The organism is Nonomuraea sp. NPDC047897, assembly GCF_043204415.1.
GTDB lineage: Bacteria > Actinomycetota > Actinomycetes > Streptosporangiales > Streptosporangiaceae > Nonomuraea.
Map to the genome: position 1 here is coordinate 88,537 of NZ_JBIDCC010000008.1, position 56,548 is coordinate 145,084.

48 protein-coding genes, 1 tRNA gene and 1 pseudogene (2 of these 50 running past the window's edge) are annotated in these 56,548 nt (G+C 73.0%); 21 read left to right on the forward strand and 29 right to left on the reverse strand.

The features are described from left to right. A protein-coding gene (locus tag ACGF0J_RS19255; protein WP_393147493.1) for a hypothetical protein crosses the window boundary here: on the reverse strand, positions 1 to 183 show its start. It extends 243 nt beyond the left edge of the window; the window shows 183 of its 426 coding nt (coding positions 1-183); the start codon lies at positions 181 to 183; its stop codon lies off the left edge, out of view. A 94-nt stretch (positions 184 to 277) separates the two neighbouring features. Here ACGF0J_RS19255 and ACGF0J_RS19260 point away from each other — a divergent pair. Together ACGF0J_RS19260 and ACGF0J_RS19265 are read left to right on the forward strand one after the other, a co-directional pair. Continuing rightward, positions 278 to 354 (forward strand) — tRNA-Pro (locus ACGF0J_RS19260). A 346-nt stretch (positions 355 to 700) separates the two neighbouring features. Further along, on the forward strand, positions 701 to 1,507 hold the full coding sequence (locus ACGF0J_RS19265) for a UTRA domain-containing protein (protein WP_393147495.1): 807 nt from the start codon (positions 701 to 703) through the stop codon (positions 1,505 to 1,507). 197 nt (positions 1,508 to 1,704) lie between these two features. Here ACGF0J_RS19265 and ACGF0J_RS19270 read toward each other — a convergent pair whose 3' ends face one another. The 4 genes from ACGF0J_RS19270 to ACGF0J_RS19285 all read right to left on the reverse strand — a co-directional run bounded on the left by ACGF0J_RS19270 (position 1,705) and on the right by ACGF0J_RS19285 (position 6,927). Then, positions 1,705 to 2,328 (reverse strand): DUF1579 family protein, encoded by a 624-nt coding sequence (locus ACGF0J_RS19270; RefSeq protein ID WP_393147497.1) that lies wholly within the window; start codon positions 2,326 to 2,328, stop codon positions 1,705 to 1,707. Between the two features lie 235 nt (positions 2,329 to 2,563). Next, entirely contained in the window at positions 2,564 to 4,711 is a 2,148-nt protein-coding gene (locus tag ACGF0J_RS19275) for an NACHT domain-containing protein (RefSeq protein WP_393147499.1), read from the reverse strand. A 112-nt stretch (positions 4,712 to 4,823) separates the two neighbouring features. Further along, positions 4,824 to 5,450, reverse strand: a complete 627-nt coding sequence (locus ACGF0J_RS19280; protein ID WP_393147501.1) for a TetR/AcrR family transcriptional regulator — start codon at positions 5,448 to 5,450, stop codon at positions 4,824 to 4,826. Positions 5,451 to 5,472: 22 nt separating this feature from the next. Continuing rightward, complete coding sequence (locus ACGF0J_RS19285) at positions 5,473 to 6,927, reverse strand: MFS transporter (RefSeq protein ID WP_393147503.1); 1,455 nt, start codon at positions 6,925 to 6,927, stop codon at positions 5,473 to 5,475. 176 nt (positions 6,928 to 7,103) lie between these two features. On the opposite strand from ACGF0J_RS19285, the gene ACGF0J_RS19290 reads away from it, so the two are divergent. Together ACGF0J_RS19290 and ACGF0J_RS19295 are read left to right on the forward strand one after the other, a co-directional pair. After that, positions 7,104 to 7,379, forward strand: coding sequence for a heavy-metal-associated domain-containing protein (locus tag ACGF0J_RS19290; protein ID WP_393147505.1), 276 nt, complete (start codon positions 7,104 to 7,106; stop codon positions 7,377 to 7,379). A gap of 120 nt (positions 7,380 to 7,499) precedes the next feature. Next, positions 7,500 to 8,930, forward strand: a complete 1,431-nt coding sequence (locus ACGF0J_RS19295) for an MFS transporter (RefSeq protein ID WP_393147507.1) — start codon at positions 7,500 to 7,502, stop codon at positions 8,928 to 8,930. Positions 8,931 to 9,018: 88 nt separating this feature from the next. Here ACGF0J_RS19295 and ACGF0J_RS19300 read toward each other — a convergent pair whose 3' ends face one another. Continuing rightward, entirely contained in the window at positions 9,019 to 9,909 is an 891-nt protein-coding gene (locus tag ACGF0J_RS19300) for an endonuclease/exonuclease/phosphatase family protein (RefSeq protein ID WP_393148071.1), read from the reverse strand. A 342-nt stretch (positions 9,910 to 10,251) separates the two neighbouring features. Between ACGF0J_RS19300 and ACGF0J_RS19305 the strand changes: the two genes are divergently transcribed. The 3 genes from ACGF0J_RS19305 (at position 10,252) to ACGF0J_RS19315 (ending at position 16,113) form a co-directional block, all read left to right on the forward strand. After that, positions 10,252 to 11,646: a cytochrome bc complex cytochrome b subunit gene (locus ACGF0J_RS19305; protein ID WP_393147509.1), complete on the forward strand. Its 1,395-nt coding sequence runs from the start codon at positions 10,252 to 10,254 to the stop codon at positions 11,644 to 11,646. A gap of 178 nt (positions 11,647 to 11,824) precedes the next feature. After that, positions 11,825 to 12,808: a BtrH N-terminal domain-containing protein gene (locus ACGF0J_RS19310; RefSeq protein ID WP_393147511.1), complete on the forward strand. Its 984-nt coding sequence runs from the start codon at positions 11,825 to 11,827 to the stop codon at positions 12,806 to 12,808. Between the two features lie 143 nt (positions 12,809 to 12,951). Next, positions 12,952 to 16,113 carry a S8 family serine peptidase gene (locus tag ACGF0J_RS19315; RefSeq protein ID WP_393147513.1) on the forward strand — a complete coding sequence of 1,054 codons (3,162 nt, stop codon included), beginning with the start codon at positions 12,952 to 12,954 and terminating at the stop codon, positions 16,111 to 16,113. A gap of 145 nt (positions 16,114 to 16,258) precedes the next feature. On the opposite strand, the gene ACGF0J_RS19320 is transcribed toward ACGF0J_RS19315, so the two are convergent. The 7 genes and pseudogenes from ACGF0J_RS19320 to ACGF0J_RS19350 all read right to left on the reverse strand — a co-directional run. Then, on the reverse strand, positions 16,259 to 17,269 hold the full coding sequence (locus tag ACGF0J_RS19320) for a hypothetical protein (RefSeq protein WP_393147515.1): 1,011 nt from the start codon (positions 17,267 to 17,269) through the stop codon (positions 16,259 to 16,261). 61 nt (positions 17,270 to 17,330) lie between these two features. Next, positions 17,331 to 17,624, reverse strand: coding sequence for a hypothetical protein (locus tag ACGF0J_RS19325; RefSeq protein ID WP_393147517.1), 294 nt, complete (start codon positions 17,622 to 17,624; stop codon positions 17,331 to 17,333). A gap of 94 nt (positions 17,625 to 17,718) precedes the next feature. Next, on the reverse strand, positions 17,719 to 19,083 hold the full coding sequence (locus tag ACGF0J_RS19330) for a serine/threonine-protein kinase (protein ID WP_393147519.1): 1,365 nt from the start codon (positions 19,081 to 19,083) through the stop codon (positions 17,719 to 17,721). Positions 19,084 to 19,808: 725 nt separating this feature from the next. Continuing rightward, on the reverse strand, positions 19,809 to 20,207 hold the full coding sequence (locus tag ACGF0J_RS19335; protein ID WP_393147521.1) for a RidA family protein: 399 nt from the start codon (positions 20,205 to 20,207) through the stop codon (positions 19,809 to 19,811). 14 nt (positions 20,208 to 20,221) lie between these two features. Further along, on the reverse strand, positions 20,222 to 21,418 hold the full coding sequence (locus tag ACGF0J_RS19340) for an MFS transporter (protein WP_393147523.1): 1,197 nt from the start codon (positions 21,416 to 21,418) through the stop codon (positions 20,222 to 20,224). Positions 21,419 to 21,473: 55 nt separating this feature from the next. After that, positions 21,474 to 21,935 carry an RrF2 family transcriptional regulator gene (locus ACGF0J_RS19345; RefSeq protein WP_393147525.1) on the reverse strand — a complete coding sequence of 154 codons (462 nt, stop codon included), beginning with the start codon at positions 21,933 to 21,935 and terminating at the stop codon, positions 21,474 to 21,476. Between the two features lie 236 nt (positions 21,936 to 22,171). Beyond that, positions 22,172 to 22,597 (reverse strand): annotated as a pseudogene (locus ACGF0J_RS19350) (serine hydrolase); the annotation flags it as partial. A 151-nt stretch (positions 22,598 to 22,748) separates the two neighbouring features. Between ACGF0J_RS19350 and ACGF0J_RS19355 the strand changes: the two are divergent. After that, positions 22,749 to 23,933, forward strand: coding sequence for an RNA-guided endonuclease InsQ/TnpB family protein (locus tag ACGF0J_RS19355; protein ID WP_393147527.1), 1,185 nt, complete (start codon positions 22,749 to 22,751; stop codon positions 23,931 to 23,933). A gap of 16 nt (positions 23,934 to 23,949) precedes the next feature. On the opposite strand, the gene ACGF0J_RS19360 is transcribed toward ACGF0J_RS19355, so the two are convergent. Further along, positions 23,950 to 24,594 carry a serine hydrolase domain-containing protein gene (locus ACGF0J_RS19360; protein WP_393147529.1) on the reverse strand — a complete coding sequence of 215 codons (645 nt, stop codon included), beginning with the start codon at positions 24,592 to 24,594 and terminating at the stop codon, positions 23,950 to 23,952. A gap of 55 nt (positions 24,595 to 24,649) precedes the next feature. Continuing rightward, positions 24,650 to 25,333, reverse strand: coding sequence for an RNA-guided endonuclease InsQ/TnpB family protein (locus tag ACGF0J_RS19365; RefSeq protein WP_393147531.1), 684 nt, complete (start codon positions 25,331 to 25,333; stop codon positions 24,650 to 24,652). 953 nt (positions 25,334 to 26,286) lie between these two features. On the opposite strand from ACGF0J_RS19365, the gene ACGF0J_RS19370 reads away from it, so the two are divergent. Then, positions 26,287 to 26,505, forward strand: coding sequence for a hypothetical protein (locus ACGF0J_RS19370; protein ID WP_393147533.1), 219 nt, complete (start codon positions 26,287 to 26,289; stop codon positions 26,503 to 26,505). 14 nt (positions 26,506 to 26,519) lie between these two features. Here the strand turns inward: ACGF0J_RS19370 and ACGF0J_RS19375 are convergent, their stop codons facing one another. The 6 genes from ACGF0J_RS19375 to ACGF0J_RS19400 form a co-directional block, all read right to left on the reverse strand. Beyond that, entirely contained in the window at positions 26,520 to 27,464 is a 945-nt protein-coding gene (locus ACGF0J_RS19375; protein ID WP_393147535.1) for a DMT family transporter, read from the reverse strand. Between the two features lie 78 nt (positions 27,465 to 27,542). After that, the gene (locus ACGF0J_RS19380) at positions 27,543 to 28,154 is read right to left on the reverse strand and encodes a glycerol-3-phosphate responsive antiterminator (RefSeq protein ID WP_393147537.1); all 612 of its coding nucleotides are present in this window, start codon (positions 28,152 to 28,154) and stop codon (positions 27,543 to 27,545) included. A 9-nt stretch (positions 28,155 to 28,163) separates the two neighbouring features. Continuing rightward, complete coding sequence (locus tag ACGF0J_RS19385; RefSeq protein ID WP_393147539.1) at positions 28,164 to 29,717, reverse strand: FAD-binding oxidoreductase; 1,554 nt, start codon at positions 29,715 to 29,717, stop codon at positions 28,164 to 28,166. Continuing rightward, on the reverse strand, positions 29,714 to 31,387 hold the full coding sequence (locus tag ACGF0J_RS19390; RefSeq protein ID WP_393147541.1) for a glycerol-3-phosphate dehydrogenase/oxidase: 1,674 nt from the start codon (positions 31,385 to 31,387) through the stop codon (positions 29,714 to 29,716). Before ACGF0J_RS19390 ends, ACGF0J_RS19385 begins: the two co-directional genes overlap by 4 nt. Next, positions 31,384 to 32,973, reverse strand: a complete 1,590-nt coding sequence (locus tag ACGF0J_RS19395; protein ID WP_393147543.1) for an FGGY family carbohydrate kinase — start codon at positions 32,971 to 32,973, stop codon at positions 31,384 to 31,386. The genes ACGF0J_RS19390 and ACGF0J_RS19395 overlap by 4 nt, the downstream gene beginning before the upstream one ends. Positions 32,974 to 33,004: 31 nt before the next feature. Then, positions 33,005 to 34,438: an MFS transporter gene (locus ACGF0J_RS19400; RefSeq protein WP_393147545.1), complete on the reverse strand. Its 1,434-nt coding sequence runs from the start codon at positions 34,436 to 34,438 to the stop codon at positions 33,005 to 33,007. A gap of 254 nt (positions 34,439 to 34,692) precedes the next feature. Between ACGF0J_RS19400 and ACGF0J_RS19405 the strand changes: the two genes are divergently transcribed. The 4 genes from ACGF0J_RS19405 (at position 34,693) to ACGF0J_RS19420 (ending at position 40,157) form a co-directional block, all read left to right on the forward strand. Beyond that, positions 34,693 to 35,307, forward strand: a complete 615-nt coding sequence (locus tag ACGF0J_RS19405) for an NAD(P)H-dependent oxidoreductase (RefSeq protein WP_393147547.1) — start codon at positions 34,693 to 34,695, stop codon at positions 35,305 to 35,307. Positions 35,308 to 35,348: 41 nt separating this feature from the next. Next, positions 35,349 to 36,167, forward strand: a complete 819-nt coding sequence (locus tag ACGF0J_RS19410) for a helix-turn-helix domain-containing protein (protein ID WP_393147549.1) — start codon at positions 35,349 to 35,351, stop codon at positions 36,165 to 36,167. 82 nt (positions 36,168 to 36,249) lie between these two features. Beyond that, positions 36,250 to 36,645 (forward strand): VOC family protein, encoded by a 396-nt coding sequence (locus ACGF0J_RS19415; RefSeq protein ID WP_393147551.1) that lies wholly within the window; start codon positions 36,250 to 36,252, stop codon positions 36,643 to 36,645. A 56-nt stretch (positions 36,646 to 36,701) separates the two neighbouring features. Then, complete coding sequence (locus tag ACGF0J_RS19420; RefSeq protein WP_393147552.1) at positions 36,702 to 40,157, forward strand: BTAD domain-containing putative transcriptional regulator; 3,456 nt, start codon at positions 36,702 to 36,704, stop codon at positions 40,155 to 40,157. Between the two features lie 14 nt (positions 40,158 to 40,171). On the opposite strand, the gene ACGF0J_RS19425 is transcribed toward ACGF0J_RS19420, so the two are convergent. The 3 genes from ACGF0J_RS19425 to ACGF0J_RS19435 all read right to left on the reverse strand — a co-directional run bounded on the left by ACGF0J_RS19425 (position 40,172) and on the right by ACGF0J_RS19435 (position 43,886). Further along, positions 40,172 to 40,738 carry a dihydrofolate reductase family protein gene (locus ACGF0J_RS19425; RefSeq protein ID WP_393147554.1) on the reverse strand — a complete coding sequence of 189 codons (567 nt, stop codon included), beginning with the start codon at positions 40,736 to 40,738 and terminating at the stop codon, positions 40,172 to 40,174. 222 nt (positions 40,739 to 40,960) lie between these two features. Then, entirely contained in the window at positions 40,961 to 42,931 is a 1,971-nt protein-coding gene (locus ACGF0J_RS19430) for a glycosyl hydrolase family 18 protein (RefSeq protein WP_393147556.1), read from the reverse strand. Positions 42,932 to 43,130: 199 nt separating this feature from the next. Continuing rightward, positions 43,131 to 43,886, reverse strand: coding sequence for a methyltransferase domain-containing protein (locus ACGF0J_RS19435; protein WP_393147558.1), 756 nt, complete (start codon positions 43,884 to 43,886; stop codon positions 43,131 to 43,133). A gap of 28 nt (positions 43,887 to 43,914) precedes the next feature. On the opposite strand from ACGF0J_RS19435, the gene ACGF0J_RS19440 reads away from it, so the two are divergent. After that, complete coding sequence (locus ACGF0J_RS19440) at positions 43,915 to 44,325, forward strand: MerR family transcriptional regulator (protein ID WP_393147560.1); 411 nt, start codon at positions 43,915 to 43,917, stop codon at positions 44,323 to 44,325. Between the two features lie 85 nt (positions 44,326 to 44,410). Here ACGF0J_RS19440 and ACGF0J_RS19445 read toward each other — a convergent pair whose 3' ends face one another. Continuing rightward, positions 44,411 to 45,010, reverse strand: a complete 600-nt coding sequence (locus ACGF0J_RS19445) for a TIGR03086 family metal-binding protein (protein WP_393147562.1) — start codon at positions 45,008 to 45,010, stop codon at positions 44,411 to 44,413. Between the two features lie 123 nt (positions 45,011 to 45,133). Beyond that, positions 45,134 to 45,925: a hypothetical protein gene (locus ACGF0J_RS19450; RefSeq protein WP_393147564.1), complete on the reverse strand. Its 792-nt coding sequence runs from the start codon at positions 45,923 to 45,925 to the stop codon at positions 45,134 to 45,136. A gap of 336 nt (positions 45,926 to 46,261) precedes the next feature. On the opposite strand from ACGF0J_RS19450, the gene ACGF0J_RS19455 reads away from it, so the two are divergent. Further along, entirely contained in the window at positions 46,262 to 48,016 is a 1,755-nt protein-coding gene (locus tag ACGF0J_RS19455) for a serine/threonine protein kinase (protein WP_393147566.1), read from the forward strand. A gap of 16 nt (positions 48,017 to 48,032) precedes the next feature. Here ACGF0J_RS19455 and ACGF0J_RS19460 read toward each other — a convergent pair whose 3' ends face one another. Beyond that, positions 48,033 to 48,854 carry a hypothetical protein gene (locus ACGF0J_RS19460; protein ID WP_393147568.1) on the reverse strand — a complete coding sequence of 274 codons (822 nt, stop codon included), beginning with the start codon at positions 48,852 to 48,854 and terminating at the stop codon, positions 48,033 to 48,035. Between the two features lie 157 nt (positions 48,855 to 49,011). On the opposite strand from ACGF0J_RS19460, the gene ACGF0J_RS19465 reads away from it, so the two are divergent. Next, positions 49,012 to 49,977, forward strand: coding sequence for a helix-turn-helix domain-containing protein (locus ACGF0J_RS19465; protein ID WP_393147570.1), 966 nt, complete (start codon positions 49,012 to 49,014; stop codon positions 49,975 to 49,977). A gap of 164 nt (positions 49,978 to 50,141) precedes the next feature. Here ACGF0J_RS19465 and ACGF0J_RS19470 read toward each other — a convergent pair whose 3' ends face one another. Further along, the gene (locus ACGF0J_RS19470; protein ID WP_393147572.1) at positions 50,142 to 50,711 is read right to left on the reverse strand and encodes a hypothetical protein; all 570 of its coding nucleotides are present in this window, start codon (positions 50,709 to 50,711) and stop codon (positions 50,142 to 50,144) included. A 195-nt stretch (positions 50,712 to 50,906) separates the two neighbouring features. On the opposite strand from ACGF0J_RS19470, the gene ACGF0J_RS19475 reads away from it, so the two are divergent. The 4 genes from ACGF0J_RS19475 to ACGF0J_RS19490 all read left to right on the forward strand — a co-directional run bounded on the left by ACGF0J_RS19475 (position 50,907) and on the right by ACGF0J_RS19490 (position 54,520). After that, positions 50,907 to 52,103 (forward strand): multiprotein-bridging factor 1 family protein, encoded by a 1,197-nt coding sequence (locus ACGF0J_RS19475; protein WP_393147574.1) that lies wholly within the window; start codon positions 50,907 to 50,909, stop codon positions 52,101 to 52,103. Positions 52,104 to 52,111: 8 nt separating this feature from the next. Next, complete coding sequence (locus ACGF0J_RS19480) at positions 52,112 to 52,588, forward strand: hypothetical protein (protein WP_393147576.1); 477 nt, start codon at positions 52,112 to 52,114, stop codon at positions 52,586 to 52,588. A gap of 525 nt (positions 52,589 to 53,113) precedes the next feature. Further along, positions 53,114 to 53,503, forward strand: coding sequence for a hypothetical protein (locus tag ACGF0J_RS19485; RefSeq protein WP_393147578.1), 390 nt, complete (start codon positions 53,114 to 53,116; stop codon positions 53,501 to 53,503). 159 nt (positions 53,504 to 53,662) lie between these two features. After that, the gene (locus ACGF0J_RS19490; RefSeq protein ID WP_393147580.1) at positions 53,663 to 54,520 is read left to right on the forward strand and encodes an NAD(+)/NADH kinase; all 858 of its coding nucleotides are present in this window, start codon (positions 53,663 to 53,665) and stop codon (positions 54,518 to 54,520) included. Here ACGF0J_RS19490 and ACGF0J_RS19495 read toward each other — a convergent pair. Beyond that, positions 54,466 to 55,818, reverse strand: coding sequence for a YibE/F family protein (locus ACGF0J_RS19495; protein WP_393147582.1), 1,353 nt, complete (start codon positions 55,816 to 55,818; stop codon positions 54,466 to 54,468). The genes ACGF0J_RS19490 and ACGF0J_RS19495 overlap by 55 nt on opposite strands. 80 nt (positions 55,819 to 55,898) lie before the next feature. Here ACGF0J_RS19495 and ACGF0J_RS19500 point away from each other — a divergent pair, with 80 nt between their 5' ends. Then, positions 55,899 to 56,548: the 5' portion of a DUF72 domain-containing protein gene (locus tag ACGF0J_RS19500; protein WP_393147584.1), read on the forward strand. Its footprint extends 64 nt past the window's final position; the window shows 650 of its 714 coding nt (coding positions 1-650); its start codon is at positions 55,899 to 55,901; its stop codon lies off the right edge, out of view.

The window sequence follows — 56,548 nt, forward strand, 5'->3', positions numbered from 1 at the left end:
GGCGACCTTCCACGGCACGGCCCGGCTGTGGTCCAGCATCGGCTTGGCCAGCCCGGCGGCCCGCTTCGCCTGCAACACCCCGGACTCGCTCACCCCGAAGTGCGCGGCCAGCTCCTGGACGCTCAACCCGGCACCCACGAGCCTCGCCAGCTCGCCACGGTCGATCGTCGGCCTCCGCCCCACCGGCCACCTCCCCTCCCGCCCCACGATGTACGCGGGCACCTGCGATGTGCGCTAAGGTTATGACGTCCCGCCCCGCAGGGGGCGGCCGCAAGACCGGGACGTAGCGCAGCTTGGTAGCGCACTTGACTGGGGGTCAAGGGGTCGCAGGTTCAAATCCTGTCGTCCCGACCAGATTCTCGCTGGTCGAGCAGGGTGTCATCCATCAGGATGGCACCCTTTCGCATGGGTGAGCCACTGCCGGGCGAAGAGGGTGTCCATCGCCGCCGCTCCTTGCGGCAGTACGGGGTGGCTCTGCTCGCGGTGGCCGACCAGTCGGGCGATGTCCTTCGGAGGATGTCGTAGTGGGAGAGCAGTGAGACGAAGCTGTGCCGCCTCTCAGGAGGTGTCCAGCTGTGGGCGGGCATCCCGGCACCCTTGACGATCTTCCGGAACACGCGTCGTAGGGTGCTGGCTGGACCCCTCGCAACAGGGGGGCTGAAGTGCACCGAATGTCGGTCCCTGAGGAGGCAACGCCCGGATGGATGTGAAGACGCTGAGAGAAGTCGCGCAGCTCAGCGATCCCGTGGAACGAGCCCGCATGCTCAGCCGACTCATGACCGAGGAGCAGGGGCTGGTCGCCGAGGCGGCCAAGATGAGACGGCAGGCCATCGCGGAGGCGCGGGAGTCCGGGATGAGCCTGGAGGAGATCGCCGGGCGATTGGGGGTCTCGCCGGGACGCATCTCGCAGATGAGGAAGGGGCCGACCGCGCGTGCGCCGGAGGGCCCTGCCTCGCCGGCTCCTCGTGTGCTGGTGCAGCGGGCGTTGCCGACCGAGCCCGCTGTCAGGGGGTCCCAGTCCCTGTTCCTGGCGGAAGCGGACCGGCAAGGGCTCAAGGCTGATCGCCGCATGCTCTATATCGGGCTGGAACCCGCCAGTGATCATGTTGCGGCCTGCCTGCGGGTCGATCCCGGTACGGACATCGTGGCCCGGCGCAAGATGATGACCGCAAACGACGTGCCCGTACGCATCGCCACGAGCTACTTCCGGGCGGACCTGTTCGGCGACACGAGGATCGCCGAGCCGGAGTTCGTGAAGCCGTCGCTGCAGTCCGCGTTGACCGCGCTCGGCTACTCGTTCGGTCACGCGGAGGAGAACCTGACCGCTCGGCCGCCGACGACCTTCGAGCGCGAGACGTTGGCACTCGAGCCCGGGGAGTGGGTCGTCCAGGTGCTCCGCGCGAGCTGTTCCACCGAGGACACGCCCATCCACGTCCTTGAGACGATCTGCGCCGCGAACCGGCACATCTTCTCCATCGGCCAGGTGTCCGGGTACGACGAGTTCTGAGTGACGATCACGCCGGACGACCTTGGGGACGCTGAAGGACCGGCAAGGGCTATAACTCCAGGTAGAGGCGAGTACCGGCCGTGACACCGCCCCTCGTGATGTGCCTGGGTCAAGGGGTCGCAGGTCCTGCACGCGCCGGCCCGTCACGACAACGACGAGCTGTGACGTGGAGCGCCCGTGAGGACGAGGGGGTGTGATCATTCGATTCTGCGGGTGTAGACGACCCGGTCGATGAGGCGTTCCTTCTGGCCGGGCGGGGTGAAGTAGAGATCGAAGGTCGGCTTGTCCCCGAGGGTGATGACGGTGCGCATCGGGATGGACCTGCCCTGGTAGTGGGGGCCGAGAATGCCTGGGTCGGTGAACTCGCCCGGGATGGACAGCTTCGCGGCCTTGCCCTTGACCGGGCGGCCTCGGTAGGTCATGGCAGTGGGGGTGACGCTGTCGAAGGTCGTCCACTCGTAGCGACGGTCGATGGTGGAGAAGCCGAGCACGCCCAGGCGGTAGTACGGCTTGCCGCCGAGGGTGCCTTCGGTGCTTTCCTGCAGGAAGCGGCCTCCGGTCTTGGCGATCCACTTGGTCTTCACCGTGATGTCACGGGAGACGATCGGCGTGCTGGACAGCACGTAGTTGGTCTTGGTCGCCTTCCACGTGCCGACCAGCGGGTCGAGGGCTTGGTGGAAGCGGCCGGGGGTCAGGTTGTCGACGGGCGCGTTGTCGCGTGTGGTGGCCGAGGCGCCCGTCGCGCCGGTCAGGGCGATGACTGCGGCGGCCGCCGCCCAGAGGAGCTTTTTGATGACGAAGGTTCCTTTCCGGAGGATCACCGGAGCGTCCTGTCGAAGTGGGCGGCCACGGTGTCGGCCGAGAGTGTCACTGTCGATCCTTGTCGTAGAAGTCGAACTGTCTGTGGACTCAGGGCACCAAGAGGTGTCGATGATGTCGAATCGCTCCATGCGGCCAAGCCTGTCGGCCTCGCCGTGGGCTCGGGAGATGGAGAAGTTGCAGCTCAGGCTGCAAGAACCTGCACGACGTGCCGGGCGACGGCAGCACCGTCACCGGCTACGGCGCGCCCTCGTCGATGGCGGCGGGTCGCCCGCGCGGGGCGTTCGGGCCGGGAGATGCCGGCGTGGGGTGGGCGGCCAGGTAGTCCTGGAGCTCACGGTGCCGGAACTGGTAGGCGATGCCGGACACCCGCAGCAGTCCCGCGTCGTAGCACCGGTTCAGGAACCGTCCCAGCCGCCACGGCAGCCGGCCCCGCACGGACAACAGAAGGCCCAGGTAGCGGCGCGCCAGCAACGGTCCCAAGGACGCCACGAAAGACATGCCGAACACCGCGCCCGCGGCAACCGCCGTTGTTTCCGAGAGCCCCGTCAGCGACGCGAACAGGACTCCCACCAGGAATCCGAATCCGGGGCCGAACGTGAGGACAGCCACAAGTGCCGAGACGGAGTCACTCCGGATGATCGCTCGTGGGTCGACGCCGCCGTGGAAACCGGCCCGGCCGTACTCCTCAGTCTTGTCGCGTGCCATGCCCAACCCCAGCAGGACGCTGAGAACGACCGTCACCCACGGCGAAAGCTCGACCTTGAGCCCCACGATGGCCGCCATACCCGCGCTGAAGCCGGCCCCGGCTGTGAGTACGCCCTTCACCACGGCCTTCTTGCGATCACGCCCGCCGCGGGGCCGTCCGGCGCGGACCGCGTCCGCCGTGGACCACACGTCCCGCCATGCTCTGACAGGTTCCCACAGCAACCTCAGAACCACGACGCCACACGGCCCGAGGAAGAAGAGCGCCGCTATCGGGCCCGATAGAAGGCCATCCACGATGTCGATCTGCGACAACACCAAGGGGAAGGCCGCGGCCACGACGGCGACCCCGGGAAGACAGGCCAGGAGGGCCACCAGCGCGCCGAGGACGCGCGGACGATCTCCCGCCAGCGGCCACAGCTCGTGCAGCACGAGATCAGTGCTGGACAGCACGCGTCCGTGGAACGGCGGCCTGCTCGTGTTCCCGCGCAGGTAGCCGGCCAGCACGGCCAGCCAGGCATGGGTCCGCTCAGCACTCGGCCCCTTTCCCGCCGGATCGGCCGCCGCCAGGCGGGCGGGGATGAACAGGCTGAGGAGATGCTCCTGAACGGCCGGCTGATCGGCGAACTCCGTGAGGGCGGAGGGGTCGCGCACGTAGCGTCCGGTGCGCGGGTCGCGTTCTTCGTAGACGGTGGCCGCCAGGGTGAGCCGCCACGGCGTGTTCAACGCCTCGGCCAGGACGTGACCGTCGCTGGTCAGCGCGTCCAGGACCGGCTGCCAGCGGTCCGGCTCCGCCTGGTCGGTGACGGCCTCGACGAACTGCCATGCCTTGTCCCCGGTCACCTCCCCCAGGTCGATGCGGGCGGCGCCGCGCGGGGCGGCTCGGTCGGCGACCAGGGCGTCGTACTGATCGGTCCGGCAGGTCACCACGAGGCTGCAGCGCTCCAGCCCGTGCTCGTAGTCCTCCAGCGCTCGCAGCGCCCGTGCGGCCCGCGATCCGAAGCCCGGCTTGTCGGTCCCGTCCATCTCGTCCAGGCCGTCGATGACGGGCAGGATCCCCTCCGCGTCCACGAGCGCGCGCGCGGTCACCGGCTTCAGGTCGAACGTCGCGGTCAGGTGCCGGGCGAGCATGTCCTTCACCGGTACGTCCGGATCCAGGCCCGCCGCCGAGACCCGTACGGGGACGGGGTCGTCCGGTTGTCTGTCGGCGAGCAGTTGCAGGATCAGCTCGATCGCGAGGACGGTCTTGCCGGAACCCGCCACTCCGGCGATCACCAGTCGTCGAGGTGCGCGCAGGTCACGGAAGTAGGCGGCCACGTGTCCGAGGGTGCCTGCGGGTGGGGCGGAGACCGGGTTGCCGGTGGGCCGGAAGGCGAAGTGGACGTCGATGACCGCGTCCCTGCCCTTGCCGCCCAGCAACTGTGCCCGCTGCGCCTTCTCCTCCGCCAGCACCCGCCCGGCCAGCAGAGTCGCCGCCGCCTGTACGTCGGTGTCGGCGCGCCGCTGCGCCTGCCACCAGGAGATCGCGGCGATGGCGGTTCCGGCGAGCGCGAAGCCCGCGCTGACCGGGTCCACGTCACCGGGGTATCGCATCCACACCCGCGAGGCGGCGACGACCAGCATGAGTATCCCGATCGCGATGCCTGCCCGTAACGACCATGTCTTCGTACGCCGGTCCACGCTCTCAGCATCCCAAGCCGATGCCCGCCGTGCGGGGCAAATGGTCCGAAGATCGCTGCGGCGGGGGCCCCTGACGCCGTGAATCCCGGTAGGCGGTCTCGACGGTGACGGGTCAAGGCTGCGGCGCGAGGGCGGGCAGCAGGGTCGCCTCCAGGACGTCGGCGGCGGAGTCGTGCTGGAGGCGGCCGGAGTTGACGTCGGCGGCGGCGGCGTGGAGGAGGCTGTAGACGGTGGTGACCATCCAACCGAGCGGGAGATCGTCGCGGAAGGCGCCCTCGTCACGCCCGCGGCGCAGGAGGTCTTCCACGTGGGCCATCGCCTGGTCGTGATGCTCGCGCGTGCGGGTGGCGCCGAGCTCGTGCTGGGCCACCTCGAACAGGCGGCGATGCCGGTCCAGCACCTGCCACGCCGTGCGCAGCAGCCGGCGCAGCGCGTCGGCGGCGGGGCCGTCGCCCGGCGCCGCGGCGGTGAGCACCGGGTCGGTCAGGGCGATCGCGTGCTCGAGCACGGCTTCGAGCAGCACCTCCCTGGAGGGGAAGTGGGCGTAGAGGGTGACGCGCCCGACGCCGGCGGCACGCGCGATCGCCGCCATGCTGACCTGAGGGTCCTCGGTGAAGCGGTCCAGCGCGGCGGCGACGATGGCGGCGACGTTACGTTCGGCGTCGGCGCGCCGCCGGGGTGCGGCATCGCGCTGATGTCCGGTGCCGGCGTGCGGGCGGTTCGTGTCGGCGGACTTCACAACGCCTCAGCCTACGGCGCTCTCAGTGGGCGAACACGGGCCGGTCGGTGACGGGCGGCCGGCCGGCGGGCATCAGCCATCCGGACAGGACGGCCAGGACGGCGGCGACCACGGCCGCGGCGGTGAAGGCCGCGCCGTACCCGCCGACCGGCACCGCGGAGGCGGAGCCGGCGCCCAGGCTGGAGGCGGCGACGCTGGAGACGAACGCGACCCCGAGGGTGGCGCCCAGCTCGTGCCCGGTGTTGATCAGCCCGGAGGCCATGCCGGCCTCGCCGGCGTCGACGTGGGCCATCGCGGTCGTGGTGGCGGTGACGAACGTCGCGCCGAGCCCGACGCCGGCGACGGCGAAGCCGGGCAGGACGTGTGCCCAGGCGTTGCCCGCGGCGGGCACCTGAGCCAGCATCAGGGCTCCCGCACCGGCCAGGACGAATCCGGAGACAGCGGCGGGACGCCCGCCCAGCCTGCCGATGACGCGCATGCCCGCGTGCGTGCCCAGTCCGATCACCAGGGCGACGGGAAGGAACAGCAGTCCTGTGGTGAGGGGGCTCAGCTTCAGGACATGCTGAAGGTACTGGGAGGCGAGGAAGAAGTCGGCCAGCAGCAGGCCGGACGCGCCCATCATGACCAGGTTGCCCGCGGCCACCGGACGGCGGGCCTTCGCCGCCACGCGGATCAGCGGCGCCGCGACGGCGCGTTCCACCGCGACGAACACCACCAGCAGCGCGGCCCCGGCGCCGAGCGCCAGCAGCGTCACCGGCTCCGTGAAACCGGTGTCACCGGCCCGTACCAGCCCGTAGATCAGCGAGCCGATCGCACCGGTGGCGATCACGGCGCCGGGCACGTCGACGCGGGGGGTTCGGGTCGCCGGACGCCGGGCGTCGACCAGCACGGGCAGGGCGACGGCGACCAGGACGCCGACCGGGATGTTGATGAAGAAGGCCCATTCCCAGCCTGGACCGGCGGCGAACACGCCGCCGAGGAGCACGCCGATGGCCGCTCCCGCGCCGCCCAGGGCGGCCCAGACGCCGAGCGCCCGGTTGCGGTCGGCCCCGTGGAAGGTCGTGGTCACGATGGACAGGGCGGCGGGTGACAGCAGCGCGGCGCCGACGCCTTGGGCGGCGCGGGCGGCGACGAGGACGCCGGCGTCCGGGGCGAGCCCGGCGGCCAGCGAGGCGAGGGTGAAGATCGCCAGCCCGGCGAGGAAGACGCGGCGGCGTCCGAGCGTGTCGGCCAGGCGGCCGCCGAGCAGCATCAGCCCGCCGAAGCACAGCGTGTAGGCGGTGACCACCCAGGTCAGGGTGGCACGCCCGAGTCCGAGCTGGTCGGCGATCACCGGCAGCGCGACGTTCACCACCGTCACGTCGAGTATGACCATGAACTGGGCCAGGCACAGGACGCCGAGTGCCCACCATCGCGAGGGCGAGTGGGGTGGCCCTGCCGTCGTGGAGTCGGAGGCCGGTCGGGGGGAGGGATGCATCGTCACTCCTAAGTCGAACATCGTTGTTCGATTTAAGGTAGCGCACGCCGACCGGCAAGTCGAACAGTTGCGTACGGGTTTCGCGGTCCCGTCTGAGGCCTTGCAAACCCCTGGGGGGTATGTTAGCTTCCTGGGCGACAGATACCCCCTATGGGTATCAACCGAAGGAGGACGACATGTGTACGGCTTGTGCGTGCGGCACCGCGGACGCCACGACGGCGACAACCGCCACCAAGAGCGGCGACCGGAGCGTCTACTCCGTGAGCGGCATGACGTGCGGCCACTGCGTCTCGTCGGTCTCGGCCGAGATCGGGGAGGTCGACGGCGTGTCCGGCGTGGACGTCGAACTGTCCACCGGCACGGTCACGGTCAGCGGGGCGGGCTTCTCCGACGAGGAGATCCGCGCCGCGGTGGAGCGTGCGGGCTACCGGCTGTCAGGGACCGGGTCCTAGGAAACGTGAGCGGTGGGCGTGCATTGGCCTGCACGCCCACCGGCGGGTCCGGTCCGATTCCGACATCACCCCCAGACCCCTATGTCGCATCGTATGGTGCGAGAAGTGAGGAGTGCGGCTATGAACGCCGTCAATCCAAGCAGGTGGTGGGCACTCGTCGTGCTCGCCGCCGCGCAGTTCATGGTCATCATGGACACCTCGATCATCGGCGTCGCGCTGCCGGAGATGCAGCGTGACCTCGGCTTCACCCAGGGCGGACTGCAATGGGTGTTCAACGCCTACGTCATCGCCTTCGGCGGGCTGCTGCTGCTCGGCGGCCGGCTGTCCGACCTGTTCGGCGCCCGCAAAATCTTCGCCGCGGGCTGGGTCGTCCTGATCGCCGGCTCCGTGGTGGCTGCCGCCGCCGGGTCGGCCTGGGTGGAGATCCTCGGGCGGGCCGTCCAGGGCGTCGGCGGCGCGCTGATCGCCCCCGCCGCGATGACCCTGCTCATGATGCTCTTCAGTCACGATTCCCGTGAGCTGGGCAAGGCCATGGCGCTGTACGGGGCCGCCGCGCCCGCCGGTGGCACGGCCGGCGTCTTCCTCGGCGGCGTGGTCACCGAGTACCTGAGCTGGCCGTGGGTGTTCATCGTGTACATCCCCATCGGTCTGGCCACGTTGGCCGCCGTCCCTGCGCTGCTGCCGGCCGTCCAGGGCCGGCGCGGCTCGGTCGACGTGCTCGGCGCCGTCGCGGTCACCGCCGGTATCGCGCTCGCCGTGTTCGCCGTCGTCCGGGCCCCCGAGCAGGGCTGGGGCTCGCCCGCCACCCTGCTGGAGCTGGCCGGCGCGGTCGCGCTGCTCGCGGTGTTCCTGCTGATCCAGCGTGCCGTCAGGCAGCCCATCATGCCGCTCGGCATCTGGCGCACCCCCGGCCTGGCCACCGCCAACCTGGCGATGGCGCTGCTCGGCGCGGCCTGGATCCCGATGTGGTACTTCCTCAACCTCTACCTGCAGCAGGTCCTCGGCTACGGCGCCTTCCCCAGCGGTGCGGCGCTGCTGCCGATGACCGTCGCCATCATGATCTTCATGATCGGCATCACGGCGCGGCTGCTGGGCCGCTTCGGCGCCAAGCCGCTCATCGTCGGCGGGCTGGCGGTGCTGGCCGTCGGCATCGGGGCGCTGTCACTGGTCCGGCCGGACGGCTCGTTCGTCACGGACGTGCTGCCCGCCTCCCTGGTCGCCGCCGTGGGCATGTCGCTGGCCTACATCCCGGCGATGATGTCCGCCATGTCGGGGGTACGGCCGGAGGAGAGCGGCCTCGCCTCGGGCATCGTCAACACCACCTACAACGTGGGCTCGGCCCTCGGACTGGCGGTCATGACGGCCATCGCCACCTCGCAGGGAGCCGCCGAGTTGGGCAACCTGTCCCGGCTCACCGACGGCTTCCAGGCCGCCCTCGTCGGGGCGGCCGCGGTGGCCGCTCTCGGCGGCGCGCTGACCCTCGTCCTCATGCGCAGGCCGAAGGCGGCCGTCGCGGAGGCCGAGCCGGAAGCACAGTCGCTCCGCGCGTGACGGGAGGAGCCGGTGAGGGCGTGCCGCCAGGCGCGCCCCCACCGGCGTGCTCGCCTGCCCGCCCACGATCCGCTGACCTCGGCCGGCGTCAGAGCTTGATGCGCGCCGCGACCGCCAGATGGTCGCTGCCGGTCGCCGGCAGGGTCCAGATGGTGACAGGAGCCGCCGCACGGGTCATGACGTGGTCGATCCGGGCGACGGGGAAGGCGGCGGGCCAGCTGAAGCCGAAACCCTCCTCCGCCGGGCGCAGCCGGGAGGTGAGCGGGGCCAGGCCACGGTCGTCGAGGGCGCTGTTGAAGTCTCCGAGCAGGACGATCTTGTCCAGCTTCTCCGCGGCGACGGCCGCGCCCAGGGCGGCGGCGCTCTCGTCCCTCCAGGCGGAGTCGAAGCCGTCCGGCAGCCGGATGCGGACGGAGGGCAGGTGGGCGACGTACACGGCCACGTCGCCGGAGGGCGTCCGCACGGTGGACCGCAGCCCCCGGTTCCAGTCTCCCCGGACATCCGCGGGCCTGATGTCCACCGGCCGGGAGTCCCCGAGGGGATGCCTGGACCACAGGCCGACGGTGCCGACGACCGTGTGGTGGGGAAGGCCGGGCGCCAGGACGGCCCGGTAGACGGGCAGGGCGACGGGCGTGAGCTCCTCCAGGGCGACGAGGTCGGCTCCGGCCTGCGCCAGGGCGCGTGCGGTTCCCGTGGGGTCGGGGTTGTCGTCGCTGACGTTGTGCTGGAGCACGGTCAGGTCGTGAGCCGCCGCCTGACCGGCAGCGGGCAGCAGCCGGGCACCGAAGAGACCGGCCCAGACCGCCGCGGGCAGCGCCAGCGACACCATCGCGATGGCCGAGCGGCGCAGCAGCGCCAGGATCATCAGCACGGGGACGGCCAGGCCGCCCCAGGGCCGGAAGGTCTCCAGCAGGCTGCCGAGGTTGCCCCAGGCGTTGGGCACGACGCCGGGGAAGGCGAGCAGCACGGCCACCAGCATGGCCAGCGACGCGAGGACCCGCCCGCGTGCCCGGGACGTCCGGTCCCGCCCGTCCCGGTCCCGGCGCGACCTCCCGATGAGACGGGGGAGCCGCACCGCGACCCGATCCCTGCGATCTTCGATGCTCATACTGTCCGACCGTAGGGGTCACCGCCCGCCCACGGTGCTTCACCAGCCTGCCCACCACCTCGGGGTCGGTGGCGGTGCCGCCCCGGATGTCGGCGCCGCCCTCGCGGCCCGGCCCGCATATGACGTAGCTCACCCGCGCAGGCGGCCCCGTGGACGTCACATCTCCGTGCCGGACGGCGTCGATTGCATGGAGTCGAGACGAGGAGAGGGCCCATGCGCTCGCGGGTGATGCGACGTCAGTCGTTCCGGTTCGGTCATTGGTCGTTCATGTTCGCCGAAGTAGCGATCTGGTCGTTCGTCGTCCTGGTGCTGACCGGGCTGTTCCTCATGGTGTTCTACGACCCCGGCATGTCTCCGGTGCTCTACCAGGGCGTGTACACGCCCCTGCGCGGCATCCCGGTCAGCGAGGCCTTCGACTCGACGATGCGGCTGAGCCTGGAGGTGCGCGGCGGGCTGTTCGTCAGGCAGGTGCATCACTGGTCGGCGCTCGTGTTCGTGGCGGCGGTCGCGCTCCAGTTGTTGCGCGTGTTCGTCACCGGCGCGTTCCGTCGCCCGCGCACGGCACAGTGGCTGATCTGGGTGACACTGCTGCCGCTGGGAATGGCCGCAGGGGAGAGCGGCAACATCCTGCCCGACGACATGCTGTCCGGCGGGAGCCTGTGGTTGATCCGGTCGGTTCTCCTGTCGGTCCCCGTTGTGGGCTCCGCCGCGGCACGCCTGCTGTTCGGCCCCGAGTTCCCCGGGGAGAGCGTCATCCCGGTGACGTACTGGGCGCACGTGCTGGTGATCCCGGCCGCCGTCGCCGTGCTCCTCGGGGCGCGCGAACGGCTGGTGCGGCGCAACGGCCACTCGCGGTTCGCCGCGTCGGCGCCGGGGCGGCGCGCCGCCCGCCCCCTGATGGCGGGGGTGACGGTCGGGGTGCTCGCCGTCCTCGGGGCGGCGTTCCAGATCGCGCCGATCTGGCTGTACGGCCCGGCGGGCCCGGGCCAGATCTCGGCGGGGTCGGTGCCCGACTGGTACATGGGGTTCCTCGACGGCGCGCTGCGGATCATGCCGGGGTGGGAGACGACCGTCGGGTCGTACACGCTCAGCCTCGCGGTCCTGGTGCCCACGCTGGTGGTGCCCGGAGTCTTCTTCGCCGTCCTGGCCGGCTACCCCGTCGCGGAGCGGCTCGTCCTCCGGCGCCTCACCCGGCGCGACGCGCTCGGCCGGCCCAAGACCAGCAGCCGCATGGCCGGGGAGGGCTCCGGCTCCGCCCTGCTCGACCGGCCGCGCGAGGCGGCGGTGCGGACCGGGATCGCGGGCGCCGGCGTCGCCTTCTACGGGCTGCTGTGGGCCGCCGCGGCCAACGACCGGTTCGCCCACGAGTTCCAGCTCTCGGTGGAAGGTGTGACGATCTTCTTCAGGTTCGCCGTGGTGGTCGGCCCGCTCGTCGCCTTCTGGGTGACCCACCGGCTCTGCCTGAGCCTGCTGCTGCGTGATCGGCACGTCAGGGAACACGGACCGGAGAGCGGGGTGATCGTCCGGAGTCCGCGGGGCGGGTTCCACGATCGGTCCGGCCGGGAAGGTCATGATCGGCTGCCGGCCGGCACCGCGCCGCCCAGGTGAGCCGCGCCGGACCCGAGAGGGCCGGGCAGAAGCGGCTTCGGAAGCCGCCGCCCCGTGGTGCGGCTGGACTCTCCCCCTGTGGGAGGCTTCATGCTGCTTCCAGCGGTCCGCACCTGTGGTTGATCCGCAGGTGGGGGCGGTGTGACTGTTCGCCGCGTCAGCGTGAGGAGAGCGACGCATGACCATCGTGAAGGACATCGAGGCCCGCGGCATGCACCACTGCGAGACGACGGCGCTGGGGGTGCTGCTGCGGCATGAGGGGCTTGATCTGTCCGAGCCCATGATGTTCGGGCTGGGCTCAGGCCTGTCCTTCGTCTACTGGGACAGCAAGGGCATGGCGTTCCCCTTTCTCGGCGGCCGCGTCAAGCCGTTCGAGCTGACCAGGAACCTGGCCGCCAGGCTGGGCCTGGAGTTGACGGTGAAGGAGACCGGCTCACCGCGCAAGGCGTGGGACAACGTGGCCGCCCCCATCGACGCCGGTCGGCCGGTCGGTCTCCAACTCGACTGTTACCACCTGGAGTATTTCCGCTCGAAGGTGCACTTCGGCGGCCACGTCGTCGCGATGTACGGCTACGACGAGCACGACGTCTATCTGGTGGACACCGACCAGCAGGGCGGAGCGGCGCGCACCAGCCGGGCCAGCCTCGCCCGGGCGCGGGCCGAACGTGGCCCGATGACCGCCAGGCACCGATCCTTCACCGTCGCTCTGCCGGCCGGGCCGCTCGCCTGGCAGGACCAGGTCGTCCCCGCCATCAAGGCCTGCGCCGACGCCTTCCTCTCCGCTCCCATCGCGAACCTGGGCCAGCGGGGCATCGAGAAAGCCGGCAAATTGGTGCCCGGGTGGCTGGCGCGCGTCGACGAGCCGCAGCAGGACCTGCCGCAGGCAGCCCTCCTCATGGAGAAGGCCGGCACCGGTGGCGCCCTGTTCCGCGCCCTCTACCGCGACTTTCTCGACGAGTGCACCCGGCTGATCGACGACGACAACCTCCGCGCCGGTCACCGGCTGTACGCCGAGGCCGCCGTCCTGTGGACGGACGTCTCCGGCTTGATCGCGAAGGCTGGGGAGAGCGGCGACGCGGGACACCTCCAGCAGGCCGGCGCCATCCTGCACGATCTCGCGCGCATCGAGAAGGACGCCATGCGGCTGCTGAGACAGTTGTAGCGCGAAGGCTCGAAGGAAGCGTGACGGGCGCTCCCGGCGGACGTGACACGACGGGCCGCGCGGCCCGCACCTCTTGACCATACTCCGTTCAACGAAGTATGGTCACTGCCGCATTCAAGATCACCTCTTGATGGAGGCAGTTCATGAGCTTAGGCGGCATTCTCGCATCCGCCCTCCTGGCCGGCACGATCATCGGGCCGCCGCCGGACCGGCCGGCGCTCGCCGCGCCTGTCGCGTCCGCCGCGCCTGTCGCGTCCGCCGGGTCCGCGGCGCCGGTTGGGCCCGCGGCGCCGGCTGGGGCCGTCACCCTCATCACGGGCGACCGGGTTGTGGTCGCGGGCGGCGGCGTACGCGTGGAACCCGGTCCGGGCAGGTCGGCGGGATTCGCCCGGCAGGTGATCGGGGGCCACCTGCACGTGATCCCGTTCGACGCCCGCCCGCTGCTGGCCCAGGGCGTGCTGGACCCGCGGCTGTTCGACGTGACGCAACTGCTGCAGTGGCGTTACGGCGACGCCGATCGGCCCGACATCCCGATGATCGTCCAGTCGGTGGACATGCCGGGGGCGCGGCGGCTCGCCGGGCTCGGCATGTCCACGCTCCGCATCGAGAAGAAGAGCGCCGCCCGGACGTGGCAGGACCTGACCGGCGGCGGCGCGCGGACACTGGCGGCCGGCAAGGCCAAGCTCTGGCTGGACGGCCTGCGCCCGTGGACTCTCGACAAGAGCGCCAAGCAGATCGGCGCCACCGAGGCATGGAAGCAGGGCATGACCGGCGAGGGCGTCACGGTGGCCGTGCTCGACTCCGGCTACGACCCCGAACACCCCGATCTGAAGGGTGTGGTCGCTCACGAACGAAACTTCACCGACGAGCCCGACATCCGTGACACCGTGGGGCACGGCACCAACGTCGCCTCCATCGTGGCCGGAGCCGGCGCGCGGTATCGGGGAATCGCCCCAGGCGCCCGGCTCGCCATCGGCAAGGTCGGCGGCCGCTTCGGCGCCTCCGACTCCTCGATCGTGGCCGGCATGGAGTGGGCCGCGACCGAGGTCAAGGCCAAGGTCGTGAACGTCAGTCTGGGCAGCGCGGACACCCCGCAACTCGACCCCGTCGAACAGGCGGTGAACACGCTCTCCGAGCGGACCGGCACGCTGTTCGTCGTCTCCGCGGGCAACACCGGCCGGGCGCCGGTGCTCAGCCCCGGCAGCGCCGACGCCGCCCTGACGGTCGGCGCGGTCGGCGGCGACGACCGGGTCGCCCGCTTCTCCAGCAGAGGCCCCCGCGAGGGCGACCACGCGATCAAGCCGGACGTCACGGCGCCCGGCGTGGACGTCATGACCGCCGGGACGGGCGGCGCGCACGAGCCGTTCAGCGGCACCTCGGCGGCCGCGCCGCACGTGGCCGGGGCCGCGGCGATCATGGCGCAGCGGCATCCCACCTGGACCGGCCGGCAGCTCAAGGCCGCCCTCACGGGCAGCGCGGTCCCCACGCCGGACGCCACACCGTACGAGCAGGGGGCCGGGCGGATCGACCTCGTCCGGGCCCTCGCCCGGCAGGTCGTGGCCGAGCCCGCCAGTGTGTGGGCCGCCTTCCCCTGGGGCGGCGAGGGGGAACACGTCTCGACCGGGACGATCACGTACACCAACTCCGGCGACACCCCCGTCGCCCTGGACCTGAGCACGCAGGGCGCCGAGGTGCTGAAGCTGTCGGCGCAACGCCTCGAAGTGCCCGCCAACGGCACGGCGTCGGTGACGCTGACCATCGACGCCACCGGCAAGGCACCGGGCGACCACGTCGGAGTCGTCACCGCCGCCTCCGCCCAGGGCGAGATCCGCACCCTGGCCGGCGCGTACGTCGAGCCGGAGTCGTACGACGTGACCGTCACCGCCGTCGGCAGGGACACCGGCGAGCCCGGCGCCCACGCCCAGTTCTACGACCCCGGTACCGGCGCCGTCCGGAGCCCGGTCTTCCAGGGCGGCACGGCGAGGATGCGACTGCCGAAGGGACGGTGGAACCTCTACGCCGAGATCAACGAACCCGCCTCGGTGACGGTCACCCACACCGCCGTCCAGGTCGACGGCGACCAGCGGATCACGCTCGACGCCCGCCAGGGCCGGCCGGCCCGCTTCACCGTCGACGACCCCACCGCCACACCCAGGAACGTCACCGACTTCACCGTCGGGCTCGGCCCGTGGTCGATCGGCTGGCGGGACCTCGCCGACCCGAGCAAGGAGTTCTACGCGGTGCCCACGCGCGAAGCCGGGCTGCGCTACCACCTGAGGTCTGTCCTGGACTCCACGACCGGCGCCCTCTACGACCTGGTCGACCACCGCGCCGGCGGATTCCCGGCGGACATGGGGCAACGGGCCGAGCGTGCCGACCTGGCGAAGGTGGAGGCGACGTTCCTCGCCTCCGGGGTCGCGGCGCAGGGCCGGCCCTACTTCACCCCCAGATTCGGCGAGGAACCGGGCAACGACATCTACGCCACGCTCCCGCAGGCTCTGACAGTGCCCGCAACCGTGACCTACTACCGCACGCCCGGGCTCACCTGGGCCAGCGCCTGGGTCACCGACACGTCGGACGTGCGGGACTCCGGCAAGGTCATGAAGCGCGGCCGCACGACGGAGGTGTGGAACGCCGCCGTCACCGGCCCCTCGTTCGCGGAGCGCAACGGAACCCGCACGGGCGACGAGCTGTCCTTCGACCCCGGCCGCCTGTTCGCCGACGGTGTGGAGGGCCGGACCGGCCTGGACGACGCCGCGACCGGCACCGCGACCCTGGCCCGTGACGGCCGGACGATCGCCGAGACCGCTCTGGCCGGCTGCCTGTACGAGCCCTGCGCGCTGACGGCCGCGCTGCCCGCGCAGCGGGCCGAGTACACGCTCACCACCTCGATGCGCCGGCAGGTGCCCCACACGGCGCTGTCGTCGAGCGTGGAGTCCGTCTGGACGTTCTCGTCCGCGCGCACGCCCGAGGCGAAGCCGCTCCCGCTGATCGCGGTCCGCTACTCCCCGGCCGGGCTCGACGCGTTCAACCGCGCCCGGACGGGCACGGTGACCAAGGTGCCCGTCCGGATCGAACGCAACCCCGGCGCGCCCAAGGCCAAGGTGGCCTCGCTCAGGCTGGAGATGTCCACGGACGACGGCGCGAGCTGGCTGCCCCTGCCGAGCGTCCCGACCGCCTCCGGCTGGACGGCCGTCGTGCCCAACCCGCGCACGCCCGGATTCGTCTCCCTGCGGGGCACGGTGACCGACACGGCGGGGACGACCGTCAAGCAGACCGTGATCCGCGCCTACGCCGTCGGCTGACGCACGCACAAGGGACGGCGGAAGGCTCCGCCGGGGTGCGCAGGCCGCCGGCGCGGCGGCCGGTGAACCTCAACGAGCCGAGGGGGGCGGAGGTGAGCCGCCACCCTCGGCTCCCTTGCGGGCCGGGAAGCCGACGGTCTTGGCGTCAGCGCGGATGAGGCCCGGCAGGTCCAGCGTGACACTCGCGGGCGCACACTTGGCGTAGATCTCCAGCAGTTCTCTCTCGGTCTCGCGCAGGTAGTCGCGAGCCCGGGAGTTGGGGTCGCCGTCTCTCCAGAGTTCGTCCCACCAGCCGAGGCGGGGATCGACGGCATCGGCGAGGTGGCGCCTGCGACGCCGCAAGGCCTGATCGACGTGGTCCGCGGCCGTGCTCGCCCTGCCTGATGCCGCCGCCAAGGCGGACGTTGGCGTATATCCGGCGCAGCGACTCCTGTGCGGCCTCGGCCGCCGGTCCTCGCCACGGGGCGTCGGACAGGTCGTTGGCGCGCGACCGCAGGTGGTGCGTGACCTCGACCAGTTTGTCCGCCTTGTCCCTACATGACACGGCGTACTGGCCGAACGCCGTGAGAGCATGCAGCTCCAGCACCGCGCTGACGTCCAGATAGCCGGGCGGGTCCCCCTTGTCGGTCAACGGCTCGAACGTCTCGGTGGCCTGGGGATAGCCGCCGCCGGGGCGAAGGCCGGCAGGTACTTTCTGGCGAATCGCCGCTGGCGCGTTGCCCATGCCGTACGGCGTACGGAAGTCCTCGTCCTCCTTCCCGGGAGGGAAGTCCGAAAGCCGGTAGGCCTCCCCGCCCTGGGCGACCAGAATGGCGGCCGTCGCGATCTCGCTGCCGACACTGTCGAGAAAAGTACCCAACGTCCCCTGGATGTCGCTGAAGCGTTGGAGCAACTGGTCGAGGTTCGGCGAGCCGAGGGCGGATTCCCAAACGTTGTCGAAGAACGACAGGCCATGGAATGCCTGGCCGACGATGTTCTGCCAGGCACCGCCGACCAGCCCGGCGATGCCGACGGCGATGCCCGACAGCGTGCCGTGCCCCACCGTGAAGCCGTCCTCGTGAGGTTCCCCGAGTCCCGGCCAGGAGGGCGGCAAGGTGGGGGTGATGTCCCACTGGCTCCACTCCTGGGCGGGCGGGGGCGGGGGTTCGAGGGCCATGGGCTTCCAATCGCCAAGGGAGTAAGGCTGTCCATCCCCGGCCTCGAAGAGCTGCCGAGGGTCACGGATCTGTCGGGGGCGGCGGGGAGCTGCGTCGGCTCCGCCCGGCCTGACGCTGAGCCCCTCCCGTGAACGACGGAGAGCCCGACAGCCGCTCCATGTCGGCGATCAGGTGGTGCGTGGTGTTGGCGGACAGGTCGGTGGGGCCGTGGTCGTACGGCTCGATAGGGGGAACATCACCACCAATATACAACAGCGCTGTCATATCTTGCGACCGAGAGGCCGTGCCGACGAACCAGCAGCCCGTCGTGGGGGCGTTCGCGCCGGCAGCGAAGATCACCACGGTGGCGCTCACCTTGACCATCGTGACCGCGGCGCCGGTCTCAGCGGCACGCGCATGCGCGAGCGGCCGCTGATCGGATCGTCCTGCGACGCCTACCGTGCGCCGATCATTTGCGGCCCGCGCCGCGACCCTTCCCGCGAGGCTTCGGATGCTGCTTGTGGTGGCCCTTTCCAGTCTTGGCGGCCTTCTTGGCCTGGCCGGGTGGCACGAACCGTGACCGTGACCCGGTGCCCCCGGTGATGGGCGGGCGGGCGGCCTGGCGCCGGGCGGCCGGAGACCGGCTGACCGCCACGCGCTCGGCCCGCAGGATGCCCGGGGACGCCGATGGCGACGACATCGGGGGAGTGGCGGGCTCGGTGGCGGTGCCTGCCTCGGGCCGCCAGCCGGCGGGCGCCGGGGATGGCAGCCCGCTCCGGTCGGCGGTCCAGAAGGTGACAGCCAGCAAGCCGACGATCACGGCGGCCGCGGCGTGCCGCGCGCGGGCGGGCAGGCGGCGGCGCTCCGCCGCGTTGGGCCGGGTGCGGCCGGACGGTGCGCCGGCTGAGCGGAGCGGCGGCGGTGCGGCCGCCGCGTCGGCCGAGCGGAGCGATGGGGGCACGGCCGCCGCGCCGGCCGTCTCCTCGGTGGCCGGCGGGTGCCCGGTGTACGGGGCGGTGACGCGGCGCAGATGTCGGCGTGCCTCCTCCAGCCCGGTGCGCCGCTCGGGGTCCTTGGCCAGCAGGCCGGCGATGAGCGGGGCCAGCGGCCCGGCCCGCTCGAACGGGGCGGGGTCGGCGGTCAGGACCGCGGTGAGGGTGGCCAGGGCGTTGCCCTCACCGAACGGGGGGCGGCCCTCGACCGCGGTGTAGAGGGTGACGCCCAGCGACCACAGATCGGCCTGCGGGCCGGGCGTGCCGCCCCGCGCGCGTTCGGGGGCGATGTAGGCGGGCGTGCCGACGACCATGCCCGTCTGCGTGAGGCCGGCGGGCTGCTGCACGGTGGTGGCCAGCCCGAAGTCCGTCAGCACCGCGTGATGCCCGTCCCTCAGGAGGATGTTGGCGGGCTTGACGTCGCGGTGCATGATCCCGGCGGCGTGCGCGACGGCCAGCGCGTCCAGCACCTGCAGCCCGATCCGGGCCACGACGGCCGCGGGCAGCGGCCCCTGCCGGGCGAGCACCGCGGCCAGGGTGGGCGCCGAGACGAGTTGCATGACGATCCACGGCCGCTCGTCGGCCACCACCACGTCGTGGACACCGGCGATGTGCGGATGACTCAACCGGGCGGCGAGCCGGGCCTCGCGCATGGTGCGGGCCAGGACCGCCTCGCGTTCCTGCTGCGACTGCTGGTGGAGGCTGACCTCCTTGACGGCGACCGGCCGGTCCAGCAACTCGTCGTGGCCGCGCCACACCCGCCCCATGCCGCCCTGGCCCAGCTCGGTCAGCAGTCGGTAGCGGCCGGCCAGCAACCAGCCTTCATGGTACGCAGCGGACATGGCGCCCGGCCTACCCGTTCAAGGTCCGCCCATGCGCGGCGGACGCCGGAATCGTCCGGCCCTCGTGGCCGGGCGACCCCGGTCACGTGCCGGACAGGTGCGGCCGGACCTCGGCCGAGATCGCCGCGGGTTCGCATCCGGCGGCCGTCCAGGTGGCGGAGAGATCTCAGTGGCGCGGTGGCCCCGGCTGGTGATCGGGATCAATGCGCGGGCGACCTTCTTTGAAGGGGCCTATGTTCTCACCGCGATCCCTTTCGCGCTTCCAGGGATTAAGGCTGAACCAGTCCTCCAGCTGCCTCTTCATCCACCGCTTGGCATTCTCCCGCGCCTGCTTTTCGTAGGATTTCTTAAGCCATTTCTGGTAGCATTTTCGATTTTGGCACCTGGGCGGCGGGTCCGCCGTAGCCCCCTTGGCCGTACCAGTGATGACGGATGCCGTTCCCGTAACCGCTTGCGAGACTGGGGGGCTCGCGGAATTCGCCGGGGCGACGACGACTCCGGTGGCGAGGGCTCCAGCAGTGGCCGCGACCGCCAGCCTGCGCCCAAATGTGATCTTGGGCATTGTCATCATCTTCTTCCTGGGCATCGATGATGACGTTCTCATCTCCCGCCAAGCGGATCAGACGCAGGCTGACAGATCCATCCTTTTGCGCCAAATATTCGGGCAGCTTTTCTTGGCGGCGCGCTCACGGCCCACGTCGCTGCTGGAGGGCCGCTTGCGGGCGTCAAGGCTGGACGGCGATGGCATCCACCTCGAAGAGCATGTCGGGCAGGGCCAGGGCGGCCACGCCGAGCAGCGTCTGGGCGGGCGGCCGGTCGCCCCAGATGCGGCCGATGGCCGTGGCGACGACGGAGAGCTTGTCGGGTCCGTGATCCACGATGAAGGTCCGGATCTGGGCGACGTCCTGATAGTCCAGCCCAGCGGCACGCAGGGCCGTGCGCAGGTTGGCCAGCGATCGGTCTACCTGGTCGGCGAAGTCAGGTGAGACCACGTGGCCGCTGTCGTCGGAGGCGTACTGTCCGGCGACGATGACCAGTCGGCCGGAGGTCACGGTGGCGAGGTGGCTGTAGCCGAAGGCGACCGGGTCGTGGAGCGCGGGCGGGTTCGAGATGGTGAACGACATGGTCGTAACTCCTTTTACTTGGTGTGTGCGGTGACGACGTACTTGGTGTGTGCGGTGACGACGAGGATGGACGACAGGAGGAACGCGGCGGCGAGCCAGAGCGCTGCGAACGTGCCGAACCCGTCCACGACGAGCCCGCCGAGCAGGGCGCCGAGCGCGATGGACAGGTTGAAGGCGGCGACGAAGAGCGACGAGGCGGCCTCGGTGGCCTGAGGGGCGGCTTTGAGCATCCAGGTCTGCAGGCTCACGGAGACGCCCCCGTAGGCCAGTCCCCAGACGATCACCGCGAGCACCGCTGTGGCGGCGCCGGCGCCGTATGCGGCCAGCAGGCTCGTGACGGCGGTGAGGGTCACGCCGATGCCGAGCAGCGTGCCGCGCGGGTGACGCGTGACCTGGCTGCCGGCGACGAAGTTGCCGACGACGCCGGCCACGCCGTAGGCGAGCAGCATCAGGCTGATGGAGTTCGGCGGGATTCCCGCGATCTCCTGCAGGATGGGCCGGAGATAGGTGTAGGCGGCGAACTGTCCGGTGATCAGGAGCAGCGTGAGCACGATGCCTGCCCGCACGGAGGGGGTTCGCCACAGGCGGGGCATCTCGGCGAACGAGATCGTGCGTGTGGCGGGCAGGGCGGGCACGAACAGGACCAGGCAGGCGAGCGCGCCCAGTCCCAAAAGCCCGACGATCGCGAACCCGAGTCGCCAGCCGCCGATCTGCCCGGCGAAGGTGCCCGCGGGCACGCCGAGGACGGAGGCGGTGGACACGCCGCCGAAGATGACGGCTGTGGCCCGGCCGACGTGTTGCTGGGGCACCAGGCGCAGGGCGAGCCCGCCGGCGATGGCCCAGAAGCCGCCCACGCTGATGCCGACCGCCAGCCTGGCCACGAGGACGACGGTGAAGGTGGTCGCCATGGCGCTGACGAGGTTGGCCAGCGCCATCAGTCCGATGAGTCCGGTCAGCATGACCCTGCGGTCCAGCCGTCCGGCCGCGATGGTCAGCACGGGAGCGGCCAGGGCGGCCACCAGTCCGGGCGCGGTCACCATCAGTCCGGCCTGACCCTCGGTGATCTTCAGGTCGGTGCTGACGGGTGTCAGCAGCCCGACGGGAAGCAGTTCGGAGGTCATCAGGGCGAAGATGCCGAGCGTGACAGCGGAGACGGCGAGCCATCCGCGCAACGCCGACCCGCTCTCGGGTTCATTCTGGATAGTAGACATCCAGGATCTCCTTGAAAAAACAGCCCCCGAGAGGGCTTGGCGGAAAGATGAGGGTTCAGCTGAGCCAGCGACGGGTGCGCTCGGGCTCCCCGGGGGCTCGCCTCTCCACGGAGGCGCACACGTCGGCGATGGTCTGCCTGGCCAGCTCCTTGCGCCAGGCCAGTTCGGCCTTACGCATGGCCGTGGAGATCACGCAGGTGGCCGCGTAGTCGGCCTCCTTGTCGCCCCAGGGGCCGGCGGCCAGGATTCCGGCGCAGCGGAACGCCGGATCGGTTCCCTCGATCGCGGTCACCACGTCCAGCAGGCTGATCGAGGCCGGGTCGCGCGCCAGCGTGAATCCTCCCTTCGGTCCGGAGACGGAGGTGAGGACGCCGGCCCGGACGAGGGACTGGAGCTGCTTGTTCAGGTAGGCGGGGGGCAGGTCGTAGAAGGTCGCCAGCCGGGCCGAGCGCACCGGCCGCCCGACCCAGGAGAGGTTCACGCACGTGTGCAGCACCCACTCGACGCCCTCGCTCATCCGCATATCCTGGACAATACACGTCCAGAATATGCGGCGGCAATCCGGGTCAGGAGGGCGGCGGCGATCCGGGTCGGGGAGACGGCCTCCGCCCTCGCGGCGGGCCGTCTCCCGTGACCGTTGCCCACGACCGTGGCGAGTGCCCGCGGAAGGTCCGCCCGCCCGGGTCGCCCCCGTCGCCCGCCCCCGCCCGCGTCGCCTGCATCGCGCCGGCCGCGCCGCTCGCGCCGGCCGCGTCAGAAGTAGCGCGGGCTGAGGTCGGTGGTCGGCCGGCTGGTCACCTTGCCGATCTCGGCGTTGATCCGCGGGCTCAGCACGTCGAAGTCCGGGCTGGAGCCCTCCTCGCGGCGGTTGAACAGCGCGGCGTAGGTGAAGCCGTTCTGCAGCCGGGCGAGGTAAGTGTACGTCCCGCGCAGCGACCCGGCGTGCCAGGTGTTCAGGTGCCCCGGCACCTGGCGCACGTACCAGCCGGCCCCGTACCACGAACCATAGGCGTTCGGCCCGATCTCGGGCTTGGCGAACATCCGGCTGATCGAGGTGGCGTTCAGCACCGGGCCGGGGGCGTCGAAGATCTTCGCGAACCTGACCAGGTCGACCGCGGAGGCGAGCCAGCCGCCGCCAGGGCCGCGGTTCTCCATCAGAGCCTTCCGAGGGGACCGGCGGCTTGAGCCGTCGGGGAATGGGGAGCGGGTGGGCCGTCAAGGCCCGAGCGTGCCGTGACCTGTCGGGTCTGCGCATCACGGGTCTCCTTCCGGTTCTTGTCGGTGCCTGCCGATACTGTGGTCGCGTCGTTACTGAGTGTGGGAGGTGGGTGTGCGCAGGTCGTTCAAGTTCCTGATGCGCCCGACCAGCAGGCAGGCCGCCGCGCTCGCCGCTTGCCTGGAGGATCACCGAACCCTGTACAACGCCGCTCTGGAGCACCGGCGCACCGCCTACGCCAAGGCGGGTGTCGCGGTTCGGTACGGCGATCAGTCGGCGGAGTTGAAGCACATCCGCGCCGACGATCGTGAGGGTCAGGGCCGGTGGTCGTTCTCTTCTCAGCAGGCCACGCTGCGACGGCTGGACAGGGCGTTCCGGGCGTTCTTCGACCGCGTCGAAGCCGGGCGCACGCCGGGGTTCCCGCGGTTCAAGGGGCGGGGCTGGTTCGACACGGTGCAGTGGCCGAAGGACGGCGACGGCTGCCGGTGGGACTCCCACCCCGAGCATCCGGCCGCGACGTTCGTGCGCCTTCAGGGCGTCGGCCACGTCCGGGTGCACCAGCACCGTCCGGTCAAGGGCCGAGTGAAGACGATCAGCGTCAAGCGTGAAGGGCGCCGCTGGTACGTGGTGCTGTCGTGCGACGAGGTGCCCGCGCAGCCCCTGCCCGCCACGGGTGCGGTCGCGGGGATCGACCTGGGTGTCGCCTCGCTGGTCACGACCAGCGACGGTCACCATATCGACAACCGGCGGCACCTGGCCGCCTGCGCCGGCCGTCTGGCGTCGGCCCAGCGCGATCTCGCCAGGAAGAAGCGCGGGTCCAAGCGCCGCCGTAAGGCGGCCGCCCGGGTGGCGGCGCTGCACGCCAAGGTGCGGCGCCAGCGGGTGGACGACGCGCACAAGGCCGCGCTCGCCCTGGTCCGTGGGTACGACGTGATCGTGCACGAGGACCTGCGGATCATCCACATGACCCGTTCGGCGTCGGGCACGATCGACGCCCCCGGCCGCAACGTCGCCGCCAAGTCCGGGCTCAACCGGAGCATCCTGGACGCGGGTTGGGGGGTGTTCCTGACGATCCTCGCGCACAAGGCTGAAAGCGCCGGTCGAGAGCTGATCGCAGTCGATCCCCGCAACACCTCCCGCACCTGCGCCCGCTGCGGGCACGTGGCGAAGGACAACCGTCTCACCCAGGCCGCGTTCGCCTGTACGGCGTGCGGCCACCGGGCGCACGCCGACGTGAACGCGGCGATCAACATCCTGAGGGCAGGGCTTGCCCTTCGCCAGGCCACGCAAGCGGCTTAGCGAGAAGCCGCTCCCTTCAGGGAGCGGAGGAGTCACGCTGAAACCGCCGTAGGGGGTGGGGGACCATGGTGCCGGAGGCGTCGGTCACCGTCTTGGCGGTGTACGCCGACTCGTAGATCACCTCGCCGGTCACCGCCTGGGAGCGCGACGTGCGGCCGAGCCGCATCCGGGTGATGCCCACGGGGGTGAGCAGCTTCTGCCTCACGTACGACTCGTAGCTCAGCCCCGACACCTTCTCGACGATCCGGCCCAGCAGCAGGTAACCGTAGTTGCTGTAGGCGAAGCGGGAGCCGGGATCGAAGTCGAGGGCACGGCTGCCCGCGTACCTGATGATGTAGTCCTGGTCGATCGGCAGCGGGACGTCCAGCGCGGCGGCGATGGCGTGGTCCAGGTAGTCCTTGGAGATGTCCCGGTCCCAGCCGCCGGTGTGCTGCAGCAGCCGCCACACCGTCACCTTCGCCAGCCGGGCATCGGCCGCGGTCGACAGGCCGAGGAGCGGGGCCACCGGGGCCGACAGGTTGAGCTTGCCGTCCTGGGCCAGGCGGATGACGGCCGCCCCGGTGATGTGCTTGCTCAAGCTGGCCAGGCGGAACAGCGACGTCGGGGACACCGCGGGGACGGCCCGCCCGTCGGGGGAGTAGCGGTAGCCGCGGGCCAGCACGAGCCGGCCGTTCTTCGCGGTGACTCCTCCGCTTCCTGAAGGGAGCGGCTTCTCGCTAAGCCGCTTGCGTGGCCTGGCGAAGGGCAAGCCCTGCCCTCAGGATGTTGGTCGCCGCGTTCACGTCGGCGTGCGCGGTGTCGCTGGTGGTGACCAGCGAGGCGACACCCAGGTCGATCCCCGCGACCGCACCCGTGGCGGGCAGGGGCTGCGCGGGCACCTCGTCGCACGACAGCACCACGTACCAGCGGCGGCCTTCACGCTTGACGGCGATCGTCTTCACTCGGCCCTTGACCGGACGGTGCTGGTGCACCCGGACGTGGCCGACGCCCTGAAGGCGCACGAACGTCGCGGCCGGATGCTCGGGTTGGGAGTCCCACCGGCAGCCGTCGCCGTCCTTCGGCCATTCCACCGTGTCGAACCAGCCCCGGCCCTTGAAACGCGGGAACCCCGGCGTGCGCCCGGCTTCGACCCGGTCGAAGAACGCCCGGAACGCCTTGTCCAGCCGGCGCAGCGTGGCCTGCTGGGACGAGAACGACCACCGGCCCTGACCCTCACGATCGTCGGCGCGGATGTGGTTCAACTCCGCCGACTGATCGCCGTACCGAACCGCGACACCTACCTTGGCGTAGGCGGTCCGCCGGTGCTCCAGAGCGGCGTGCCGGTGATCCTCCAGGCAAGCGGCCAGCGCGGCGGCCTGCCTGCTGGTGGGACGCAGCAGGAACTTGAACGACCTGCGCACACCCACCTCCCACGTTCGGTAACGGCGTGACCACGGTACCGGCAGGCACCGACAAAACCCGGAAGGAGACCCGTGATGCGCAGACCCGGCAGGTCACGGCACGCTCGGGCCTTGACGGCCCACCCGCTCCCCATTCCCCCGACGGCTAAAGGCGACAGTCCCCTCGGGAGACTCTGATGGGGGATTGCTGTCGGTCTTTACGGCAGGACGATTGTCATGCGTGCCCTTTGTAAAGGGTCAAGGCGGCTTGCGCACCCTCACGCAGAGTGATCGGCGGCGGAGAGCGAAGGACGGTCAGGCGCTTTCCTGCTCGTCCGCGAGGCGAGCGGACTGCGCGACGGCCGCGCCTTTGACGGCCGCATCCGGGACGGCGGCACCTGGGACGGCCGCATCCGGGACGGCCGCATCGGGGACGGCGGTGCGAGCGCGGACGCGGGCGGGAAGGTCAGCCGGTCGGTGAGCTCGTGGTCGAGCTGTCCGCGATGGGCGGCGCGGGCGGCATCCTTTTGGGCACCACCGTGACGATGGGGTACGCGCTTCACAGCGGGTGGCCCTCGGTCGTGCCGGCCTGGGCGACGGCAGGAGGGCTGACCGCCACTCTCGTCATCGGCGCCATGGCGGGCCTCCCGTTTCTCCCCAACCGCGGCTCTCTCGGCCCCGTAGCATGTCACTCCTTCGCCGTACTCGGGGGAAGGGTCGTGGTGATGGTGACGGGCCGGCCCGCCGGCTGTCACACAGCCGTTCGCCTCGTCCGAGGTCGACGGGCGCGACGGTGATGTGCATCGCGTCCACCCACACCGACCTGCTCGACCGCTTCCACCTCGATACGGTGCCGAGCCCCAGCGGGGTCACGCACCTGCTGTTCTGGCGGCGATGACCAAGGCCCCGCACGTCTGGTGGCGACAGAACCTCGTGGCGTACGCCCCGGCGGGTCCGGGGCGTACGCTCGGTCCGTGGAGACGGGCCGCTGTTACGGGTGCAAGCGCGAGTTCAGCTTCGATCCGGGGGAGGTCACGACGTTCCTGGTCGATCCGGAGACCGGCCGCCCGCCGGGCATCACCGCCCTGGGCACGCTTCGGCCGGCCGCCCCGGACGCGGTGGCGAGGTCGGTCGACCTGCCGGTCTGTCCGGAGTGCGTGGAGCGGGCGCAGCGGTTCCACCGCGGTTCTTAAGCCGGCCGCCCGGGTCACCGGAGCCGCGGCCGGTGGTTGGCGAGGAGCACGCCGGCCCCGCCGAGCGCGAGCCCGGCGACGGCGAGCGGATGCAGCGACTGCCCGGCGAGCAGCCAGGCCAGCACCGCCGTCACCGCGGGGGTCAGGAAGAACACGGTGCTCACCCGGCTGGCGGACGAGCGGGCGAGCATGGCGTTCAGCAGGAGGAACGCCGCGATGGAGTTGACGAGCACCATCCAGGCCACGGACCCGCCGAACGCCGCCCAGTCCGACACCCGCGGCGTCTCGACGGCCAGGCAGGCCAGGCCGACCGCCGGGGCGCTGACGAGGAGCTGGGTGGCGGTGCCGGTGCGCACGTCCATGTCGGGGACGAAGCGCTTCTGGTAGAGGGTGCCGGCGCTGAGCCCGGCCAGCCCGACCAGGCACAGCACGACCCCCCAGGCCGACAGGCTCACCCGGTCGGCCACCGCGAGCAGGACGCCGGACGCGCCGAGCGCGAACCCGAGCCACTGCCGCCCGGTGACCGGCTCGCCGAGGAGCCGGGCGGCCAGCGCGACCACGATCGGACTGAGCCCCTGGACGAGCGAGATGACGGCGGCGGGGAAGCCCATGCCCAGCACGGTGTAGAAGCTGCCGAACTGGACGGCCTGCATGAGCAGACCGGAGACGGCGACGTGCGCCAGCGTCCGGCCGCGCGGCCAGGGGGCGCGGATGATCAGCGCGTACCCGGCGAGCAGCGTCCCGGCCACCGCGAAGCGGGCGAACATCAGCAGCAGCGCGGGCGCGGCCTCGACCCCGGGGATGCCCGCGATGAAGGCGCTGCTCCAGAGCACGACGAAGAGGGGCGGAGCCAGCGCCGCCGAGCGCGCGCGAACCGTACGCGCCCCGCTGCGCGGTCCGCCCGCCGCGCGCGTCTCCGTGCCCGTGCGGGCCGACAGGTCCGGCCTGGCCGGCGTCATGGGGTCGTTCCTTCCGACGTACGGGCACACCGGTGGCCGCGCGAGCCCCCGGCGGGGCCGCGCGGCGGGCCGGGATGGTCAGGGGGCGCGCAGGGCCGAGCGGCGCAGCTCCCACAGCTTCTCGTCCGAGGTGCAGACTCCCGCCGCGCCGTGCTGGAGCGCCTCCACCACGTCCGCCTCGCCCTGGACGAACCCGGCCGCCAGGTAGGGCACGCCGAGATCCCTGGCCTGCCGCTCCATGTAGCGCAGCACGACCGCGGGCATGAGCTGCACGAGGTCGGGACGGGACCGCGTGATGGCCTGCAGACTCCGGTTGAGGTTGGACCGGTCGGTCACGAACACCTTCTGCATGGACAGCAGGCCGAGCCCGGAGGCCCGCTCGACGATCGCCGCCCGGGTGGAGCAGATGCCGATCGCCCCGATGTCCCGCAGGTAGGACAGCGCGCCGGGATCGTGTCCCAGGCCGGGGGTCGAGTCCATGTTGACGAACACGATCTTGCCCGCGTCGACCGTGCGCCGCACCGTGGCCGCCAGGTCGCCGAGCGGGACCGAGGCCAGGATGCCCAGCGGGGTCGAGGTGGCGGTGAACGTGTCCGCCATGGCCACGCTGACCAGCGACGCCATGACGGGGTAGTCCGCCAGCGCGGCCAGCAGGCGCCGGTCGACCGGGCGTTTCGGACGTGAGCTCACCGCAACACCCTACGCACGCGCCTCGTCGAAGGGGCTGGGCAGCCCCAGCTTGCCCGGGTTCATGATGCCGGCCGGGTCGAGGGCCCGCTTGACGGCCACCAGCGTGCCGAACCCGCTGCCCAGGGCCGCCTCGACGTACGGCGAGCGCAGCAGGCCGACGCCGTGGTGGTGGCTGATCGCGGCGCCGTGCCGGATGAGCACCTCGTTGGCCGCATCCCAGGCGGCCCGGTACCACTCCCGGCGGCGGGGCCGGTCCACGTCGCCGCGCAGCGAGAAGTACAGGCAGGCGCCGTCGGTGTAGGCGTGCGACTGGTGCGCCGAGGCGCGCAGCGTGCCCGGGACGGCCTCGATCGCCGCGACCACCTCCTCGTAGACGGCCTGCAGCGCCGACCACGGCGCGGCGATCTCGCAGGTGTCGGCGACGAAGCCGGGCCCCTTGGCGAACCCGTCGCCGGACTTGCCGACGATCATGCGCTCGTCCAGCCAGCGGGCGAGGACCGCCGCACCGTCCAGCTTCGCCGACGCCCGCCCTGCGCAGGCCTCCTCGACGACCGCCATGGTGGCGTCCACCAGCGCGGGATCACCTTCGTCGGCGATGAGCAGCAGGTTCGTGCCCGGCTCGGCGAAGTGGGTGCCGCTCTCGTGCGCGTCGTACAGGCGCAGCACGGCGGGGGTCGCGCCGCGCTGCAGGATCTCCCGGCAGGCGTCGAGGCCGGCGGCGAACGTGTCGAACCCGTAGGCCAGGCCGCGCGCGTAGTCCGGCAGCCGGTGCGTCCGCAGCCGCAGCCGGGTGATCACGCCGAGGGTACCCTCCGAGCCGATGAACAGCTGGCGCAGGTCGGGTCCGACGGCGGCCCGGGGGTAGGCGCCGTAGCTCGCGGTGGTGCCGTCCGGCAGGACCACGTCGAGGCCGACGACCATGTCCTCGATCTTCCCGTACCGGGTGGACAGCTGGCCCGCGCCCCGGCAGGCGGCCCAGCCGCCGACGGTGGAGATGGCGAACGCGGACGGCCAGTGCCCCGTGGTGGCGCCGTGCCGCTCCTGCAGCTCCTTCTCGAACAGGTCGCCGAACATCCCCGCCTGCACCTCGACGATCATCGACTCGGCGTCGAAGGAGACGATCCGGTTGAGCCGGCACACGTCCAGCACCACCCCGCCGAACACGGGCAGGGCGGCGCCCAGCACGTTGCTGCGGCCGGCCGAGACCGTCAGCGGGATGCCGTGCGCCCCGCAGATCCGCACCACGGCGGCGACCTGCTCCTCGTCGGCCGCCTCGACGATCACGGCGTCGGGGGTGGCCGGCTCGCCGTCCGTCTCGCCGATGGACGTGCCCGCCCACCAGTCGCGGGTACGGCGGATCACCTCGTCGCGGTCGGTGTGCACGGCCGCGGCGGCCGAGCGCAGCTCCGTGAGGACCTCGGCCGGAACCTCCACCACGGCGGTCTGCAGGCTCGCGGGGCCCGTGCCGGGCGGGCAGGCGGCGGCCCATCGGGGCGGCGTCGGCGCGCCGACCACGTAGTCGCCCCGGTTGAACGGGTGGGTGACGGTCTGCCTGCTGATCATGAGAGTCCTTCCATCAGTACGGTCTTCTCCCGCTCGACGCCGGAGACGTAGTCGTCGACCTGCCGGGCGACCTCCTCGTCCGACAGGCCCAGCTCCCGCTGGAGCAGCCGGCCGACCTCGGGGGCCGCCTTCACCGACAGGTCGCGGGCGAACAGCCGCATCCGGGTGCGCCGCGACAGCACGTCGTCGACGGTCCGCGCCAGCTCGCACCGGGCCGCGTACACCACCTCGGCCCGCAGGTGGCCCGCGCCCTCGATGATCGGCTCGATGAGGGACGGGTCCTCGGCGAAGAGGTCGGCCACGAAGCGCGCCTCGGTTCCGTACCGCTCGCCCAGGTGGGCCCCCACGCCACCGGTGGCCGAGGTGGCCTCCGCGTCGTATCCGGCCCCGCCGAGCAGCGGCAGCCGCGCCGTCCGGCAGCGGGCCCGGCGGCCGAGCACCCTCAGCGCCTCGTCGACCACCAGTTCGCCCATGTGGCGGCTGGTGGTGAGCTTGCCGCCGGTGACGGTGACCAGCCCGTGCGCGTCCGTCGAGACGCGGTGGTCGCGGCTCATGTCGAGCGTCGCGCCCTCCTTGCCGCCGACCAGCGGCCGCAGCCCGGCCATCGAGCCGACCACGTCGGCCGCGACGAGGTCGGCGTCGAAGGCGGTGTTGGCGCCGTCGAGCAGGTACTGCATCTCCTCGCGGGTGCACAGCACCTCGTCCAGGGAGCCGTCGTAGTCGGTGTCGGTCGTGCCGACCACGACCACGTCGCCCCACCTGGTGCAGGTGGCGCGGCGGGCCCGGCCGGGGATGGGCACGGTCACGGTGCCGTCCACGGGCAGCCGGGTCCACGGCACGATGACGTGCACTCCCTTCGCGGGACGGACGCGGGGCCGGTGGCCCGGGTCCGACAACCCGTCGAGGGTGTCCGACCACACCCCCGTCGCGTTGATCACCACACCGGCGCGGACGTCCACGTCCCGGCCGTCCACCTCGACGGTGGCGCCGCGCACCCGGCCGCCCTCCCGGATGAGGGCGCGGCAGGCGGCGCCGTTCAGCACGGTCGCGCCGAAGTGCGCGGCGGTCCGCGCGATCGTCAGGGTCAGCCGGGCGTCGTCGGTGCGGCTGTCGTAGTAGAGCAGCCCGCCCTTGAGCCGGTCGGCGCGCAGCCGCGGGGCGCGGACGAGGACTTCCGGCACGGTGAGCCGCCTGTGCAGCCGGCCGATCCGCCACCCTCCGGCCAGGTCGTACGTCCACAGCAGGCCCTCGAAGGCCTTGGCGACGCGGGCGTCGAAGACGCCGTCCTGGGTGAGCACGGGAAAGACGAACGGCAGCCGCTGCACCAGGTGCGGCGCGTTGCGGCGGAACCGCTGGCGTTCGAGCAGCGAGCGCCGGACCAGCGGCAGGTTGCCCTGCTCGATGTAGCGCAGGCCGCCGTGCACCATCTTCGACGACCTGGAGGAGGTGCCGGAGGCGAAGTCGTCCCGCTCGACCAGCGCGACGGACAGGCCGCGGGTGGCGGCGTCCAGCGCGGTGTAGCAGCCGGTGACGCCGCCGCCGACGACGAGGACGTCGACAGGCCGGGAGGCGAGCCGGTCGAGCTGCTCGCGGCGGTCGAGCCGCAGCGGGCCGCGGCGGATGGCGTTCTTCGTCTCCGATCTGGCCTTGCGTTCGGGAAGCCGGATCACGATGTTGATTCCTCCGGTGAGTCGGGTCGTGGGCCGCCGGAGCCGGGCGGCGGCGTGGACGGCCGGCGGGGGGCGGGCGGCGGGTCCGGGACGTGGCGCGCCAGCAGGTCGCGCCAGGCGGCGCGGCTCTCCTGGCGTTCGGCATCGGGCAGGGACGGTTGGAAGGCGGGGGCGGCCGGGAGCGCGGCGACGGCCGCCGCGACGCTCGGCCACAGCCCCGCGCGGACTCCGCCGAGGTAGGCGGTCCCCCGCAGGCTGGCGCTCTCGTGGTCGTGGGCGCGCCGCACCGACCGGCCGAGCAGGCCGGCCTGGCTGGACATCAGCACGTCGCTGGAAGCCAGCCCGCCGCCGCAGAACAGCTCGGTGACCGGCTGCCCCATGACCTCCTCCACGCCGTCCAGCAGGTCGCACACGGAGTGCGCGATGCCGTCGAGGATGCCGCGGGCCAGCTCCGCCCGGGTGGTGGACAGGCTGAGGCCGGCCAGCAGCCCGGTCGCCTCGGGCGCCCACACGGGGGTGCGCATCCCGGTCAGCGCCGGCAGGAAGGTCACCCGGGAGGGTCCTGGATGTTCGCGGGCCAGGCTCGCCAGCTCGCGGGGCGACGCGAACAGGCCGATCTCGTCGCACAGCCAGCGCAGCGCGGAGCCGGTCGTAGCCGCGAACCCTTCCACGCTGAACACGGGAACACCGCGGGAACGCCAGCCGACCAGGGTGAGCACCCCGGGCACGCGGCGGCGGTGCGCCGGCGGCCGCTCTCCGGCGACGGCGTCGAGGAACGTTCCCGTCCCGTGGACGCACATGGCCTGGCCGGGCCCGTGCGCGCCGAGGGCGAGCATCGCCGCGTGCTGGTCGCCCATGACGGACAGGATGGGCAGCCGCACGCCGAGGACCGCCGGGTCGGTCGTGCCGAAGTCGCCGTCCTCGTCGAGGATGCGGGGCAGCACGTCCGGCGGGCAGCCGAGGAACGCGACCCAGGGCTTGTGCCAGTCGCCGGCGCGCAGGTCGTAGGCGCCGGTGGCGACGGCGTTCGTGGCGGACATGACGTGGCGCGCGCCGCCGGTCAGCTTCCACACCAGCCAGGTGTCGATCGAGCCGAACGCCAGCCTGCCCGCCGCGTGCGCCCGGCGCGCGGCCTCGTTGCGGGCGATCTCCTCCGCCGCCCACAGCAGCGGCGCGCGTGAGCCGACCGGCCGGCCGGTGTGCTCGGCGAGGCGGGCGTCCCACTCGGGTTCCCATTCCCGCAGCCGCGCGGCGTACCTGCGGTCCTGCCAGACCACGGCCCGGCTGAGCGGCCGGCCGGTCACCGTGTCCCACAGCAGGACCGTCGCGCGCTGGGTGGAGATCGAGACCCCGGTGATCTCCACCTGGTGGGCGGCGGCCCAGTCCAGGGCCTCGCGGCAGACCTGGACGGTGCGCTGCCAGATCTCCGCGCCGTCCTGCTCGACGCGCAGGTGGTCGGGTGAGCTGACCGAGATGGGCAGGTACGCGGGCGGGGTCGCGCCGCCGTCGTCCAGGACGACGGCCGCGCGGGTGCCCGTGGTGCCCTCATCGATGCCGAGCACGCCGCGGCGGCGGTCCCTGGTCATCCGTGAAGGTCCTTTCGTCATGCGGGCGGGATCAGGCCGACACCGGCTGGCGCGGCTGGAGGTGGATCGGCTCCTCCTCCAGGTTGACCGCGGCCCGGGTCGGATCCCACTTGATCGCCAGGCAGGTGAGCAGGCCGGCCAGCGGCACCACGGACAGCACCATCAGGCTGTTGCCGACGCCGATGCCCGACTGCAGCTGCGGGAACAGGTACAGGCCGGCGACCGAGCCGAAGCTGCCGAGCATGCCGGTCACGCCGGTGCCCAGGGTGCGGATGTCGCTGCGGTAGGACAGCGCCGCGATCGACTTGCCGTTCGGGCCGGGCCCCGCCGAGTGGAAGAAGATGAACAGCACGGGCAGCAGCGCCGCCAGGGCGACCGGGAGCTGCTTGAACGTGGCCCCCATGACCAGCAGCGCGACGAACACCACCGCGTATCCCGCCATCGAGCTGACCCGCAGCCCGAGCCGGCGGCCGAAGTACGCCGACAGGCAGCCGCCGACGATGCCGACCGCGTTGAACGCCATGGCGCCCAGGGTCGCCTTCTCGAACTCCCTGCCGAACAGTTCGAGGCTGATCACCGGCAGGTACCAGCCCACGGCGAAGTACTGCATGGCCTGGGTGAGGGAGATCGCCGTCGAGAGTACGGTCCGGGGCAGGTAGGGGCGGCGGAACAGGACGCCCGCGTCACGGAGCCCGACCTGGTGCCGGGCCTCCTCGGCCTGGCCGGACGCCATCGGCCCTTCCTCGACGGCGAAGCCGTACATGCGGCGCAGGTTGGCCACGGACTCCCGGAGTCGTCCCTTGGACGCCAGCCAGGTGGGGCTCTCCACCAGGAAGACGAGCTGCAGCACGAACAGGGCCAGGGCGAAGACGGCCGAGGAGCTGACGGACCAGCGCCAGATGTCGGCGCCCACGTCGAACTTGTAGAACAGCAGCGTGAGAAGCAGGTTGGTGGTCGTCGCGGTGTACCAGACGCCCTGCCAGAAGTTGAGCCTGCCCTTGAGTGAGGCCGGGGTGTACTCGGCCAGCAGCGCCATGGCCACCGCGAAGTCGATGCCGTAGGCGATGCCGACCAGGGTGCGCCCGGCGAAGACCGTCTGGAAGTCCGAGCCCGCGGCGGTGAGCAGCGCGCCGGCGGCGAAGATCACCTTTGTCATCAGCAGCGGCTTGATCCGGCCGATGCGGGCGGCGAGCCAGCCGCCGAAGGGGTTGGAGATGATCGCGATCGCCGGAGCCATCGCGGTGAGCAGCCCCACCTGCGTGGGGGACAGGCCGAGCTGCTTGACCATGGGGGCCAGACCGGCGCCGAGCGCGGCGTTGGAGTAGGCGTCCAGGAACAGGCCCGCCAGGGCCAGGAACCAGATGGCGTTGGCCCGGCCGCTGAGGGTTTTGAGGGTGTCGATGAGGTCGGCCGCGTCTCCCGCGCTGCTGATGACCGTGGTTCTCGTGCTCGCCGGGTCGTGCATGCCCGCCGCCTTTCGGGTGGTCGAAACCCTGGCCAGCGGTCCGGGAACGACAAAGGCACAGACGAAGACCGCTGACAGGGTGTCTTCGTCTGTGCCTGTCGATTGGGGTGAGGTTAGGCGCGCCGCATCCGGTATGTCAAGGGTCACACCTGGCTGTGGCACCCTGCGCCGTTCGCCCGATCTCACCTGCCGGCGGCCGTGGAGCCGTGTGTGAGACTTCTCCCCGAGGAAAGCCACGACGAATGGATCTGCGCATGCGTATCGGCGTCTATCTCGCCCACCCGAGGCCCGACAGCTTCAACGGGGCCCTGTTCGACGCGGTCGTGGCCGAACTGCGCGGCCTGGGTGCCGACGTCCGCGCGCACGACCTCTACGCCGAGGGCTTCGACCCGCTGCTGGCGGCCGCCGAGACCGAGACCGTGGCCGACGGCGGGCCGTCCGTCGACGACCTGGTCCAGGCGCACCGGGCCGAGATCGCCGAGCTGGACGCCCTGGTGTTCGTGCATCCCAACTGGTGGGGCATGCCGCCGGCCATGCTGGCCGGATGGGTGCAGCGCGTGCTGGTACCCGGTGTCGCCTACAAGCTCGGCACGGCCGACGGTGAGCCCGCCGGGCTGCTCAAGGCCGGGCGCGCGCTGGTGCTCAACACCTCCGACACCCCGGCCGAACGCGAGCGGGACGAGTTCGGCGACCCGTTGCAGCGCGTCTGGAACGCTTGCGTGCTGCCCTACGTCGGCGTCGTGGACGTGCGCCGGACGGTCTTCCGCACGGTGACGGACTCGGGCGAACCGCAGCGGACCGCCTGGTTGCGCGAGGCCCGCGAGCTCGCGGCCGCCCTGCTCGACCCACGCGACGCCGAGGCGTCGTAAGGACTCGCGGCGGTCCGCCGTACCGTGGAGAGGTGACCATCGTGCCTGCTCGTCAGAGGCCCGCGGCCCTGACGCCGTACGTGGCGACACTGAGCGCCTACGAGCTCGGCCCGGGCTCGGCCGGCGTCCACCGCGGGCTGCCCTCGTCCACGATGTCGATCACGATTCCCGAGGCGGACTCGGTGGAGATCGCCTGGCTCGGGCGGCCCGGCTCGCCGGAACGGTTCCGGGCCGTCGTCGCCGGGCTTCACCTGGACGCGGCCGAGCTGAGGCAGTGGGGCGGCACGCGCGGCGTGTGGGTGACACTCAGCCCGTTGGGCGCCGGCGCGCTGCTGGGGGTCCCGGCGTCCGCACTGACCGGGCACGTCGCCGATCTCGCCGACGTGGCCCCGGAGCTGGCGCACCTGCCGGAGCGGCTGGCGGCCTGCCGGTCCTGGCCGCAACGCCGAGCCCTTGTCGAGGGCGCGCTGATCGCCGCACGGGCCCGGCACGAGGAGCACACCGCCGGTCGGGAACTGCGGGCCACGCTGGCGGCACTGTCCGGGACCGCCCGGGTGCAGGAGGCGGCTCGGCTGCTCGGGTGTTCCCGTCGTCACCTGAGCGGCACGGTCCGCAGCGGGCTGGGGGTGACGCCGAAGGAGTATCAACGGCTCCTCCGGTTCGAGAGCGCGCGTGGTGGGCTCGTGGCCGCGGCCCGTGCCGGGACGGTCAGCCTGGCGGCGGTGGCCGCGGCGTCGGGATTCGCCGACCAGGCGCACCTGACCCGCGAATGGCGGGCCATGGCCGGGTGCACGCCGACCGAGTGGCTCCGCGCCGAGGGCCTGACCGTGCGAGGACCATCAGGCCGCGACAGGGCATAGGGGCGCGTCCGGACGACGACGGCCGCTGAGGCGTTCCCAAATCTTCAAGACCCCTGTCCCCGCCCGGCCCGACGATGGGTCCATGACGTTCCCTTTTCGGCTGTATCCCCGCCTCGTCGTGCCCGACCCGGACCGTGCGTCGGCGTTCTACCAGGTCACCCTGGGCGCTGAGCGGACGTTCAGCGCTCCCCCGGGCGACGACGGCCGGCCCAGCGTCGTCGATCACCGCCTCGGCGGGTCGTCCTTCCGGGTCTCGCCCGCCGTCTCGTCGTGGGGGTGGCTGTCACCCCGTGATCTCGGCGGATCCGCGGTCCTGCTCGAAGTCGAGGTGGACGATCCGGACGCGGTCGGCGAACGCATGGTCGCCCACGGCGCCGAGGTGGTCGTACCGATCGAGAACCGGCCCTACGGCAAGCGCTCGGGCCGCATCCGTGACCCGTTCGGCCACCTGTGGATCATCACCGGCGAGCCGCGCTGAGCAGGTCGGGGCCTCCGGGTTGCGGGGGGTGGGGCGGTCCTCCGTAGCCTTGGGCGGTGAGATTCGAGGTGCTGGGGCCGCTGAGCGTATGGACCGACCAGGGCGAGCCGGTCACGATCCGCGGCCGCATGGTCCGGGCCCTGCTCGCCGACCTGCTGGTGCACGAGGGGCAGGCGGTGTCGGTGGACCGGCTGGTCGACGACCTGTGGGGCACGACGCCCCCGGTCGATCCCCTGGCGGCGCTCCACGTGCGCGTCTCGCAGCTGCGCCGGGCCCTGGCCGGGGCCGAGCCGGGCGGCCGCGAGCTGGTGGTGTCCCAGGCGCCGGGGTACGCCCTGCGGGCCACGCCCGGCACCGTGGACGCGGAGCGGTTCGCGACCCTGACCCGGCAGGCGCAGGCGGCCGGCGACCCGCGGGCCCGGGCCGGGCTGCTGGCCGACGCGCTGGCCCTGTGGCGGGGCCCGGCCCTGGCCGACTTCGCCGACGAGGAGTTCGCCCGGACGACCGTGGCCAGGTGGGAGGAGCAGCGGCTGGCCGCCGTCGAGGCGTACGCCGAGGCCCGGCTGGAGCTGGGCGAGCACCGGGAGCTGGTCGGCGAGCTGGGCGAGCAGGTGGCCAGGCACCCCTACCGCGAGCGGCTGCGCGCGGCACACCTGCGGGCCCTCTACCGGGCGGGCCGGGCGGGCGAGGCCCTCGACGGCTTCCGCGAACTGCGGCGACGTCTCGGCGAGGAGCTGGGCCTCGACCCGGGCCCGGAACTGGTCGCGCTGCACCGGGCCATCCTGGCCGGCGACCCGTCCGAGGACGCGCCGGCGCCGGCCGCGCGACGGACCCGGCCCGCCGGCAACCTGCCGGCGCCGGTGACCGAGCTGATCGGACGCGACCACGCCGTCCAGCGGATCCGGGAGCTGCTGGCGACCGGCCGGCTGGTCACGGTCACCGGGCCGGGCGGCGTGGGCAAGACCAGCGTGGCTCTGGCTGCGGCCCGCACCCTGGTGGAGGCCCACGCCGACGGCGTGTGGCTGGTCGACCTGACCACCTGGGACGGCTCCGGCGACCCCGCCGAGCTGGTGCTGTCCGTCCTGGCCATCCCCGATCCGCCGGACGGGTCCCGACCGGCGGCCGAGCGGCTGGCCGCCGTGCTGCGCGAACGGCGGACGCTGCTGGTGCTGGACAACTGCGAGCACGTGGTGGAGCCGGCGGCCGGGCTGGTCGCGACCTTGCTGCCGGCGGCGCCCGGCCTGCGCGTGCTGGCCACCGGCCGCGAGCCGCTGCGGCTGCGCGGCGAGGTCCGCTGGGAGCTGCCGCCGCTGGACGTCCCCGACACCGACGACCCCGCCCGCCTGGCCGGGTCACCCGCCGTGCGGCTGTTCCTGGCCCGGGCCGGGTTGCCGCCGGCGCCGGAGAGCGCCGCCGAGGTGGCCGAGGTGTGCCGGCGGCTGGACGGCCTCCCGCTGGCGCTGGAGCTGGCCGCCACCCGGGTGCCCGCGCTGGGGGTGCCGGAGCTGGCGGCACGGCTGCGGGTGCCCCGTGACCGGTTCGGGCTGCTGGGCTCCGGTCCCCGGGACGCGCCCGCCCGGCAGCGCACGCTGGCCGCGGTCATCGACTGGAGCTGGCGGCTGCTGGAGGCGCGGGAGCGGGCCGTGCTGTACCGGCTGGCCGTCCACTCCGGCGGCTGCACCCTCGACGCGGCCGAGGCGCTGTGCGGCGACGTCTCCGCGCGGGGGCTGGGGGACGGGCTGCGGGACGGGCTGAGGGACGGGCTGCGGGACGGGCTGAGGGACGGGCTGGGGGACGGGCTGGGGGACGGGCTGGGGGACGGGCTGCGGGAGCGTGGCCACGACGGGACGGCCGACACCGGGCGGGGCGACGGCGTCGGCGCCGGCGAGGTGCTGGAGCTGCTGGCCGGGCTGGTGGACCGTTCGCTGGTGGTGCGCGGTGACGGGCCCCGGTTCCGGCTGCTGGAGTCGGTCTCCGCGTACTGCCTGGACCGGTTGCGCCGCGGCGGCGAGGAGGCGGCGCTGCGGCGCCGGCACGCCGACCACTACCTGGCCTTCGCCGAACGGGCCGAGCGGCGGCTGCGCGGCCCCGGCCAGCAGGAGTGGCTGCGCCGGCTGGACGCCGAGGCCGCGAACCTGCGCACGGCCCTCGACACGTTCCGGCGCGAGGGCGCGGCCGGGCAGGCGCTCCGGCTGGCCGGGGCGCTGGCGTGGTACTGGCTGCTGCGCGGCCGGCTCGCCGAGGCGCTGCGTGCCCTGTCCGGCGCCCTCGCGATCCCGGGAGAGGCGCCCGCCGCGGTCCGGGCCGCCGCCGAGGCCTGGCGTGCCGGCCTGGAGATCAGGCAGGGGCAGGCGGGGCCGGAGCGGGCGGCGGCGGCGCTGCGGGGCTTCGATGAGGCGTCGGACCCGGTCGGGCGGGCCCGCGCCGCCTGGTTCCTGGCCACGGCGATCGCCGACTTCGGCGACGAGAAGGCCACCGCCGCGCTGCTGGAGCCTGCACTCGGCACCTTCCGGGCCGCGGGCGACCGGTGGGGCGAGGCGGCCGTGCTGAGCACCCGCGCCATGCTCGCGCACGTCCGCCACGACGTGACGGCGCTGGAGCGTGACGCGCGCCGCAGCGCCGAGCTGTTCGGCGAGCTGGGCGACGACTGGGGCGTGCTCCAGGCGACCGACTGGCTGATCGCCCTCGCCGACCTGGCCGGCGACCGGGCGGAGGCGGCCAGGCTCAGCAAGGCGGGTCTGCGGATCGCCGAGGACCTCGGACTGTGGCCCGACGTGGCCGGCCGGCTGGCCTGGCTGGCGTGGATCTCGGTGCAGGACGGCGACTACCCCGGCGCGATCGAGCACGCCGAACGGGCCCGGCGGCTGTCCGCCGAGCAGGGGCAGCGCGCCGGGGAGGTGTTCGCGGCCATCAGCCTGGCGTTCGCGGCCCGCCGGTCCGGCCGGTCGGAAACGGCCGAGGAGCACCTGCGGTGGCTGCTGGCGTCGGCCCGCGGGCAGCAGGACGGCGGCGGCCACCCGCCGTACCTGCCGATGGTCCTGGACGAGCTGGGACTGCTGGCCGGGCAGCGGGGAGACCCGGCCGCCGCGCTGGCCTGGCACCGCGAGGGCTTCGACGTGTCCAGGGAGATCGGCTCGCTGCCCGGCATGGCCTGGGCGCTGGCGGGCATGGCCGGCGCGCTGGCGGCGGCCGGGCGGCCCGCCCTGGCAGCGGGTCTGCTCGGCGCGGCCGACAGCGCCCGGCGCAGGGCCGGACAGACGCTGTCCGCTTCGGACCGCGCCGAGCTGGACCGCATCACGGCCGCAGTCGAGGCCGCGGTCGGCGTCGCGGTCGGCGTCGCGGTCGGCGTCGCTGCCGGGGTCGCTGCCGAGGCCGCGGTCGAGGTCACGGTCGAGCACGCAGTCGGGGCCGCGGCCGAGGACGCCGCCCCCGGCTTCGCCGCGCTGTTCGCGAGCGGCTGCGAGCTGACGCCCGAGCAGGCCAGGTCCCTGGTGGACGAGGGCCGCGCCTGACGCGCCCGCGTGGTCTACTTGGGCACGTAGACGTGGACGACGATCCCGGACTCGAAACGGTTGACGTCGGCGAGCTTCAGGTGGGTGGTGTCGAACCCGGCGCCCTCGAACAGGTGCTTGCCGGCCCCGACGACGACCGGGAAGTACCAGAAGTGGAACTCGTCGACCAGCCCGTGCTCCACCAGGGTGCGGTCGAGCTCGCCGGTGCCCCACTTGAGGATGTGCGCGCCGGGCTGCTCCTTCAGCTTCGCGACCTCCTCGGCCACGTCGCCCCGCAGGACGGTGGCGTTCCAGGTGGCCTCGGTCAGGGTCCGCGACGCCACGTACTTGGGCAGGCCGTTCATGTGGTCGGCCGTGGGGCCGGTCTGCCCCGACCAGGCCTGCGCGAACCCCTCGTACGTCACCCGGCCCATCAGCATGGCGTCGGCCGAGCCCAGCAGCTTCTCGGAGTAGGCGGAGTGGTCCTCGTCCCAGTACGGGTGGCCCCAGTGCTGGGGCTCCGCCCGCGACGCCGTGGACGGCCGGGTGTCGTCGATGATGCCGTCCAGCGACACGAACGTCGACTCGATGAGCTTGCGCATCGTCCTGCTCCTCTGGTGTGCGTGTGACCGCGCTTTCCGATGACCACAAGCCTGCCGGTCGCCCCTTACCGTCTCCTTACCGTCCGCTCGCTCCTGCAGCGCCGCGCCCGTGCGGGTACGCGTGCGCGTGCGGATGCGTCCTGGTGCGCGCGCGGGTGCGGGTGTGCGGGCGGGGCCGGTCCCGGGGAGGAGGGACCGGCCCCGCGGGCCGGCGCCGGGGTGTCAGCCCAGGCCGTTGCGCATCGCGGTGATCAGCTCGCCGTTGGTCGTGTCACCGCTGAGCTCCCAGAAGAACGCGCCGCCGAGGCCCTGGTCCTTCGAGTAGCCCATCTTGCCGCCGATGGTGCTCGGCGTGTCGTAGCTCCACCACTGGTTGCCGCAGTGGGCGTAGGCGGTGCCCGCGACGGTGCCCGTGACCGGGCAGCGGGTCTTGAGCACCTTGTAGTCCTCGATGCCCTGCTCGTACGTGCCGGGCGCGGGACCGGTGGCCGTGCCGCCCGGCGCGGCCTGGGTGACACCCGTCCAGCCGCGGCCGTAGAAGCCGATGCCGAGCAGGAGCTTGCTCGCCGGCACGCCCTTGGCCTTGAGCTTCTGGATGGCGTTGTCGGAGTGGAAGCCCTGGATCGGGATGCCGCTGTAGGAGGTGAGCGGCGAGTGCGGGGCGGTCGGCCCCTGGGCCGCCCAGGCGCCGAAGAAGTCGTACGTCATGACGTTGTACCAGTCGACGTACGGGGCGGCGCCGCCGTAGTCGGCCGCGTCGATCTTGCCGCCGGAGGTGCCGTCGGCGGTGATGGCCGCCGTGACCAGGTTGCCCGAGCCGAACCGGGTACGCAGCGCCGACATCAGGTTCCGGAACGCCGCCGGGCCGCTGGTGTCGCAGGTCAGGCCGCAGGCGTTCGGGTACTCCCAGTCGATGTCGATGCCGTCGAAGACGTCGGCCCAGCGGGGGTCCTCCACGAGCCGGTAGCAGGACTCGGCGAAGGCCGCCGGGTTGGCCGCGGCCTGGCCGAAACCGCCGGACCAGGTCCAGCCGCCGAAGGAGAACAGCACCTTGATGTGGGGGTGCTTCTTCTTCAGCTTGCGGAGCTGGTTGAAGTTGCCGCGCAGGGCTCCGGTGTCCCAGGTGTCGGCGACGCCGTCGACGCTCTCCGCGGCGCCGTAGAACCGGTCGTAGTCGGCGTAGGAGTCGCCGATCGTGCACTGGCCGTTCTGCACGTTGCCGAACGCATAGTTGATGTGCGTCAGCTTCGCGGCCGAGCCGCTGGTGTCGATGTTCTTGACGTGGTAGCCACGCTGGTAGATACCCCACTGCACGAAGTAGCCGAGCACCTTGTCACCGCCTCCGCCTCCGCCGCCGGTGGTGGTGGCGGTGACGGGGTCGCTGGGGGTGGAGAGGTTGCCGGCGGCGTCCTTGGCGCGGACGGTGTAGGTGTAGGCGGTGTTGGGGTTGAGGCCGGTGTCGGTGTGGGTGGTGCCGGTGACGGTGGTGATGAGGGTGGTGCCCCGGTAGAGGTCGTAGCCGGTGACGGCGACGTTGTCGGTGGAGGCGTTCCAGGCGAGGGAGACGCTGGTGGAGGTGACGCCTGCCGAGCGCAGGTTGCCCGGTTTGGAGGGCGCCTGCGTGTCTCCGCCTCCGCCGCCGGTGGTGGTGGCGGTGATGGGGTCGCTGGGGGTGGAGAGGTTGCCGGCGGCGTCCTTGGCGCGGACGGTGTAGGTGTAGGCGGTGTTGGGGCTGAGGCCGGTGTCGGTGTGGGTGGTGCCGGTGACGGTGGTGATGAGGGTGGTGCCCCGGTAGAGGTCGTAGCCGGTGACGGCGACGTTGTCGGTGGAGGCGTTCCAGGCGAGGGAGACGCTGGTGGAGGTGACGCCTGCCGAGCGCAGGTTGCCCGGCTTGGAGGGCGCCTGCGTGTCTCCCCCTCCGCCGCCGGTGGCCTTCCACAGGGCCGGCACGTTCGACGGTTCCCAGCCGGGCTGGGAGGTGTGGCTCTGCAGGCACTCGTACTCGGCGCCGTTGTGGGTGACGCGGGTGCCCGTGGTGTAGGCGGTCCAGGGGGCCCACTCCGCCAGGGCGCCGGCGGAGGCGAGGGACGTGGTGGCGCCGTAGGCTCCGGGCGGGGCGGCGACGGCGGCGGTGAGCGGCAGCAGCAACGCCGCCAGGCCGGCCAGGATCTTGCCGATGGTCTTGTTCGTCATGGTTCTCCGGCATCCGTGGGTGTGGGGGGTGGGATGGGAGTCGGTCCGACACGAAAACTCTTAGGAAAGTTTCCTGTCTGTTGTTGGAACGTAGCTCGCCCCCGGGACCGCGTCAACAGCCATCGCGGCGATCCCGGGCCGAGCGGTCCGGCCGGCGCGTCGGTGGCCGGCCCTGGTCGCGGCCTGCGGCCGCGTGCCTTCAGCCGGTGTGGCCGGGCCGGGTCGCCGAGGCGAGGAACAGCGGCAGGGCGAGGAACGCCCGGTCCTGCCGGGCCCGCTCCGACTGCTCCGCCAGCCAGGAGTCGTGCCGGCCGGGGGTGACGGCGCCCGCCGACAGGGCCGCGCGGGCCATGCCCGCGAGCATGGGGAGCATCCTGTCGCCGGTGTAGAGCACGGTGTGCACCTCGACCTCGACGTCGCCGAAACCGGCGTCCAGCAGCAGGCCGCGATACCGGCGGGCCGAGCGGGGGGCGGTGACGAGGTCGGCGCGCGCGTGCACGATGGCCCGGGTCGCCTCCGCGTCGTCGGAGTCGATGACGAAGGTGTCCCAGTCCTGGCCGACGAGCACGACACGGCCGCCGGCGGCGAGGACGCGGGCGGCCTCGCCCAGCGCCCGACCGGCGTCGGCGAGGTCGTGGAACACCTTCTCGGCCCGGTACCCGGCGACCTCCCCGCCACCGAGGGGAAGGTCGTAGGCGTTCCCGCCCCTGAAGTCCGCGCCGGGCCACCGCCCCCTCGCGACGGTGATCATCTCCTCGTCGAGGTCGACGCCGATCGCGCGGGCGCCGCGCTCGGCCAGTTCGGCGACGGCTCGGCCGGTCCCGCAGCCCACGTCGACGACGGCCGCGCCCGGGTCGAGGCGGAGCAGGTCGTAGGAGCGAGAGCGGAGGGCGACCGACTGGGGGAGGGCGTCCAGGGCGTCGAGGAGCGTGATGAGTTCCGTGGTGTTCGACATGCCGGTCATGATCCGACTTAATGTCGACATGAAGTCAAACGTGGTCCTGTCCATCGGCGCGGCGGCTGCCCGGTTCGGTCTGGCCGCGCACGTCCTGCGGCACTGGGAGTCGATGGGGCTCCTCGCGCCCGCCCGAGCGGAGGGCGAACGACGTCGCTACGGCCCGTCCGACCTCTACCGCATCGCGGTGATCCTGCGGGCCAAGGAGGCGGGCTTCGCCCTGGAGGACATCAAGGAGATGCTCACCACCGCCGACGCCGCGGCCCGGCGGACGATCCTGCTGCGCCACCGTGCCGAACTGGCCGGGCGCATCGCGCGGGCGCAGGCGTCGCTGGAGGTGATCGACTGCGCGTTGGACTGCGAGCACGAGGATCTCACCGCCTGCCCCAGCTTCCAGTCGATGGTCGCCGAACGGCTCGCCCCCGTCCCGAGCCCGTGACCGGGGCCCGCCGGTTGCGCCTCGCCTCCATGCGGCCCCGGAACGACGGCACGCGGCCGTGCCAGCGTGCCGCCCCCGAGGGGCCTCAGGCGGCCGACCACTCCGGGTCGCGGCCCAGGTAGCGCAGCAGCTCGGCCACGGTGTCGTCACCGTCGCGCGGCTCCAGCGCCGCCGCGTAGGCCCCGTACGCGCGCAGCGGCTCGACGATCTGCCGGGCCACGGCCAGCAACTCTGCCGCGTACTCGGGGGTGAGCGTCGTCGGCTGCCCGGTGGCCACGGCGATGTCCCAGGCGTGCACGGCAGCGTCCAGAGCGCACGCGCCGGCGCCCGCCTCGGGCGTCAGCTTGTTGGGCGGCACCGGGACGGGAACCTCGGCGGCGGTGCGGTCCACGCCCGCCCAGGCCCTCGCCGAGCGCTCCAGCGCCGCCTCCAGATAGGCGGCGGGCTCCTCGGCCAGCGTGCCCGACGGGGCGAACGGGTTGTCGGCGGGACCGGGCTCACCGGTCAGGAACGACGCGAAGCCGATCTGGTCGCCGGCCGCGTGCTGGAGCACCTGGGTGACGTTCCACTGCGCGCACGGCGTCGGCAGCCCCCAGCCCGCCTCGGGAACACCCCTGACGGCGGCGCGCAGCGCCTGGTGGGAGTAGTCGAGGACGGTCCAGCCGGTGACGATGGGGGTGCTCATGATGCGGCCCTTCTGCTCGGTGACGCTCTCACTCTATCAGAACGGAATGCTTTATTCCACTAATGTTCTGGAGCCGCTGGTACCGCAGGATCTGCTCGCGGCGCGCAGCCCTGTGCGGGAACGTCAGACGACCGGTGGCCGGTGCCACATCGTCAGGCGCATCACCCGGAGGTAGCCCATCGCCTCGTAGACCGGCTGTCCCTCGTCGCTGGCGATGAGCGTGGCCGGGAGGGTGGGGGAGACCAGGGTGGCCGCCCAGGTGAGCGCCGCGCCGATACCCCGGCGGCGGTGCGAGGGCAGAGTGGAGACCCATTCCACGTCCACGATGCCATGGCCGAGGCGGGCTCCCGAGGTGGCGACGGGCCGGTCGCCGTCGTACCCGACGAAGAGCCGGACCGGCCCCCGCAGCACCCGCACGTCGCCGAGGACCGTACCCCGCGCCTCCGGCAGCGGGTACGCCCGGACGAGCGTCCGGACGAAGTCGTCCAGCGACTCCTGGCCGGTCACCGGGACGATCCGGAGCCCCTGCGGGATCGGCGGCGGCGTGCCGCCCGGCGGGCGCAGCATGAACGGCGGATGACCCATCAGCAGCAGGCCCGCCCCGGACAGGTCCGGAGTCGGCCAGGCCGACAGGAACACGAAGTGACGCTCGGGCGGGTAGAACTCGGCGACCCGCCGCACGACGTCCGCCAGGTCCACGTACGGCGGAGGCCGCAGCAGCACGGCCGCGTTGTCGAACAGGACGGGCGAGGCGGGGTCGGCCACGGCCAGGTCCGGCCAGCGCCGCGACCGCCCGCCCGCGCAGGACGCGACGAAGGCGTTGCGGTCGGCGTTGGCGAGCACGAACCTGCGCAGCACGGAGTCGCCGGCGTCGAGGCCGGGCTCCCAGCCGTCGGTGAGATGCGCTCCGCCCACGTCCCCCACCTATCCACCGCAGGGGGCGGTCACCGGGCCGCGCCGGGCCGGGCCGCGCCGCGCCGCACCGCGCCGGGCCGCGCCGCACCGCGCCGGGCCGCGCCGCACCGCGCCGGGCCGCGCCGGGCCGCGCCGGGCCGCGCCGGGCCGGGCCGGGGCGAGCGGCGATCGCCCGGCCGGGCGCCGATCCGCGGGCGGGGCGCGGGATCCGGCGGGGTTTCCGGCACAATCGACCTGTGCCGGCAGCCCCCGGCCGCCCGAGCCCCGGCCCGGCCAGGTCGTCCCCGACGCGATCGACCGGACGCCGGCCCGTCCCCAGGGAAGATGATGCAGCGGATGCGCCCCCTCCGATCGACCGACCCCCGGGAGGTCGCCGGTTACGCCCTGCGTGGGCGGATCGGCGAGGGCGGTCAGGGCACGGTGTTCCTCGGCACCTCACCGCGCGGCGAGCCCGTCGCCGTCAAGCTCCTGCACGCCCACTTCGGCAGCGACCACGACGCCAGACGCCACTTCCACCGCGAGCTGGCGGCGTTGCGGCGGATCGCGCCGTTCTGCATCGCCAAGGTGCTCGCCGCCGATCCCGACGCCGACCCGCCGTACGTGGTCAGCGAGTACGTGGACGGCCCGTCGCTGCAGGAGGCGGTGCGCGACCGGGGCGTCATGGCCGGGGCCGACCTGCACCGGCTGGCCGTGGCGACCGCGACGGCGCTGGGTGCCGTCCACGCGGCCGGGGTGGTGCACCGCGACTTCAAGCCCGCGAACGTGCTGCTGGCCGCCGACGGCCCCCGCGTCATCGACTTCGGCATCGCGCGTCCCCTCGACGCCACCGCCGCCACGGTCAGCGGCGTCGTCGGCACCCCCGCCTACATGGCGCCCGAGCAGCTCGCGGGCGACCCGGCCGGGCCGCCGCTCGACCTGTTCGCGTGGGGCTGCACGATCACGTACGCGGCCGGTGGGCGGCCGCCGTTCGGGTACGAGCCGCTGCCGGCGGTGATCAACCGCATCCTGAACGGCGAGCCGGAACTGGGGCCGCTCACGGGGGAGCTGCGCACGATCGTCGCCGCCTGCCTGGACAAGAACCCGGCCCGCCGGCCGACCGCGCAGCAGGCCCTCATGGGGTTGATGGACCACCGCCAGGGCGGCCGCCTGTTCGCCGTCCCGCCCCAGCCCGGCCTGCACCCCGGCTCTCACCTCGGCTCTCACCCCGGCCCGCACCCCGGCCCTCAGCCCGGCTCTCGGCCCGGCCCCGGGGTCGGCCCTCAGTCCGGCCCGCACGGGAGCGTGCCGGCCCCGTCCGTCGCCGCGTCCGGCCTGCCTGCCGCTCCCTCGGGAGGCTACGGCGCGCCGTCCGGGCCGTCCGTACCGTCCCGGCCGGCGACCACGCAGCCGGGCCGCAGGCGAGGCGGAGCGATCATCGGCGCGGCCGGCGCGGCACTGGCCGTGGCCGCCATGATCGTCACGGTCTTCGTCATCGTGAAGGACAGGCCGGGCATCACCACCACCGCCAGCCCGTCTCCCTCCACCGGCTCGGCGACGTCGCCCGCGTCGCCCTCGCCGTCGGCTCAGACCGCCGGTCAGGTGGCCAGGACACCCCGGCTCGGCCTGGAGTTCTGGCAGGACGGCGCCCCCGCCCCGATGGCCCTCGACGACCTCGACGACCCGGTCACCACCGTCACGCTGAAGGCCGCGCGGTTCGAGCTGCACTTCCCCAAGCTGACCAAGGACCGGGCCCTGCAGATCTGCGCCTGGACCGACAGGTCGGTCTTCGCGATCGAGGACGGCGGCAAGGTCGCCGACCACCGGTGCTTCCGCCCCGGCACCGGCATGGCCGACTACGAGTACGGCTCCGGCACGCTCTTCCTCAACGACGAGGGGCACAACCACCTGGTGGGCACCAGGGTCGCCGAGCACTCCGCCACGCTGGACAAGGTGCTGTTCGCCACGGTGTTCCGCGACGGCGACTCCAAGCCCATGGCCGAGCAGAGACAGGACGTCTACCTGGCCGTCTTCACCGACCTCGACGGCGACGGGGAGTTCCGGAAGGCCGGTCGGGGGGAGTACGAGTACGTCATGCTCGACTTCCCCTCCTGACAGTCCGCGACAAGGGTCACCGGACCAGTTCGGTGCGCAGCTCGTGGCTCCCGTCGGGCAGGCGGGCCTCGTAGAAGAGGCGATGGCCGCCCGACGGCAGGCGCAGGACGTCGAGGTAGCGGACGTCCACCACGGGTGGGCCCGCCACCGGCACCAGCCGCGAGGCGTCGCCGGGACGGGCGGGGAGGGCCAGGCCGGTCCGCTCGAACCAGTTCTCCCGCGCCGTGGCCCGCCCGTCGTAGCTGGCGCGGCCGTCGGGCAGGACGCTGGTCAGCCGCGCGCCGCGGGCGTCCCAGGCGCCGGGCCGGCCGGTGAGCGCCGTGCCGTGCCACCGCCAGGTCAGGCCGTCGGCGCTGGTGGCGTACGCGGTGCTCATCCGGTCCTCCGCGCCCGGCTCGTCGAGGGGGTGGCAGCAGATCCACGCCCGCCACAGGCCGCCGGCGTACCGGATCACCGGGTCCTTGACCGCGGTGCGCGCGTCCCCCTCGAACACCGGACGCGCCTCCGCCCCCGCCAGCCCTTCCGGGGTGGCCGCCTCCAGGACGCCGATCCACCAGTGTTTGGTACCCGGCGTGGCGCAGCTCACGTAGAGGCGCCACCGCCCCGACGGGGTGCGGAGCAGGGCGGGGCGTTCGACCATCGCCGCGCCGAAGAGTTCCCGGGGCAGGACGGCGACCGTGGCGTACCGCTCGCCGTCGGCCGACCGGGCGATGACGTTGTGGTCCTGTCCGGACCGTACGCGGTAGGCGACGACGACCGTCCCGTCGGCGTCGAGTGCGGCGCTCGGCGCGCCCGCCCACTGCTGCGGGCCGGGCCCGGGCGCCGGCACCGCCACCACGGGCCGCCCGCCTCCGGGCAGCGGGAAGGCCGTGGGAGGGGCCGTGGGAGGGGGGGAAGGGGTTGGGGATGCCATGGCTCCAGCGTCGCCGCCCGGCCCTGTCCGACGCGAGTGGCAGTCGTGCCGAGGTACGGGTATTTCCTGCCATAATCGGGACGTGATCCGCGACGTCGTCGCCGTGGTGGGCGAGAAGGTGGCCGCGTTCGAGCTGGGCGTGGTCTGCCAGGTCTTCGGCCTCGACAGGTCGGACGACGGCCTGCCCGTCCACGACTTCGCCGTGTGCGCGCCGCGGCCCGGGGCGGTCCCGACCACGTCGGGATTCGCAGTCCACGTCGAGCACGGGCTGGAGCGGCTGGCGGCCGCCGACCTGGTGGCCGTGCCCGCCTGGCCGCAGCTCGACGCACCGGTGCCGGAGCCGCTCCTGGCCGCCCTGCGCGAGGCGGCCGGGCGCGGCGCCCGGGTGCTCTCGATCTGCACGGGCGCCTTCCTGCCTGCCGCCGCGGGGCTGCTCGACGGTCGGCGTGCCGCCACCCACTGGCAGTTCGCCGGCCTGCTCGCCGAGCGCTTCCCCCGGGTCAGGGTGGACCGCGACATCCTCTACGTCAGCGACGGGCCCGTGCTGAGCAGCGCGGGAGCCGCAGCGGGCATCGACGCCTGCCTGCACCTGGTCCGCCAGGAGTACGGCGCCGCGACGGCCAACGCGCTGGCCAGGCGGATGGTGGTGCCCGCCCACCGATCGGGCGGGCAGGCCCAGTTCGTGGAGGCGCCCGTGCCTGCGCCGCGCACGCCGTACGAGCTGTCGGAGCTGATCGACTGGATGCAGGAGCACCTCGCCGAGCCGCTCACCGTGCCGGCCCTGGCGGCCCGGGCGGCGATGTCGCCGCGGACGTTCGCCAGGAGGTTCAGGGCGCTGACCGGCACCACGCCGCACCGGTGGCTGCTCGACCAGCGGCTCCAGCTCGCCGAGGAACTGCTGGAGACGACCGACCTGGCCGTCGAGGCGGTGGCGGCGCGCGCCGGGTTCGGCGGGGCCGACACCCTGCGCCACCACTTCGCGGCGCGCCGGGGCGTCGGCCCCGCCGCCCACCGCCGCGCCTTCCGCCGTGACCCGCGGGCGAGCTGACCCGCGGGCGGCTGACCTGCGGGCGAGCTGACCCGCGGGCGGCTGACCTGCGGGCGAGCTGACCTGCGGGGCCGAGCGGTGGCGGCGCCGCGGATCCGGCGCCGCGGCCTCCTCCGCGGGTCAGTCGAGGAGGCCGTCGCGGGCGCCGCCGCCTGCCGCGGGCGCTATTCGGTGATCTTCTTCCCGTTCGGGCCGACCGCGTACCACTCGGCGCCGAACTCCTCGATGTCGTGCCCGCTGGTGTCGCCCGCCTTCTCGTCGCCCTGGTAGTAGTACAGCGGCCAGTCGCCGTAGACGACCTGCTCGGTGCCGTCCTTACGCTCGGTCGTGGAGATCAGGTTCTCCTTGGCCCCCTCCTCGGCCTTGGGCTTGCCCGTGGTGAGGTACGGCGGCCAGGCCGTGGCGCACTCGTCGTAACAGCTCGACTTGCCGTTCTTGTCCTTCTCGAACAGGTAGAGCGTGCGCCCCTCGCCGTCGACCAGGATCCGGCCGATCCCGGCCTCCGCCACGCTCACCGGCGCGTCGGGCACCGGCGTGGCCGCGCCGGGGCTGCCGTCCGGCGACATCCCGGTCGCGGGAGGGGAGTCGTCCGGGCCCGGCCCGGTGGGCGGCGAGTAGGAGGCGGGCGCGGGCGGGGCCGACGCCGGCGCGGCGTCGCCCCCGGTCCCGCCGCAGGCGGTGAGCAGAAACAGTGCGATGGCCGTCCCGGTCAAGGGGGCTGGGAATGTCCTCATGCCCCCAGGATCGGCGGGCGCCCCGCCGTCAGGCCCGGCGCGCCGGGCGCGTCTTGCGGAACCCTTGCGCTAACCGGTCCCGCGCATTAGCCGGCGCCGGGATCACCGGTCCTGACGGCGTGCCGGCTCGGCCGCGGCGGCGACAATCTCCTCACGACCGACGGCGGCGCGCCCGGGGCCGCATAGCCTGGCAGGGTGAGCCAGCCCCCCGACCGCCTGCCGTCGCACTTCTGGTCTGCGCCGGCCGTCGCCGTCGCGCTCGCCACGTGCGACGTCCCCACCCTGATCGGTGAGGTGCGCCGGGCGCGCGGCTGGACGCAGACCGAGCTGGCCGAGGTGATCGGCTACTCGCAGAGCTGGGTGTCCAAGGTGCTGCGCGGCCGCCAGCCGCTGACCGTGGACCAGGTGCGGGAGGTGGCCGGCCGGCTCGGCATACCGCTCCACCTGCTGCGCTTCGGCGAGCGGGTGGGGGAGCGGGCCGGCGCGCGGCTGGCCGGGCAGGTGGACGAGACCACCGTGCTGAGCCTGACGAGCGTCACGGGCGCGCGCCGCCGCATGGAGGCGGCCACGCCGTCCAGGGAGCTGGTGCACGGCGCCGTCGCCCACGTCGAGCTGGCCGGGCGCGTGCTGCACCGGATCGATCACCGGCTGGCCGGTCAGGTGCGGGCCGGGCTCAGCGAGGCGGCCGGGTTCGCCGCGTGGATCCACAGCGACCTGCTCGACCTCGGCACCGCCCGCGTCTACTACCGGCTCGCCGTGGACAGCGCCCGCCGGGCCGGTCACCGGCTGCTGGCCGCCTACATGCTCGGCAGCCGCGCCGCGTTCGAGGTCGAGGCCGACGATCCGGGGCTGGCGCTCGCCCTGCTCGCGCAGGCGCGTCGGGAGCTGGGCGACGACCCGCCGCACATCGCCCGCGCCTGGCTGTCCAGCATCGAGGCGCTCGCCCACGCGACCGGCCGCGACGCCCATGCCGCCCGCGCGGCGCTGCGCGTCGCCGAGGGCGCGGTGACCCGGGGGGAACGCGCGGCCGCCCCGCCGTGGCCGTGGGTCTTCCCGTTCGACCACGCCAAGGTCGCCGGTTACCGGGCCGTGGTCTCGGTACGGCTCGGCCGGGCCGCGGAGGCGGAGAGCGCCTTCTCCGCGTCGCTGGCCGCCTCCCCGCCCGCCGCCAAGCAGCATGGCGTCCTCATGACCGAGATGGCCGCCGCCAAGGCCATGAACGGCCGGCACGAGGAGGCGTTCGGCCTGGCCGCCGACGCGCTCAGGCTCGGGGTCGCCTACGGCTCCGACCGCGTCATCCAGCGCGCCAGGCGCTTTCGCCGGGCCTACGCGGGCCCGATCACGGCCACCGTACGCACCTTCGACGAGAGACTGCACGCCACGATGCTGTAGGAGTGGGCATGACGCGCATCGCGATCTCCGGCCACCGGGGGCTGCCGCCCGACACCGCCGAGCTGGTGGCCACTGAGCTACGGGCGGTGCTGGGCGAGGAGGGGTCCCCCATCACCGGTCTGTCGTGTCTGGCCGACGGGGCCGACCAGATCTTCGCCCGCGTGGTCCTCGACCTCGGCGGCGCGCTGGAGGCGGTGGTCCCCGCCCAGCGCTACCGGGAGGCGCTTCCCGACGAGGCGCAAGACCGGTACGACGAGCTGGTGAGGCACGCCGCCGAGGTGCACCGGCTGCCGTTCGTCGAGTCCACCTCCGAGGCGCACATGGCGGCCGGCCGCCACCTGCTGGACGACGCCGACACGCTGGTCGCCGTGTGGGACGGCCTGCCGGCCCGCGGGCACGGCGGCACCGCCGACGTGGTCGCCGAGGCGCTGGCCCGCGGCATCCGGGTGCGCGTGGTCTGGCCCGCCGGCGCGCACCGCGACTGAGCCCGGCCGCCGTGCCGTCGTCAGGTCACGCGGGCCACCACCAGGGGTGGAGCAGGATCTACCCCGCTCGTGCGGGGGGCCCGGCCCCCTGATCCTCGCCGCTCCACGTGCCGCTCAGCCGGCTCGCGGGCCCGCCTGCCACGGTGTTCGCTCGCGGCCGGTGGACCGGCCGCGGCGCTTTACCGTTCGCAGGGCGCGGGCGGGAACTCCCGGCCGCGAGCCGGAGAACGCCTGGGTAATTTCACCGTGGGAACGACCGGTTTTTACCTGATGTCACGCGACACCTAACGTTCGTCGCTCCACGTAGTCGAACGCCTCCAGCCGATTCTTGTCGGACCCCACACGGCAATCCGACCAAACCTGGACTTTTGCCTCCGCAAGATGACTGTCTCCACTGACTCGCCCTAGCGTGAGGAAGAGATCGCGACGCCGTCACGGCGGCCATTTCCCGGCTTTGACCTGGCGTTGCGCGTCAGGGCAGTCGCCCGCAGCACACTCACCGGAGATGGCAAGGAGTCATCTGTCATGATCAACTTCAGGAACGCTCTCGCCACCGGCGCCATGGTGGCCTCGGTCTTCGTCGCACCTGCGGCGATCACGGCGCAGTCCGCCAGCGCGGAGCCCGTCCTCAGCAAGTCGACCGCGACGACGGTGGACTACCAGACGAAGCCGTGCTGGAAGCACAAGAAGCCCTGGAAGGTGAATCACTGCCGTAACTGGAAGGGCGGCGGTGGCGGTGGCGGCGGTGGCGGCGGCGGTGGCGGCGGCGGTGGCGGTGGCGGCGGCGGCGGTGGCGGCGGCGGCGGTGGCGGCGGCGGTGGCGGCGGCGGCGGTGGCGGTGGCGGCGGCGGCGGCGGCGGTGGCGGCGCCAACGTCAACGTCAACAACACCAACACCAACACCAACGTCAACTGATCCGCCCGGCCACCCGACTCGCTGCCTCGCCCACCCGGAGCTCCGCACCCAGCGGGCGGCTCCGGCCGTGCGCGAAGCCGTACCAGGCAAACAGGGCCGCACCGGCCTCCGGTGACGGCCCTTCACCCATCCCGCGACGGTGCCCATAGGCTTGGGCCCATGGGAATGGTCGGGACGGTCGGGCTGGTGCTGCACCCTCGGCGCGACTCCAAAGAGGCGATCGACACCATCGTGAGCTGGGCCGCGGGCAGCGGCGCCACCGTGCTCGGGCTGCCCGAGGAGGTCGGCCGGATCGACTGCAGCGCCGTCGCCGTAGGCCCCGAGACCCTCGTCCAGCGGTCGGACCTGCTGGTGAGCCTCGGCGGCGACGGCACCATGCTGCGCACCATGCGCCTCATCGCCGGCCTGCCGACCCCGGTCCTCGGCGTCAACCTCGGCCGGCTCGGCTTCCTGGCCGAGATCGACGTCAGGGAGCTGCCCGCGACGCTGTCGGCCATCACGAGCCACGCCTTCACCGTCGAGCCCCGCATGGCCGTCCGCACCTGCCTCGACGGCGTCGACGTCACGGCGTTCAACGACATCGCGCTGGCCCGCATCCCCGGTGAGGGGCTGGCCGCCGTGGCCGTCGTCGCGGCCGGTCACCCCTTCGTCCGCTACGCCGCCGACGCCGTCATCGTGGCCACCTCCACCGGCTCCACCGCCTACAGCTTCTCGGCCGGCGGGCCGATCGTCTCGCCCCGCGTGGAGGCCGTGCTGGTCGTGCCCGCCGCCGCCCACTCCGTCTTCAACCGGGCCCTGGTGCTCCCCGCCGACGAGGAGGTCACCCTGGAGCTGCTGCCCACCAGCGGGCGGCTGGCCGTGGAGGTGGACGGCGCGGTCGCGGGGCACCTGTGCCCGGGCGACCGCCTCACGGTCACCGCGCTGCCCGGCGCCGCCAAGGTGGTGCGGCTCGGCACCACGTTCTACGAGCGGGCCCGCCGCAAACTGCGCGTCGACGGCAGCGTCGAGGCGGGCTGACCCGCCCCCCGGCCGTGCCGCCCCCGCGGGGCGCGCGGGTCCTCCCCGCGCCCGTGCCCCGGCCCGTGCCCGTGATCGTGGTCGTGGTCGTCTCCGTGGTCATGGCCGGTGCGGGCGTCGTGGTCCTCCGGGTCGCGCCGGGACGCCACCAGCGCCGCGAGCGCCGTGGTGATCGGCACCGCCGAGATCAGCCCCAGCGTGCCCACCACGCTGCGCACGATCTCCTGCGCGATGACCGGCGTGGCCAGCGCCTCGCCCAGCGGCTGGTTGCCGATGCTGAACAGCAGCAGCAACGGCAGGGACGCCCCCGCGTACGCCAGGATGATGGTGTTGATCACCGAGGCGATGTGGGCGCGCCCGACGCGGCTGCCGGCCCGGTAGAGGCGGCGGAAGCCGTACGACGGGTTGGCCGCGGCGAGCTCGGTGACCGTGACCGCCTGCGTGACCGTCACGTCGTCCAGCACGCCCAGCGCGCCGATGATGATGCTCGCCAGCAGCAGGCCCTGCGCGTCGATCGGCATGCTCAGGCCGAGGGTGAACGAACTGTCGTCGGTGACGCCGCTGAGCCGCGCGAACCCGATCGACGCGTACGACAGCGCGCCGGTGACGGTCAGGCTGGCCAGCGTGCCGAGCACGGCCATCGACGTCGTCAGCGTGAACCCGTGCGTCAGGAACAGCACGCTCAGCATGATCGCCGCCGCGCCCACGATGGCCACCAGCATGGGTGGCTCGCCCCCGAGGATGCCGGGGATCAGGAACGTCAGCAGCAGCACGAACGTGATCGCCAGCCCCACCAGCGCCGTGACCCCGCGCCAGCGGCCGAACGCGATCACCGCCAGCGCGAACGCCACCCCGAACAGCCACAGCTGCGACTCCCGGTCGTGGTCGGAGATCTGGTAGCCCGTGCTCTCCGGCTCGGGGTCGTCGAACTTGATGAGCACCACCTCGTCGCCGGCCTCGAAGCGCTGCGCGCCCGGCCCGGTCGGCAGCGGCAGCTTCACCTTGCGGCCGGCGTCGGGCCCCTCGTCGACGCGCACCACGGCGTCGCCGCAGGTGGCGGAGTCGGCGGGCGGCATGCCTTCCGGTGTCGGCTGGCACGGCAGGCTCTGCACGGCGGTCACCGTGCCGCCGAGCTGGGAGACGCCGTCGGGCGGTACGTCGGCCTGCTGCCCGGTGGGCCACAGCCACACCAGCATGACCACCGTGGCGATCGCCACCGGCACCAGCACGGCGAGGGTCGCCACGACCGCGCGCCGCGAGGTGGGCACGTCCGCGCCGTGCCCGTGGTTGCCACCCATCACGCCTCCTCGCACTCCGAGGAGTGACAGTACTGCACGAACAGGCGGGTATCCGCCCGATCGCCGGGTAGGCGCAGGTCATGACGACGCTGGTGGGCACCTCCGGCTGGCAGTACCGGGACTGGCGCGGCGTCCTGTACCCCGAGGGCGTCCCGCAGCGGCTGTGGCTGGAGACGTACGCCGGCACGTTCCCGACCGTCGAGAGCAACAACGCCTTCTACCGCCTGCCGAAACCGGAGTCGTTCGCCGGCTGGCGCGAGCGCACGCCCGACGGGTTCGTCATGGCCGTCAAGGCCAGCCGCTACCTCACCCACATTAAACGGCTGGCCGGCCCGGAGGAGCCCGTGGCGCGGCTGATGGCGGCCGCCTCGCAGCTCAAGGAGAAGCTCGGCCCCATCCTGCTGCAGCTCCCGCCCACGCTCAGGGCCGACCCCGAGGCGCTCGACCGGTGCCTGGCGTGTTTCCCGGACGGCGTGCGGGTGGCGGTCGAGTTCCGCCACCCGAGCTGGTGGACCGGCGAGGTGCGGGACGTCCTGCTGGGCCGCGGGGCGGCACTGTGCTGGGCCGACCGGCTCGGCCGGCCGGTGAGCCCGTTCTGGCGCACCGCCCGCTGGGGCTACGTCCGGTTGCACGAGGGCCGGGCCACGCCGCGCCCCGAGTACGGCCGCACGTCGCTCGCCACGTGGGCGGGGCGGGTGCGCGACGCCGGCTGGGACGACGCTCACGTCTA

What these genes read in the sequence shown, in the direction of transcription:
- ACGF0J_RS19300 (WP_393148071.1), bottom strand. Translation starts at nt 9,909, where the DNA reads ATGCTGGTGGCCGTGCTGCTCGCCTTCCCCGGCGTCGTGCCCAACGCC.
- ACGF0J_RS19415 (WP_393147551.1), top strand. Translation starts at nt 36,250, where the DNA reads ATGACGTTCCCTTTTCGGCTGTATCCCCGCCTCGTCGTGCCCGACCCG.
- ACGF0J_RS19345 (WP_393147525.1), bottom strand. Translation starts at nt 21,935, where the DNA reads ATGAGCGAGGGCGTCGAGTGGGTGCTGCACACGTGCGTGAACCTCTCC.
- ACGF0J_RS19305 (WP_393147509.1), top strand. Translation starts at nt 10,252, where the DNA reads ATGCGCTCGCGGGTGATGCGACGTCAGTCGTTCCGGTTCGGTCATTGG.
- ACGF0J_RS19435 (WP_393147558.1), bottom strand. Translation starts at nt 43,886, where the DNA reads ATGTCGAACACCACGGAACTCATCACGCTCCTCGACGCCCTGGACGCC.
- ACGF0J_RS19285 (WP_393147503.1), bottom strand. Translation starts at nt 6,927, where the DNA reads ATGCATCCCTCCCCCCGACCGGCCTCCGACTCCACGACGGCAGGGCCA.
- ACGF0J_RS19295 (WP_393147507.1), top strand. Translation starts at nt 7,500, where the DNA reads ATGAACGCCGTCAATCCAAGCAGGTGGTGGGCACTCGTCGTGCTCGCC.
- ACGF0J_RS19400 (WP_393147545.1), bottom strand. Translation starts at nt 34,438, where the DNA reads ATGCACGACCCGGCGAGCACGAGAACCACGGTCATCAGCAGCGCGGGA.
- ACGF0J_RS19290 (WP_393147505.1), top strand. Translation starts at nt 7,104, where the DNA reads ATGTGTACGGCTTGTGCGTGCGGCACCGCGGACGCCACGACGGCGACA.
- ACGF0J_RS19405 (WP_393147547.1), top strand. Translation starts at nt 34,693, where the DNA reads ATGCGTATCGGCGTCTATCTCGCCCACCCGAGGCCCGACAGCTTCAAC.
- ACGF0J_RS19440 (WP_393147560.1), top strand. Translation starts at nt 43,915, where the DNA reads ATGAAGTCAAACGTGGTCCTGTCCATCGGCGCGGCGGCTGCCCGGTTC.
- ACGF0J_RS19445 (WP_393147562.1), bottom strand. Translation starts at nt 45,010, where the DNA reads ATGAGCACCCCCATCGTCACCGGCTGGACCGTCCTCGACTACTCCCAC.
- ACGF0J_RS19485 (WP_393147578.1), top strand. Translation starts at nt 53,114, where the DNA reads ATGATCAACTTCAGGAACGCTCTCGCCACCGGCGCCATGGTGGCCTCG.
- ACGF0J_RS19335 (WP_393147521.1), bottom strand. Translation starts at nt 20,207, where the DNA reads ATGTCGTTCACCATCTCGAACCCGCCCGCGCTCCACGACCCGGTCGCC.
- ACGF0J_RS19455 (WP_393147566.1), top strand. Translation starts at nt 46,262, where the DNA reads ATGCGCCCCCTCCGATCGACCGACCCCCGGGAGGTCGCCGGTTACGCC.
- ACGF0J_RS19315 (WP_393147513.1), top strand. Translation starts at nt 12,952, where the DNA reads ATGAGCTTAGGCGGCATTCTCGCATCCGCCCTCCTGGCCGGCACGATC.
- ACGF0J_RS19395 (WP_393147543.1), bottom strand. Translation starts at nt 32,973, where the DNA reads ATGACCAGGGACCGCCGCCGCGGCGTGCTCGGCATCGATGAGGGCACC.
- ACGF0J_RS19375 (WP_393147535.1), bottom strand. Translation starts at nt 27,464, where the DNA reads ATGACGCCGGCCAGGCCGGACCTGTCGGCCCGCACGGGCACGGAGACG.
- ACGF0J_RS19430 (WP_393147556.1), bottom strand. Translation starts at nt 42,931, where the DNA reads ATGACGAACAAGACCATCGGCAAGATCCTGGCCGGCCTGGCGGCGTTG.
- ACGF0J_RS19340 (WP_393147523.1), bottom strand. Translation starts at nt 21,418, where the DNA reads ATGTCTACTATCCAGAATGAACCCGAGAGCGGGTCGGCGTTGCGCGGA.
- ACGF0J_RS19490 (WP_393147580.1), top strand. Translation starts at nt 53,663, where the DNA reads ATGGGAATGGTCGGGACGGTCGGGCTGGTGCTGCACCCTCGGCGCGAC.
- ACGF0J_RS19480 (WP_393147576.1), top strand. Translation starts at nt 52,112, where the DNA reads ATGACGCGCATCGCGATCTCCGGCCACCGGGGGCTGCCGCCCGACACC.
- ACGF0J_RS19470 (WP_393147572.1), bottom strand. Translation starts at nt 50,711, where the DNA reads ATGAGGACATTCCCAGCCCCCTTGACCGGGACGGCCATCGCACTGTTT.
- ACGF0J_RS19320 (WP_393147515.1), bottom strand. Translation starts at nt 17,269, where the DNA reads ATGGCCCTCGAACCCCCGCCCCCGCCCGCCCAGGAGTGGAGCCAGTGG.
- ACGF0J_RS19425 (WP_393147554.1), bottom strand. Translation starts at nt 40,738, where the DNA reads ATGCGCAAGCTCATCGAGTCGACGTTCGTGTCGCTGGACGGCATCATC.
- ACGF0J_RS19310 (WP_393147511.1), top strand. Translation starts at nt 11,825, where the DNA reads ATGACCATCGTGAAGGACATCGAGGCCCGCGGCATGCACCACTGCGAG.
- ACGF0J_RS19265 (WP_393147495.1), top strand. Translation starts at nt 701, where the DNA reads ATGGATGTGAAGACGCTGAGAGAAGTCGCGCAGCTCAGCGATCCCGTG.
- ACGF0J_RS19495 (WP_393147582.1), bottom strand. Translation starts at nt 55,818, where the DNA reads ATGGGTGGCAACCACGGGCACGGCGCGGACGTGCCCACCTCGCGGCGC.
- ACGF0J_RS19385 (WP_393147539.1), bottom strand. Translation starts at nt 29,717, where the DNA reads ATGATCAGCAGGCAGACCGTCACCCACCCGTTCAACCGGGGCGACTAC.
- ACGF0J_RS19330 (WP_393147519.1), bottom strand. Translation starts at nt 19,083, where the DNA reads ATGTCCGCTGCGTACCATGAAGGCTGGTTGCTGGCCGGCCGCTACCGA.